The organism is Acinetobacter sp. 742879 (genome assembly GCF_000588535.1).
GTDB lineage: Bacteria > Pseudomonadota > Gammaproteobacteria > Pseudomonadales > Moraxellaceae > Acinetobacter > Acinetobacter pittii.
Genome location: NZ_JFYC01000016.1, coordinates 1 through 57,671, shown reverse-complemented (window position 1 = coordinate 57,671; position 57,671 = coordinate 1). Strand labels below are relative to the sequence as shown.

The 57,671-nt window shown below is 39.8% G+C and carries 52 protein-coding genes and 2 pseudogenes (1 of these 54 running past the window's edge); 29 read left to right on the top strand and 25 right to left on the bottom strand.

The genetic code is table 11. The features are described 5' to 3' along the window. The 6 genes from J690_RS20090 to J690_RS20065 form a co-directional block, all read left to right on the top strand. Window positions 1–514, top strand: the 3' portion of a protein-coding gene (locus J690_RS20090; RefSeq protein ID WP_032037869.1) for an aromatic/alkene monooxygenase hydroxylase subunit beta. Its footprint begins 485 nt before the window's first position; the window shows 514 of its 999 coding nt (coding positions 486–999); its start codon lies beyond the left edge, outside the window; its stop codon occupies window positions 512–514. Window positions 515–525: 11 nt separating this feature from the next. Then, window positions 526–792: an MmoB/DmpM family protein gene (locus J690_RS20085; RefSeq protein WP_031968926.1), complete on the top strand. Its 267-nt coding sequence runs from the start codon at window positions 526–528 to the stop codon at window positions 790–792. Between the two features lie 45 nt (window positions 793–837). Further along, the gene (locus J690_RS20080; protein WP_032037867.1) at window positions 838–2,364 is read left to right on the top strand and encodes an aromatic/alkene/methane monooxygenase hydroxylase/oxygenase subunit alpha; all 1,527 of its coding nucleotides are present in this window, start codon (window positions 838–840) and stop codon (window positions 2,362–2,364) included. Window positions 2,365–2,423: 59 nt separating this feature from the next. Beyond that, window positions 2,424–2,786 carry a phenol hydroxylase subunit P4 gene (locus tag J690_RS20075; protein WP_005076914.1) on the top strand — a complete coding sequence of 121 codons (363 nt, stop codon included), beginning with the start codon at window positions 2,424–2,426 and terminating at the stop codon, window positions 2,784–2,786. A gap of 14 nt (window positions 2,787–2,800) precedes the next feature. Then, entirely contained in the window at window positions 2,801–3,862 is a 1,062-nt protein-coding gene (locus J690_RS20070; RefSeq protein WP_032037864.1) for an NADH:ubiquinone reductase (Na(+)-transporting) subunit F, read from the top strand. A gap of 184 nt (window positions 3,863–4,046) precedes the next feature. Next, window positions 4,047–4,928 carry a SphA family protein gene (locus tag J690_RS20065; RefSeq protein ID WP_032037861.1) on the top strand — a complete coding sequence of 294 codons (882 nt, stop codon included), beginning with the start codon at window positions 4,047–4,049 and terminating at the stop codon, window positions 4,926–4,928. 49 nt (window positions 4,929–4,977) lie between these two features. On the opposite strand, the gene J690_RS20060 is transcribed toward J690_RS20065, so the two are convergent. Next, entirely contained in the window at window positions 4,978–5,937 is a 960-nt protein-coding gene (locus J690_RS20060; RefSeq protein ID WP_017386346.1) for a LysR family transcriptional regulator, read from the bottom strand. Between the two features lie 44 nt (window positions 5,938–5,981). After that, window positions 5,982–6,111, bottom strand: a pseudogene (locus J690_RS24075) (hypothetical protein). 106 nt (window positions 6,112–6,217) lie between these two features. On the opposite strand from J690_RS24075, the gene benA reads away from it, so the two are divergent. The 7 genes and pseudogenes from benA (at window position 6,218) to J690_RS20025 (ending at window position 14,377) form a co-directional block, all read left to right on the top strand. Continuing rightward, a complete protein-coding gene (gene benA / locus J690_RS20055; protein WP_032037857.1) occupies window positions 6,218–7,600 on the top strand; it encodes a benzoate 1,2-dioxygenase large subunit in 1,383 nt (460 codons plus the stop codon). After that, window positions 7,597–8,116 (top strand): annotated as a pseudogene (gene benB / locus J690_RS20050) (benzoate 1,2-dioxygenase small subunit). The gene benA and the pseudogene benB overlap by 4 nt, the downstream one beginning before the upstream one ends. A gap of 53 nt (window positions 8,117–8,169) precedes the next feature. Then, window positions 8,170–9,186, top strand: coding sequence for a benzoate 1,2-dioxygenase electron transfer component BenC (benC, locus tag J690_RS20045; protein WP_032037851.1), 1,017 nt, complete (start codon window positions 8,170–8,172; stop codon window positions 9,184–9,186). An 18-nt stretch (window positions 9,187–9,204) separates the two neighbouring features. Next, complete coding sequence (locus J690_RS20040) at window positions 9,205–9,990, top strand: 1,6-dihydroxycyclohexa-2,4-diene-1-carboxylate dehydrogenase (protein WP_032037849.1); 786 nt, start codon at window positions 9,205–9,207, stop codon at window positions 9,988–9,990. A gap of 57 nt (window positions 9,991–10,047) precedes the next feature. Then, window positions 10,048–11,241: a benzoate/H(+) symporter BenE gene (benE, locus tag J690_RS20035; RefSeq protein ID WP_032037846.1), complete on the top strand. Its 1,194-nt coding sequence runs from the start codon at window positions 10,048–10,050 to the stop codon at window positions 11,239–11,241. Between the two features lie 476 nt (window positions 11,242–11,717). Continuing rightward, window positions 11,718–13,076: an aromatic acid/H+ symport family MFS transporter gene (locus tag J690_RS20030; protein ID WP_032037843.1), complete on the top strand. Its 1,359-nt coding sequence runs from the start codon at window positions 11,718–11,720 to the stop codon at window positions 13,074–13,076. Between the two features lie 44 nt (window positions 13,077–13,120). Further along, window positions 13,121–14,377 (top strand): OprD family outer membrane porin, encoded by a 1,257-nt coding sequence (locus tag J690_RS20025; RefSeq protein ID WP_032037839.1) that lies wholly within the window; start codon window positions 13,121–13,123, stop codon window positions 14,375–14,377. Window positions 14,378–14,482: 105 nt separating this feature from the next. Here the strand turns inward: J690_RS20025 and J690_RS20020 are convergent, their stop codons facing one another. Both J690_RS20020 and hrpA read right to left on the bottom strand, forming a co-directional pair. Continuing rightward, entirely contained in the window at window positions 14,483–15,589 is a 1,107-nt protein-coding gene (locus J690_RS20020) for a beta-ketoacyl-ACP synthase III (RefSeq protein ID WP_005802658.1), read from the bottom strand. Between the two features lie 95 nt (window positions 15,590–15,684). Next, on the bottom strand, window positions 15,685–19,542 hold the full coding sequence (gene hrpA, locus J690_RS20015) for an ATP-dependent RNA helicase HrpA (RefSeq protein WP_032037836.1): 3,858 nt from the start codon (window positions 19,540–19,542) through the stop codon (window positions 15,685–15,687). Between the two features lie 352 nt (window positions 19,543–19,894). Here hrpA and ahpC point away from each other — a divergent pair, with 352 nt between their 5' ends. Both ahpC and J690_RS20005 read left to right on the top strand, forming a co-directional pair. Continuing rightward, entirely contained in the window at window positions 19,895–20,458 is a 564-nt protein-coding gene (gene ahpC, locus J690_RS20010) for an alkyl hydroperoxide reductase subunit C (protein ID WP_003652649.1), read from the top strand. 194 nt (window positions 20,459–20,652) lie between these two features. Beyond that, window positions 20,653–20,868 (top strand): KTSC domain-containing protein, encoded by a 216-nt coding sequence (locus tag J690_RS20005; RefSeq protein ID WP_005070287.1) that lies wholly within the window; start codon window positions 20,653–20,655, stop codon window positions 20,866–20,868. A gap of 65 nt (window positions 20,869–20,933) precedes the next feature. Here the strand turns inward: J690_RS20005 and J690_RS20000 are convergent, their stop codons facing one another. Together J690_RS20000 and J690_RS19995 are read right to left on the bottom strand one after the other, a co-directional pair. Then, window positions 20,934–21,521, bottom strand: coding sequence for an O-methyltransferase (locus J690_RS20000; RefSeq protein WP_032037833.1), 588 nt, complete (start codon window positions 21,519–21,521; stop codon window positions 20,934–20,936). 45 nt (window positions 21,522–21,566) lie between these two features. Continuing rightward, window positions 21,567–21,785 (bottom strand): DUF1653 domain-containing protein, encoded by a 219-nt coding sequence (locus J690_RS19995; protein ID WP_032037829.1) that lies wholly within the window; start codon window positions 21,783–21,785, stop codon window positions 21,567–21,569. A 257-nt stretch (window positions 21,786–22,042) separates the two neighbouring features. On the opposite strand from J690_RS19995, the gene ahpF reads away from it, so the two are divergent. Continuing rightward, on the top strand, window positions 22,043–23,608 hold the full coding sequence (gene ahpF / locus J690_RS19990; protein ID WP_032037826.1) for an alkyl hydroperoxide reductase subunit F: 1,566 nt from the start codon (window positions 22,043–22,045) through the stop codon (window positions 23,606–23,608). Window positions 23,609–23,780: 172 nt separating this feature from the next. Further along, complete coding sequence (locus tag J690_RS19985; RefSeq protein ID WP_002121546.1) at window positions 23,781–24,125, top strand: hypothetical protein; 345 nt, start codon at window positions 23,781–23,783, stop codon at window positions 24,123–24,125. Between the two features lie 60 nt (window positions 24,126–24,185). Here J690_RS19985 and J690_RS19980 read toward each other — a convergent pair whose 3' ends face one another. After that, entirely contained in the window at window positions 24,186–24,797 is a 612-nt protein-coding gene (locus tag J690_RS19980; RefSeq protein ID WP_002121577.1) for a glutathione binding-like protein, read from the bottom strand. A 207-nt stretch (window positions 24,798–25,004) separates the two neighbouring features. Then, window positions 25,005–27,443, bottom strand: coding sequence for an ExeM/NucH family extracellular endonuclease (locus tag J690_RS19975; protein ID WP_032037823.1), 2,439 nt, complete (start codon window positions 27,441–27,443; stop codon window positions 25,005–25,007). A gap of 145 nt (window positions 27,444–27,588) precedes the next feature. On the opposite strand from J690_RS19975, the gene trmB reads away from it, so the two are divergent. The 3 genes from trmB (at window position 27,589) to J690_RS19960 (ending at window position 29,771) form a co-directional block, all read left to right on the top strand. Beyond that, window positions 27,589–28,305: a tRNA (guanosine(46)-N7)-methyltransferase TrmB gene (trmB, locus tag J690_RS19970; RefSeq protein WP_032004018.1), complete on the top strand. Its 717-nt coding sequence runs from the start codon at window positions 27,589–27,591 to the stop codon at window positions 28,303–28,305. 172 nt (window positions 28,306–28,477) lie between these two features. Next, a complete protein-coding gene (locus tag J690_RS19965; protein WP_017399348.1) occupies window positions 28,478–28,852 on the top strand; it encodes a hypothetical protein in 375 nt (124 codons plus the stop codon). Window positions 28,853–29,144: 292 nt separating this feature from the next. Next, on the top strand, window positions 29,145–29,771 hold the full coding sequence (locus J690_RS19960; RefSeq protein WP_032037820.1) for a glutathione S-transferase family protein: 627 nt from the start codon (window positions 29,145–29,147) through the stop codon (window positions 29,769–29,771). A 14-nt stretch (window positions 29,772–29,785) separates the two neighbouring features. On the opposite strand, the gene J690_RS19955 is transcribed toward J690_RS19960, so the two are convergent. The 5 genes from J690_RS19955 to J690_RS19935 all read right to left on the bottom strand — a co-directional run bounded on the left by J690_RS19955 (window position 29,786) and on the right by J690_RS19935 (window position 35,033). Next, window positions 29,786–30,565: a Rossmann-like and DUF2520 domain-containing protein gene (locus J690_RS19955; RefSeq protein ID WP_032037818.1), complete on the bottom strand. Its 780-nt coding sequence runs from the start codon at window positions 30,563–30,565 to the stop codon at window positions 29,786–29,788. Window positions 30,566–30,658: 93 nt separating this feature from the next. Then, window positions 30,659–32,086, bottom strand: coding sequence for an OmpA family protein (locus tag J690_RS19950; protein ID WP_032037815.1), 1,428 nt, complete (start codon window positions 32,084–32,086; stop codon window positions 30,659–30,661). A 213-nt stretch (window positions 32,087–32,299) separates the two neighbouring features. Beyond that, entirely contained in the window at window positions 32,300–33,535 is a 1,236-nt protein-coding gene (locus J690_RS19945; RefSeq protein ID WP_032037811.1) for a dihydroorotase, read from the bottom strand. Between the two features lie 12 nt (window positions 33,536–33,547). After that, window positions 33,548–34,564: an aspartate carbamoyltransferase catalytic subunit gene (locus J690_RS19940; RefSeq protein WP_002121555.1), complete on the bottom strand. Its 1,017-nt coding sequence runs from the start codon at window positions 34,562–34,564 to the stop codon at window positions 33,548–33,550. A gap of 124 nt (window positions 34,565–34,688) precedes the next feature. Next, window positions 34,689–35,033 carry a hypothetical protein gene (locus J690_RS19935; RefSeq protein WP_016802795.1) on the bottom strand — a complete coding sequence of 115 codons (345 nt, stop codon included), beginning with the start codon at window positions 35,031–35,033 and terminating at the stop codon, window positions 34,689–34,691. Window positions 35,034–35,272: 239 nt separating this feature from the next. On the opposite strand from J690_RS19935, the gene rlmKL reads away from it, so the two are divergent. Continuing rightward, window positions 35,273–37,483: a bifunctional 23S rRNA (guanine(2069)-N(7))-methyltransferase RlmK/23S rRNA (guanine(2445)-N(2))-methyltransferase RlmL gene (rlmKL, locus tag J690_RS19930; RefSeq protein ID WP_032037808.1), complete on the top strand. Its 2,211-nt coding sequence runs from the start codon at window positions 35,273–35,275 to the stop codon at window positions 37,481–37,483. Between the two features lie 18 nt (window positions 37,484–37,501). Here the strand turns inward: rlmKL and J690_RS19925 are convergent, their stop codons facing one another. Next, window positions 37,502–37,918: a hypothetical protein gene (locus J690_RS19925; RefSeq protein WP_005070310.1), complete on the bottom strand. Its 417-nt coding sequence runs from the start codon at window positions 37,916–37,918 to the stop codon at window positions 37,502–37,504. A gap of 268 nt (window positions 37,919–38,186) precedes the next feature. Here J690_RS19925 and J690_RS19920 point away from each other — a divergent pair, with 268 nt between their 5' ends. Beyond that, window positions 38,187–38,681 carry a CinA family protein gene (locus J690_RS19920; protein ID WP_032037806.1) on the top strand — a complete coding sequence of 165 codons (495 nt, stop codon included), beginning with the start codon at window positions 38,187–38,189 and terminating at the stop codon, window positions 38,679–38,681. A 50-nt stretch (window positions 38,682–38,731) separates the two neighbouring features. On the opposite strand, the gene clpB is transcribed toward J690_RS19920, so the two are convergent. Beyond that, window positions 38,732–41,311 carry an ATP-dependent chaperone ClpB gene (gene clpB / locus J690_RS19915; protein WP_005070314.1) on the bottom strand — a complete coding sequence of 860 codons (2,580 nt, stop codon included), beginning with the start codon at window positions 41,309–41,311 and terminating at the stop codon, window positions 38,732–38,734. A 299-nt stretch (window positions 41,312–41,610) separates the two neighbouring features. Between clpB and J690_RS19910 the strand changes: the two genes are divergently transcribed. After that, complete coding sequence (locus tag J690_RS19910) at window positions 41,611–42,420, top strand: M23 family metallopeptidase (RefSeq protein WP_032037804.1); 810 nt, start codon at window positions 41,611–41,613, stop codon at window positions 42,418–42,420. Here the strand turns inward: J690_RS19910 and J690_RS19905 are convergent. The 3 genes from J690_RS19905 to J690_RS24070 form a co-directional block, all read right to left on the bottom strand. Beyond that, window positions 42,417–42,842, bottom strand: a complete 426-nt coding sequence (locus J690_RS19905; protein ID WP_017399358.1) for a GNAT family N-acetyltransferase — start codon at window positions 42,840–42,842, stop codon at window positions 42,417–42,419. The two genes, J690_RS19910 and J690_RS19905, sit on opposite strands and share 4 nt — an antisense overlap. A gap of 97 nt (window positions 42,843–42,939) precedes the next feature. Continuing rightward, complete coding sequence (locus J690_RS19900; RefSeq protein WP_002121528.1) at window positions 42,940–43,362, bottom strand: OsmC family protein; 423 nt, start codon at window positions 43,360–43,362, stop codon at window positions 42,940–42,942. Window positions 43,363–43,440: 78 nt separating this feature from the next. After that, window positions 43,441–43,560 (bottom strand): hypothetical protein, encoded by a 120-nt coding sequence (locus tag J690_RS24070; protein WP_002121587.1) that lies wholly within the window; start codon window positions 43,558–43,560, stop codon window positions 43,441–43,443. A 240-nt stretch (window positions 43,561–43,800) separates the two neighbouring features. Here J690_RS24070 and crp point away from each other — a divergent pair, with 240 nt between their 5' ends. Further along, window positions 43,801–44,508 (top strand): cAMP-activated global transcriptional regulator CRP, encoded by a 708-nt coding sequence (gene crp / locus J690_RS19895; RefSeq protein ID WP_005070320.1) that lies wholly within the window; start codon window positions 43,801–43,803, stop codon window positions 44,506–44,508. Between the two features lie 159 nt (window positions 44,509–44,667). Continuing rightward, a complete protein-coding gene (locus tag J690_RS19890) occupies window positions 44,668–45,717 on the top strand; it encodes an NADP(H)-dependent aldo-keto reductase (RefSeq protein WP_032037800.1) in 1,050 nt (349 codons plus the stop codon). Between the two features lie 54 nt (window positions 45,718–45,771). On the opposite strand, the gene J690_RS19885 is transcribed toward J690_RS19890, so the two are convergent. The 5 genes from J690_RS19885 to J690_RS19865 all read right to left on the bottom strand — a co-directional run bounded on the left by J690_RS19885 (window position 45,772) and on the right by J690_RS19865 (window position 50,986). Continuing rightward, window positions 45,772–46,551: a M48 family metallopeptidase gene (locus J690_RS19885; protein WP_002121572.1), complete on the bottom strand. Its 780-nt coding sequence runs from the start codon at window positions 46,549–46,551 to the stop codon at window positions 45,772–45,774. Window positions 46,552–46,666: 115 nt separating this feature from the next. Beyond that, window positions 46,667–46,984 (bottom strand): hypothetical protein, encoded by a 318-nt coding sequence (locus J690_RS19880; protein WP_032037797.1) that lies wholly within the window; start codon window positions 46,982–46,984, stop codon window positions 46,667–46,669. Between the two features lie 121 nt (window positions 46,985–47,105). Beyond that, entirely contained in the window at window positions 47,106–48,425 is a 1,320-nt protein-coding gene (locus tag J690_RS19875) for an adenylosuccinate synthase (protein WP_002121613.1), read from the bottom strand. A 63-nt stretch (window positions 48,426–48,488) separates the two neighbouring features. Beyond that, window positions 48,489–49,655 (bottom strand): ATP phosphoribosyltransferase regulatory subunit, encoded by a 1,167-nt coding sequence (locus J690_RS19870; RefSeq protein ID WP_014206187.1) that lies wholly within the window; start codon window positions 49,653–49,655, stop codon window positions 48,489–48,491. A gap of 311 nt (window positions 49,656–49,966) precedes the next feature. Continuing rightward, window positions 49,967–50,986, bottom strand: a complete 1,020-nt coding sequence (locus J690_RS19865) for a type I glyceraldehyde-3-phosphate dehydrogenase (protein ID WP_032037794.1) — start codon at window positions 50,984–50,986, stop codon at window positions 49,967–49,969. 269 nt (window positions 50,987–51,255) lie between these two features. On the opposite strand from J690_RS19865, the gene alaS reads away from it, so the two are divergent. From alaS to csrA, 3 genes are all read left to right on the top strand, one after another. Beyond that, on the top strand, window positions 51,256–53,892 hold the full coding sequence (gene alaS / locus J690_RS19860) for an alanine--tRNA ligase (RefSeq protein WP_032037792.1): 2,637 nt from the start codon (window positions 51,256–51,258) through the stop codon (window positions 53,890–53,892). Window positions 53,893–53,957: 65 nt separating this feature from the next. Then, entirely contained in the window at window positions 53,958–55,238 is a 1,281-nt protein-coding gene (locus tag J690_RS19855) for an aspartate kinase (RefSeq protein ID WP_002115333.1), read from the top strand. A gap of 246 nt (window positions 55,239–55,484) precedes the next feature. Further along, window positions 55,485–55,739, top strand: coding sequence for a carbon storage regulator CsrA (gene csrA / locus J690_RS19850; RefSeq protein WP_031950299.1), 255 nt, complete (start codon window positions 55,485–55,487; stop codon window positions 55,737–55,739). A 67-nt stretch (window positions 55,740–55,806) separates the two neighbouring features. Here the strand turns inward: csrA and rnhB are convergent, their stop codons facing one another. Continuing rightward, on the bottom strand, window positions 55,807–56,373 hold the full coding sequence (gene rnhB, locus J690_RS19845; RefSeq protein WP_002163155.1) for a ribonuclease HII: 567 nt from the start codon (window positions 56,371–56,373) through the stop codon (window positions 55,807–55,809). Between the two features lie 70 nt (window positions 56,374–56,443). Then, window positions 56,444–56,833, bottom strand: coding sequence for a hypothetical protein (locus J690_RS19840; protein WP_032037786.1), 390 nt, complete (start codon window positions 56,831–56,833; stop codon window positions 56,444–56,446). Window positions 56,834–57,071: 238 nt separating this feature from the next. On the opposite strand from J690_RS19840, the gene J690_RS19835 reads away from it, so the two are divergent. After that, window positions 57,072–57,629, top strand: a complete 558-nt coding sequence (locus J690_RS19835) for a cytochrome b (protein ID WP_005076999.1) — start codon at window positions 57,072–57,074, stop codon at window positions 57,627–57,629. Window positions 57,630–57,671: the final 42 nt, after the last annotated feature.

Here is a 57,671-nt window from a genome sequence, read left to right as displayed (position 1 = left end):
AATTGCGCAGTACATCTCGCGTATTGGCTTAGCTTTAGATGGCAACAGCGGCGACTCACTACAGCAGGCAAAACAGGCTTGGATGCAACATCCTGCATGGCAAGGCTTACGCCGTCTGTGTGAAGAAAGCCTCACCGAGCAAGACTACTTCAAACTTTTCTTATTACAAAATCTTGTGATTGACTGCTTTGTGACAGAGCTCGTCTATCAACAGTTTGATCAGTGGTTAGTCACTCAAAATGCTCGCGACTTAGCCATGCTGACTGAATTTATGAAAGACACTTTAGGTGATTTACGTAAGTGGTCAGATACCGTCATTAAAACTGCGGCAGCAGAATCCGATCATAACAAACAGCTATTAAATGAATGGTTCACTGAGTCTCTAGCTCAAGTGAAAGCAGCCTTTACACCTTGGGCAACAGCAGCCTTAACAGCAGAGGCAATTGATCAAGCAGAAAAAGCCGTTATTGAACGTGCAAAAAAACTCGGCCTACAACCACTTACAAATGCTTAAGGAGAAGCAACATGTCTAAAGTCTATCTCGCGTTACAAGACAACGATACTTCACGCTACATCCTCGAAGCGATTGAAGAAGATAACCCTGAAGCTTCAATTCAGTATTTCCCCGCCATGATCCGAATTGAAAGTGAAACTGATTTGGTGATTAAAGCCGAAACCGTATCTGAAAAACTTGGCCAAGATTGGGACATCCAATCATTACAACTCAACATGATTACGCTGGGCGGCAACGTCGAAGAAGATGACGATACTTTCCGCCTTCATTGGAATTAATCACAACATAGACGTTGTTTAACAAAGATTTAAGGATGATCAATCATGACAACTCAAACGAAAGAAACCAGCAAAAAATTAAATGCGAAAGATCGTTACCGTGCATTAACCCGTGATCTGGACTGGGACTTTTCCTATGCTGACCGTAAAGATGCCTTCCCTTATGAAGAGTTTGAAGGCATCAAAATTACGGACTGGTCTAAATGGGAAGATCCATTCCGTTTAACTATGGATGCTTACTGGAAATATCAGGCAGAAAAAGAGAAAAAACTTTATGCCATTTTTGATGCGTTTGCTCAAAACAACGGTCAGATGAATGTCAGTAATGAACGCTACTTAAATGCGATCAAACTCTTTTTAACGGCGGTGACTCCACTTGAATATCAAGCTTATCAAGGTTATGCCCATGTAGGCCGCCAGTTTAGTGGAATTGGAGCACGTATTGCTTCTCAGATGCAGTCGATTGATGAGCTGCGTCATGTACAGACCCAAATTCATGCCATGAGCCATTACAACAAGTTCTTTGATGGTTTTCAGGACTGGGCGCATATGCATGACCGCGTTTGGTATTTGTCTGTGCCTAAATCATTTTTTGAAGATGCCCGTTCTGCTGGCCCTTTCGAGTTTTTATTAGCGATTAGTTTTGCTTTTGAATATGTACTTACCAACTTGCTGTTTGTTCCGTTTATGTCTGGAGCAGCTTATAACGGCGATATGGCAACCGTAACCTTTGGTTTTAGTGCACAGTCAGATGAAGCGCGCCACATGACGCTTGGTCTGGAAATCGTAAAATTCTTGCTCGAACAACATGAAGACAACGTGCCGATTGTGCAGGAATGGATTGATAAATGGTTCTGGCGTGGGACGCGTTTGCTTTCAATTGTGGGCATGATGATGGATTACATGCTGCCAAACAAAGTGATGTCGTGGAAAGAAGCTTGGGAAGTTTATTTTGAACAGGCAGGCGGGGCGCTATTTAAAGATTTAAGCCGTTATGGCATCCGTATGCCGAAATATAGCGATGTCATTGTGAAAGAAAAAGAGCATGTCTCACATCAGGCATGGTGGATTTTCTATAACTTTGGTCATGCTGCCGGTTTCCATACATGGATTCCAACCGACGAAGAAATGGATTGGTTATCGGCTAAATATCCAGACACTTTCGATAAATACTACCGTCCAAAATGGGAGTTGGCTCGCCAAATGGAAGCCGAAGGTAAACGCTTCTATAGCGCAGGTTTACCACAGCTTTGTCAGGTTTGTCAGATTCCAATGACCTTTACCGAAATGGGCGATGACCCGACTCAGTTCAGTTATCGCCGTACCATTTACCAAGGCGAACGCTACCACACCTGTTCAGATGGCTGTCATGACATTTTCGAACGCGAGCCTGAGAAATATATACAAGCATGGTTACCTGTAAATCAAATTTTGCAAGGCAACTGTGGTGGCGGTGACCTCGAAACCATGCTCCGCGATTATTACCGCATGAATGTTGGTGCTGACAATCTAGATATTGAAGGTTCTCCAGACCAACAGCGCTGGAAAAAATGGAAAGGCAACGCAGCTTAAGCACAAGGAATTGTTCAGGCAGTCATCAAGCTGCCTGATAGGAAATAAGGAGATTGAACATGACTGTTCGCGCAATACACAACAACTATCAATTTGAACCGCTTGATCTACAAAAAAATTATGGCGATCAATTCTTACTTTACGTGGGTTGGGATCATCACACCCTTTTTTGCTCGGCACATGCCATGCTTGCCTCCCCTCAACAAACTTTTGGACAGTTGATTGAGCAACAAATTACAGGTGGTTTTGCCCAACATCCAGATTTTGCCAAAATTGATTGGTCAAAAGTGCAATACACCTTAGATGGTCAAACAATTAGTCCTGAAAGTACAAAAACTTTGGCAGAGCTTGGTTTTGGGCATAAGTCATTACTTCGTTTCGTTACGCCAGAGTTAAATGGCTATAACGATAGCTACGTTTAATTCGGAGGTGTGTCATGAGTTATCAAGTCACCATTGAACCGATCGGAACAACGATTGAAGTAGAAGAAGACCAAACCATTTTAGATGCCGCTTTACGTCAAGGCGTTTGGTTGCCCTTTGCCTGTGGTCATGGCACTTGCGGGACATGTAAGGTTCAAGTCACCAACGGTTTTTATGATGTCGGTGAAGCCTCGCCATTTGCGCTCATGGATATTGAACGTGATGAAAATAAGGTGCTTGCCTGCTGCTGCAAACCACAATCCGACATGGTCATTGAAGCCGATGTCGATGAAGACCCAGATTTCTTAGGTCATTTGGTTCAAGACTATCAAGCGACCGTCATTGATATAAAAGACTTGTCGCCAACCATTAAAGGAATCCGACTACAACTAGATCGCCCAATCGAGTTCCAAGCTGGCCAATATATTAATGTCCAATTTCCAAACATTGAAGGAACTCGTGCATTTTCAATTGCCAATTTGCCAAGTGAAGTCGGCATCGTTGAGCTGCATATTCGTAAAGTTGAAGGCGGTGCAGCGACGACTTATGTGCATGAACAACTTGCCAAGGGCGATCAGCTTGATATTTCAGGCCCTTATGGTCAATTTTTTGTACGCAAGTCAGATAATCAAAATGCTATTTTCATTGCAGGTGGTTCAGGTCTTTCAAGTCCACAATCGATGATTTTAGATTTACTTGAGTCTGGAGATAGTCGCACCATTTACCTCTTCCAAGGAGCACGAGACTTGGCAGAGCTATACAACCGAGATTTGTTTGAACAGCTTGTAAAAGACTATCCGAACTTCCGCTATATTCCTGCTCTCAATGCGCCAAAAGCAGAAGATCAATGGACTGGATTTACCGGATTTGTGCACGAGGCTGTTGCCGATTACTTTGAAAATCGATGTGGTGGACACAAAGCGTATTTGTGTGGTCCACCCATCATGATCGACTCGGCAATTTCAACACTCATGCAAAGTCGCTTATTCGAACGGGACATTCACACTGAACGCTTCTTAAGTGCAGCCGATGGTGCTGCTGGACAGTCACGTTCGGCCTTATTCAAACATATTTAAAGATAAACCTTTAAGCACTCCACTTTTTCAAATGAGCTTTGTATCTGTAATTTATAAAGAAAATACAAAGCTCATAGGAGTTCTGCATTCCAAATTTACAGGTTAAACAGACTCAAATTTTAAAGACCGTTAAGGAATAACGTTTTTTTAGTGACAAGCCAAACAACACAGAATAGGACATTCTATGAATAACAAAATTGCTGCAATCATATGTGGTGTAACCAGCGCCCTTTACCTTCCCTCTGCATTTGCGACAGAAAACGGCTCGGACTCTTTTGCTTTAGGTGCCGAAGGTATGATGGCGGGTGCCTTACCACCTGCTGGGGTTTATCTACTCAGTTATTATCAAAATTATCACGCATCAGAGTTTCAAAATGGTCCCGATCAGTTCCATGTTGATGTCAACGCCGTGGTTCCGCGGTTGGTCTGGATGACCGATCAAAAAATTCTGGATGGACAACTCGGGTTTTATGCAGCCCAGCCATTGGTTGATCTAAGACTCAAAGTAAATGGAATGGCTGACTCAAACCAAGGACTCGGAGACTTGATTTTGGGTGGTATGCTCGGCTGGCATCAAGGAAATCATCACTGGATTGCAGCCCTAGAAACTGTGCTCGGGACAGGAGAATACGACACTCCAAGTGCGACACATCCAGTTGAAACTAATCTCGGGAAAAACTATCACACCATTCGACCTATTCTTGCCTATAGTTATGCCAACGCAGCAGGTTTAGATCTTTCTACTAAACTGTCTTATAGCTGGAATACGCGTAACGATGCAACCGACTACCAATCTGGACAATACATTGCGGGTGACTATAGCTTGGGTTATCGCATTAACCCAAAACTCAAAGTGGCAGTTGAAGGCTATGCTTTTAAACAAACCACAGATGACAAAGTAAACGGAAGTGACATTGGGTTTAAAGGACAGGCTTTTGCAATTGGTCCAGGCATTCAATATGCTGATAAGAACTGGTCTATTGAAGCTAAATTTTTAAAAGAAACCGAAGTCGAATATCGTCCCGAAGGCCATACCAGCTGGCTAAAACTGATTTGGGCTTTCTAAAACACACCAACGCATAGCTTCAACTTTTGAGTCTATGCACTTCTCTTATTTAAAAATCGATACCGTTTGAATCATCTATCGGGTTTTGATCGAGTGTAAAGACAGTCCGTTGATAAGGTATCCCTTCTAAGTCATAAACTTGATAAATACAATCAAACAGTGACTGTAAATCTTCACTTCGATCCATTGCCCGTGCTGTAATAAAAATTGGACTGACCGCGCCATTATCTAAAATCGGAATATAGTTTAAGTGTGGAAATCGAATGGTATCGGCACTTGCTGGAATAATACAGATCCCTTCTCCCGCTGCGACCAACCCAAGAGCCAATTGAATTTCCCGTATTTCATGCATATTTTTTGGAACTAAACTATGCTCGGCAAATATATTTAAAAGCTGAGTCGAAAAATTGGGTTTCGGCGAAGTGGGATACATAAACATCTTTTCATCAATAAGATCGGCCAGATATACCCCTTCCGTACGCTGTGCAATTGGATGACTCGTATGCGCAGCAACCACCAAGCGCTCTTTACGTAGCAAAATACGTCTCACAGCAGGATCACTAATTCTTAAACGTCCAAAACCGACATCAATACGTCCTTCTTTTAATGCCTGTAGCTGTTCAGTAGTACTTAACTCCATGAGCTGAATATTCAAATGGGGTTGCTGCTGGCGAAATAAATAAATAATTCGAGGTAACAAACCATAGAGTAAAGACCCAACAAAACCAATGGTCATACTTCTTTCGATGAGACCAATACGCTTGGTCATACTTTTTATTTCTTCAGCATTCGACAAAAGTTTAACGGCGTGCTGGTAAAAGAAATGCCCTGCTTGTGTAGTTTGTAAAGGACGACTTCCACGCTCAAACAATTGAATGCCAAGCTCGCTTTCCAGATTTTGAATCTGTCTACTCAGAGGTGGTTGAGCAATAAATAGTTTTTCGGCTGCCTTTGTAAAGCTCTGTTCTTCAACAACAGCCACAAAATACCGTAAATGTCTTAGTTCCATAAGGTTTCCATACCTTTAAGATATAAAAAAATGCAAATTCAGTCTTAGACACAGTTTAACCATTCTTTTAAGGTATATACAAGCAACAAACCGATGAAGTGATGAATTGCTTTGTGAACAAGCCTTCTTGCCAATCTTCCAGTTATTCATCTTCATCAATTCACGGTTAAACACCCAGCGCACTCATGCGCTTCATTGACAATATTAGGATATCAAGACCTTTTAGATCATAGCTAAGGCCTTGGTGACTTCCACACTTTTGGAAAGTCGGAGAACGGACATGCCACGTATTCCTGTAATCAATACTAGCCATCTTGACCGTATTGATGAATTACTTGTCGATAACATCGATACAGGTGAGTTTAAACTTCATCGCTCAGTTTTTACTGACGAAGCACTTTTTGACCTCGAAATGAAATATATCTTCGAAGGCAATTGGGTTTACTTAGCGCACGAAAGCCAAATTCCAAACAATAATGACTACTACACCACTTACATTGGTCGTCAGCCAGTCATTATTGCACGTAACCGTAACGGCGAACTCAATGCCATGATCAATGCGTGTTCACACCGCGGAGCACAACTTTGCCGTTACAAACGTGGTAATAAAGCAACGTATACTTGCCCTTTCCACGGCTGGACGTTTAACAACTCAGGTAAATTGCTTAAGGTTAAAGATCCAAGTGAAGCAGGCTATTCTGACTGTTTTAACCAAGATGGCTCACACGACCTTAAAAAAGTGGCTCGTTTTGAGAGTTACAAAGGTTTCTTATTTGGTAGCTTAAATCCCGATGTTCCTTCACTTGAAGAATTCTTGGGTGAAACCACCAAAATCATCGACATGATTGTTGACCAGTCTGAACATGGTTTAGAAGTTTTACGTGGTTCATCTACCTATACCTATGAAGGCAACTGGAAACTCACCGCTGAAAATGGTGCCGATGGTTATCATGTTTCTGCTGTTCACTGGAACTATGCAGCAACAACTCAACACCGTAAAGAAACTCAAGCTGCCGATAACATTCGTGCCATGAGTGCAGGTTCTTGGGGTAAACAAGGCGGTGGCTCGTATGGCTTTGAAAATGGCCACATGTTGCTTTGGACACAATGGGCAAACCCAGAAGACCGTCCAAACTTCCCGAAAGCAGACGAATACACCGAAAAATACGGCGAAGCAATGTCGAAATGGATGATTGAGCGTTCACGTAACTTGTGTCTCTATCCAAATGTTTATTTGATGGATCAGTTCGGTTCACAAATTCGTGTACTTCGCCCACTTTCGGTTAATCGAACCGAAGTTACCATTTATTGTATCGCGCCTAAAGGCGAAGCACCTGAAGCTCGCGCACGTCGTATCCGTCAATATGAAGATTTCTTTAATGCTTCAGGTATGGCAACACCAGACGATTTAGAAGAATTCCGTGCTTGTCAGGCAGGCTACGCAGGAATTGCACTTGAATGGAATGACATGTGCCGTGGTTCAAAACATTGGATTTATGGACCAGACGATGCAGCAAATGAAATTGGTTTAAAACCCATGTTAAGTGGGATCAAAACTGAAGATGAAGGGCTTTATCTTGCCCAACATCAATATTGGTTACAAACCATGAAACACGCGATTGCATCAGAGAAAGAAATTGCTGATCAGGGAGAAACAGTATGAGTGCTCAAGACAAAGCAACTTTAGAAAATATTGCTCAGTTTCTCTATCGTGAAGCTCGCTTTTTAGATGATGAACAATGGGATGACTGGCTTGAATGCTATGCACCAGAAGCTTCTTTCTGGATGCCAGCTTGGGATGACGACGATAAATTAACTGAAGATCCACAATCTGAAATTTCACTTATTTATTATCCAGACCGTCAAGGTTTAGAAGATCGGGTGTTCCGTATCAAAACTGAACGCTCATCTGCAACCATGCCGGACACACGCACAAGCCACAATATTGCCAACGTTGAAGTGGTTGAGCGCGACGGCGACAAAGTTACTGTTCGCTTTAACTGGAATACCTTGAGTTTCCGTTACAAGACAAATTATAGCTATTTCGGTATGTCACGTTATGTGATCGATTTTTCAGGTGATCAACCAAAAATCTTGAGCAAGTATGTCGTTTTGAAAAATGACTACATCAATCAAGTGATTGATATCTACCACCTTTAAGACATACCCCCTCAGTTAAACGGACTGTTGACTGAGGGTATAAAGTTTCAAATATTTTGTAGGATACATGCCATGTCAAACCACAATGTTGCACTTCAATTTGAAGATGGTGTTACACGTTTCATTAACGTAGCTCAAGGCGAAACCCTATCTGACGCAGCCTATCGCCAAAAAATTAATATTCCTTTGGATTGCCGTGATGGAGCATGTGGAACTTGCCGCGCATTTTGCGAGTCCGGTAGTTATGACATGCCAGAAGAAACCTATATTGAAGATGCACTAACACCAGAAGAAGCTGAGCAAGGCTATATTCTTGCTTGCCAATGTCGTCCAACTTCAGATGCGGTATTCCAGATTCAAGCCTCGTCAGATGTTTGCAAAACTGCAATTCATAGCTTCCAAGGTACATTAGCCCGCGTTGAAAATTTATCAGGCTCAACCATCACATTTGATATCCAACTTGATGAAGGTCAACCAGATATTCATTTCCTTGCAGGTCAGTATGTGAATGTTGCTATTCCTGACACTGGCGAAACACGTTCATATTCATTTAGCTCAAAACCAGGTAATCGCTTAACAGGCTTTGTGGTCCGTAACGTACCGAATGGCAAAATGAGTGAATTCTTAAGTAAGAATGCCAAAGCTGGCGAAAAAATGACATTTACTGGTCCATTCGGTAGCTTCTATTTACGTAATGTAGTGCGTCCAGTGCTGATGCTCGCAGGTGGTACTGGCATTGCCCCATTTATGTCAATGCTACAAGTACTCGAAGAGAAAGGTTCAGAACAGCCTGTTCGTTTAGTCTTTGGTGTCACCAATGACTTTGATTTAGTTGCTCTAGAAAAACTCAATGAGTTACAGGCGAAATTCCCATGGTTTGAATATCGAACTGTGGTCGCAAGCCCAGAGAGCAACCATGAACGCAAAGGCTATGTGACTGGTCATATTGAAAGTGAATGGTTAAACGGTGGCGACGTCGATGTTTACCTATGTGGCCCAGTGCCAATGGTAGAGGCTGTACGTGGCTGGTTAGAAACTGAAAATATCAAACCTGCTAATTTCTTGTTTGAAAAATTCTCTGCGAATTAACAGGTGGAGAAATTATCTATGTCAAACCGTCAAAGATTTACCGATAAGGTTGTGATTGTTACGGGTAGTGCTCAAGGTATTGGTCGTGGCGTGGCACTACAAGTTGCAGCTGAAGGCGGACAAGTCGTCATGGCTGACCGCTCTGAATACGTTGAAGACGTTCTCAAAGAAATTCAGAGTACAGGAGGTGATGCTGTTACGATTAATGCTGACCTAGAAACCTATGCAGGCGCGCAAGCGGTTGTTGCAAAAGCCATTGAACATTATGGTCGGGTAGATATCCTGATTAATAACGTAGGTGGCGCGATCTGGATGAAACCTTTTGAAGAGTTTTCTGAAGAAGAGATCATTAAGGAAGTAAATCGTTCATTATTCCCAACATTATGGTGCTGCCGTGCTGTGTTACCCGCCATGATTGAGCAACAGTCGGGTGTTATTGTAAATGTATCTTCAATTGCAACCCGTGGTATTAATCGTATTCCCTACTCGGCATCTAAAGGTGGCGTAAATGCTTTAACGGCATCGCTTGCTTTTGAACATGCCAAAGACGGAATTCGAGTCAATGCTGTTGCGACGGGTGGAACCGAAGCACCGCCTCGCAAAGTACCACGCAATCCCAACCCGTTAAGTCAAAATGAAAAAGACTGGATGCAGCAAGTGGTTGATCAAACAATAGATCGAACATTTATGGGCCGTTATGGCACAATTCAAGAACAAGTCAATCCAATTTTATTTCTTGCATCAGACGAAGCATCATATATGACTGGCTCGGTTATTTCAGTCGGAGGTGGAGATCAGGGTTAACCCTGATCTTTTTGCATGATTGGGTAAATAACATGATTTGCATGGAGGCAATCACACATGGCAACCCTGTTAAAGACATTAAAAAATGACTGGTCCATATCAGCAACAGTTGCTGGCTTTCTTGCGGTTTTAATTTCTTACTCAGGCCCACTAATTATTTTTTTCCAAGCTGCTCAGCGTGCTCATGTGTCTACCGATATGATGGTGTCATGGATTTGGGGAATCTCAATTGGTGCCGCCGTTTCAGGTATTTATCTTTCAATTAAATATAAAACGCCTGTCATAACCGCATGGTCTGCACCGGGTACTGCCCTTTTAGTTACCCTATTTCCAAATGTCTCACTGAATGAAGCGGTAGCCGCCTATATTACTTCTGCCATCGTTATTTTTTTAATTGGCGTTACAGGTTACTTCGACAAGTTACTGAAGTGGATTCCCCAAGATGTCGCTGCCGGCATGATGGCGGGGATTCTTTTTCAATTTGGTATTGGCCTATTTACCGCGTCTGATAGCATGCCTTTTATTGTCTTTAGCATGCTTATTGTCTTTTTAATTGCCAAACGTTTAATGCCGCGCTACACCATGATTTGGGTGTTAGCTGCTGGAGTTTCATTAAGCCTCATTTTGGGCAAAATGAATCCGGTTGATGTGAGTTTTAGTTTAGCTATTCCGGAGTGGATTAGCCCAGAATGGACATGGAACTCAACACTGAACCTCGCTATTCCTCTTATTTTAGTCAGTCTAACCGGTCAATTTTTACCGGGTATGGCGATTATGAAACTCAGCGGTTACAACACCCCAGCCAAACCTATTATTACTGTCACCAGTATTGCTTCTTTAGCTGTTGCCTGTGTCGGCGGTATTACCATTGTGCTTGCATCAATTACCGCAGCTTTATGTATGGGCAAAGATGCACATGAACTTAAAGAAAAACGATATATCGCAGGAATCGCCAATGGGATTTTTTATATTTTAGGTGGGTTATTTGCTGGCAGTATTGTCATGCTATTTAGCTTACTTCCTAAAGAGTTGGTTGCAGCACTGGCAGGTTTAGCCTTGCTTGGAGCAATTGCGACCAATATTTCTGTTGCCATGAAAAATGATAGTCAACGTGATGCTGCTCTTATTACCTTTTTAGCGACGGCATCAGGCATGCATTTTCTTGGATTAAGCTCAGTTTTTTGGGGCATTTGTATTGGTGTAATCGCCCATTTCATTCTCACACCACGCTCAACTCCAGCTATAAATTAATTTTTATCTAAGCACCCACCACTAAAATAAAGCCTCAATCGCCAAATCAGGATGCAAATAATTTGCTAATTCTGATTTGGCGATTTTTATTGAATATAGATTAAATTTCATTTTTAAGATGAATCTCTAAAATAATTAAATAATAGACTTTAGTATTTTGTTTTTATATTTTCACTTCAATTCATAATATAAAATTAGCTATATTTTTAGCTATGATTATCATCAATAAAATCTATAAAAAAACATCTCTAAAATCCTTAAAATTCTCATAATACAATATTTAGACCTATTTTAAAGACACAACAAAGCCAACTAAAGAAATAAAAATAAATACATATTTTTCAAATAATTAAATCGATAAAATCACAATACCTTAAAGACATAAAGATATATCAATTAGGTTTTTGACTCTAACCCAATAACAAAATAGTTTATTTAAAAATAACGCGATGCTTCACAAATTGGAGGTGAAGAAAATGGATACGAGCAAGGTTAATATTAATGAGTTAATTGATAAAGCCAGTTTTACATCTTTTCATTGGAAAGTTTTAATCTGGTGCTTACTTATTATTATTTTTGATGGATATGATTTAGTTATTTATGGGGTTGCTCTTCCTCTGTTAATGCAGCAATGGTCATTAACTGCGGTAGAAGCTGGTTTACTCGCCAGTGCTGCTCTATTCGGAATGATGTTTGGTGCCATGATTTTTGGCACACTTTCAGACAAACTGGGACGTAAAAAAACCATCCTGATTTGTGTCACCTTATTTAGCGGATTTACCTTTATGGGTGCCTTTGCCAAAGGACCAACAGAGTTTGCTATTTTGCGCTTTATCGCAGGTCTTGGGATTGGTGGCGTTATGCCAAACGTCGTCGCGCTTATGACTGAATACGCACCCAAAAAAATCCGCAGTACATTAGTCGCAATCATGTTTAGTGGCTATGCTATTGGCGGCATGACATCTGCTCTACTCGGTGCATGGCTCGTGAAAGACATGGGCTGGCAAATCATGTTTTTAATTGCAGGTATTCCCCTGTTATTGCTCCCACTGATCTGGAAGTTTTTACCAGAGTCTCTCGCCTTTTTAGTGAAATCAAACCATAGCGAGCAGGCGAAAGGTATTGTTAGTAAAATTGCGCCAGAAACGCAGGTAAACGCCAATACTCAACTGGTGTTAAATGAAAGCACCACAACTGATGCCCCTGTCCGAGCACTTTTCCAACAAGGTCGTACCTTCAGCACATTTATGTTCTGGATTGCTTTCTTTATGTGCCTACTCATGGTGTATGCCTTAGGAAGCTGGTTACCTAAACTCATGCTGCAAGCGGGCTACTCATTAGGTGCAAGCATGTTATTCCTCTTTGCACTCAATATTGGCGGCATGGTGGGTGCAATTGGTGGTGGTGCTTTAGCAGATAGATTCCATTTAAAACCTGTTATTACCATTATGTTTATTGTGGGATCAGCAGCTTTAATTCTGCTTGGCATTAATAGTCCACAATTTATTTTATATAGCCTGATTGCGATTGCTGGCGCTGCCACAATTGGTTCGCAAATCTTACTCTATACTTTCGTTGCACAGTTCTATCCGACAGCACTTCGTTCAACTGGCATGGGCTGGGCATCTGGCATTGGCCGTATCGGTGCGATTATCGGACCAGTTTTAACCGGAGCCCTACTCACACTTGAGCTTCCTCACCAAATGAATTTCTTAGCGATTGCAATTCCGGGTGTGATTGCTGCACTTGCAATATTTATGGTCAATCTAAAAGCCTCTGTTGCCGCACAAACGCCATCAACTTTTAACCCTCAAAACACGATTACTCAACAGTAAACATAAATGCGCCGAGGACTGGCGCATCTTTTTGGAAATGGATTATGGAATTATTACACCGCTTTAAGCCATGTGCTTTAACTTTTGCGACCTTAGTGTTGATGTGTGGCAATTCATTTGCTGTAAATCCAAATCAGCAGCCCGAAGATGAATGGAAATTCACGCTAAAAAATGCCTATATCAACCGTAATTTTGATAATGATGCCCTCAAAGATACTGGTAGTTGGTCTCAAGCAGCATCGCTATTTTATAAATCGAAAATGCATGACACCCCACTGCAAATTGCGGACAAGCCTATTACGATTGGTGCCGATGCTTCTGTTCAATACGCTGTACGTCTAAGTTCGGACAAACACGTCGCTGATACAGTTTTGCCTTTTAATAAAGAAACACAGTCACAAGCATCTGACTTTTTAAAATACGGTGCGACCTTAAAACTGAGCTATGACAAAACTCTTTTAAGTGTCGGTGAGCTTTGGTTAGCCCTGCCTGTAACAGCTGTTGATGCGAGCCGACAATTACTTGCTTCATATTGGGGAACCAATCTTAAGTCGCAACTTTCAGATCAGCTTTATGCAGAAATTGGTCGGGTTGAAAAAGTCTCTCCACGAAATGAAGAAGACTTTAAAAAGTTTTCATTCACGGCAAATGGAATGACCAAAGAATCTGATGGCCTGAACTACATAGATCTGCGCTATCAATTTACGCCGTCTTTAAAGGGCGAATATTATTTTGGTAATTTAGAAGATCTCTACAACAAACACTATGTTGGACTTGAGCATAATTGGAAACAACCTAATTTTGCCCTGACCTCTAAGTTTAAGTACTTTAATGCAAAAGATGACGGCAACACTTTTGATATTGATGCACAAAATATTGGGGTGCTGGAGACTCTTAAAGTAAAAAACCATACCTTTGGCTTGGGATACCAGCAGATTATCGGTGAGTCGGCTTATCCATTACCAGATGGTTTCTTACCAGAGACGTATTTCATTAACTGGAACGCTACTGGTTTCTTTAAAGAAGACGAAAAGTCTTATCATGTAATGTATGGCTACGACTTTAAAGATTATGTACCGGGCTTAAACGCAATGGTGAAATATGTCTATGGCCATGATTTTAAAGCAGCCAATGGTGAGAAAAACCATGAAACCGAGTCGAATGTGATTTTAAACTACGCATTTCAGCAACCGTTCCTAAAAGGTGTTGCCCTGCAATACATTCGTATTGATTACAACGTTAAACATGGTAATGACTTTGGTGAAGATCGCCTGTTTGTAAACTACACCAAAAAGTTTTAATAACTTTTTATTCAATCTAAGCGGGCCAATTTTGGCCCGCTTTTTTATATTATTTCGCTCATAAAAAAACGCTCTTACGAGCGTTTTTTTAATTAATCTTGTAGCTTAAGCAACATGCTTTTGTACAACAATCGAACCGACTGAATAACCAGCGCCGAAAGATGAAATCACACCATACTCGCCATTATCTACTTCGTGGCCTGTACGGTGTAAAGCAATAATCACGCCTGCTGAAGAGGTATTAGCAAACTCATCTAGAATAATTGGGGCACGGCTTAGATCTGCCTCTTTCCCCGCCACATATTTCAAGATTAGTTCATTCATGTTGGCATTGGCTTGGTGTAACCAGAAACGCTTAATATCGTTTGCAGTTAACTGCATTTTTTCCAACTGCGCATTAATGATTTTTGCCACTAACGGACAAACATCTTTAAAGACTTTGCGACCATCTTGACGGAATAACTTGTCGTCAACCACTGCATCTTCGCTACGGTTTAAGAAACCGAAGTTATTGCGAATGTTGTTTGAAAATTGAGTAAATAAATGAATATCTAAAATTTCAAAACCAGTTTTAGTAGTGGTTTCTTCAATAATAGAAGCCGTTGCAACATCACCAAAAATGAAGTGACAATCACGATTACGGTAATCTAAGTGACCCGATGTAATCTCAACGTTCACCAATAAAACACGACGAGCGCCTGAACGAATTGCATCTGCCGCTTGTTTCAAACCAAAAGTGGCAGCTGAACATGCAACGTTCATGTCGTAGGCATAACCTTGAATGCCAAGTGCCGACTGAATTTCAATCGCAACTGCTGGATAAGCACGCTGCATGTTTGAACATGCCAAAATTACAACATCGATATCTTCAGCAGTTACGCCTGCATTTTCCATTGCTTGTTTCGCAGCAATCACGCCCCACTCTGCTTGAAGTGAAAGTTCATCATTTGAACGTTCAGACAAACGAGGACGTAAACGTGTTGGATCGAGAATACCCGATTTTTCAATCACGTAACGGCGTTTAATACCAGACGCTTTTTCAATAAATTCAGCACTAGAACCACGTAATTCTTCGAGTTCACCTGCTGCAATTTTCTCTGCATTCTCTTGGTTATATTGTTCCACATAAGCATTTAAACTGTCGGCCAGTTCTTCATTAGAAATGATTTCTGTTGGGTGAAATAACCCAGTACCTGTGATACGAATGCCCATGTAAAACTCCTAAAAAAATGAATAGGGTCTGTTAATCTTTCATTTATAAATTGCGTTGTAGGCTAAACAACAGCATAAACAGACCCCGATCTATCTTAACTGATTCCCAAACGATCCCATAACTTTTGCAGTCGAGTTGGCGAAATAGGCATCTTGGTTTTCATCGGTTGAGAAAATAAAGAAATGCGGAATTCTTCCAACATCAAATACAATTCTTTGATTTTTGGATCGTTTTTGAATTTAAATACCTTGTCCATCCATGGATCGACATCGTCAATTGCAGCATGATCTCGCTGTAGATTATTTGGCAATCGATCTAAACGCAATAGCAGTGCTTTTAAATAACGCGGATATTCCTGCCAAAGATCGACTGGTTGGCAGTAAACAAAATTACCAAGTGACATTAAATCTAACTGATCTTCAATATCATCAATACTGCGTCCAAATACGTTTGGATCAAGCACTAAAAGCTGACGACGGATTTGCTGCCACTGAATGTAAATATCACTTAACTGCTCAAGTGCTTGCTGACCATGGGTCAAAAATTGCTTTTTAACTTGCTCGAGCAGTTTGTTAAATTCATCTGCGTTAATTGGCAGAGTCGTAATTGCCATCTGCAAGGTTGCATAGACCAACATCTGCTCAAGCTTAGCTTTATCGCCCAAAGGTGAATAAGCCAACGCGAGCGGTTTTGAAATCTGCTTTTTCAACTGACGAACCAAATCGCCAAGTTGCATATGGACTAGACGAATAATACCTTCACGATGCTGTTTAATCGCCTCAGCCTGATCGTTAAACGTTTGAATAACAATGTCTGACTCATCTTTAGCTTCGAGGTCAGCAAAAGCCTTGGTCGGCACTAAAGCCTGATATTGCTTTACTACAACGCCCGTGACTTTATGAGAGGCCTCAAAAGTAAAGTTTTCAGGAAAGTCCTTAAACTCACCTTTTTGCTGTTTCACTGGACGATGCGTTTCTACACGACAACGTGCTTTTAACTCAGGTAAATCACGCCCTTTCGCAATCAGCTTACCTTTTTCATCAATAACCTTAATGAAAGGCACCAAATATGGATCAATACGTTCAAACGAGAAATCTTTTTCAGTAATTTGCTCACCACGCAAGGCAAAAGCTAAATAACTAAAAATATGTTCACGTAAATGTACTGCATCAACCCCTTGCATGAGCTTACGAGCTGTATCAGGAATAGGCACTACATTACGACGCTTGTCTTTAGGTAAAGCTTTGAGTAAAGCCTCAATTAAATCTTGGCGCCAACCCGGAATTCCCCATGACCAAATATTTTCATCAACTTGAGGCAATGCCTGTACAGGAATTTGAACAGTAGCACCATCTTCATCATGGCTAGGGTCAAAATGATATGTCGTTGCTAAACGTAGTTGCCCATTGTGTAGATGATCTGGGAATTGCTGCGTTGTTGGTCGGTCATTTAGCCAGAGCGCATCATCGTCAATAAATAAATAACGAGGATTATTTGCTTCTACCGTTGCACGCCAGTCTTCAAAACTACGGCGACTCGCGATTTCCTCAGGAATTTTCGACGCATAAAACTGATAAATTGTTTCTTCATCGACCACCAAATCGCGGCGACGTAATTTATCTTCAACTCGCTCTACTTCTTCAAGCTTAAGTAAGTTGTGTTTTAAAAATGGTGGAACTGTACCCAAGTTACCAGTAGTTAATGCATCGCGTAAGAAAATCTCATGAGCAGCAGGCTGATCAACTTTTTCAAAATTAATTAACCGTTTTGGCTCAATAATTAAACCAAATAAAGAAATTTGCGCATACGCATTGACGATTCCCGCTTTCTTAGACCAATGCGGCTCGAAATAGTGATATTTCAACAAGTCGCGTGCAGCAAGTAAAATCCATTCAGGATCAATTTTGGCTAAAGTACGTAAGTACACTTGAGAGGTTTCGACCATCTCAAAAGCCATCACCCAAGAGGTATTGGTTTTATGCAAAGTACTCGCAGGGAAAACTTTAGCCTTTTGCTGACGCACTGCCATAAAGGTATTACGTTCATCTGTTTTATTAGCAATAAACGATAATAAACCTGTCAGCAATGCTCGGTGCAAGTTTTCATAATTCGCAGGTTTTTCATTAAAGCTAAGTTTTAAGCCTTCGGCTAACTCAACTAATTGCTGATGTGTCTGTTTCCATTCACGTAAACGTAACCAACTTAAAAAATTCTGCTTAGCAAATTGACGTCGTTTATTTTCAGACATCCCTGCTTCACCTTTAGGATTTAAAGTATCCCAAAGTTTCAAATAAAACAGAAAATCTGAATCTGCTTCTTTAAACAAAGCATGCTTTTGGTCAGCCTGCATTTGTTTGTCTGCTGGACGCTCACGCGGGTCTTGCACTGCTAATGCACTGACAACCACTAAAATTTCTTTGAGCACACCAAAATGAGCACCACCCACGATCATACGAGCGAGTCTTGGATCAATTGGCATACGTGCCATCATTTGCCCGACTTTAGTCAGCTCATTTTTCTTCTCGTTAAGTGCGCCTAACTCAATCAGCAACTTACGGCCATCATTTACAAGGCGGAAATCTGGTGGCTCAATGAAATCGAAGTTTTCTAACTCACCTAACCCTAAACTCTGCATTTGCAAAATAACAGATGCTAAGTTGGTTCGTTTAATTTCTGGTTCGGTAAACTCAGGGCGACTTAAAAAATCTTCTTCGCTATATAAACGAATACACACACCTGGAGCAATACGACCACAACGCCCTTTACGCTGATTGGCAGCAGCTTGAGAAATTGCTTCAATTGGTAAGCGTTGTACACGTGAACGATAGTTATAACGTGATATACGAGCAAAACCGCTATCAATCACATAACGAATATTTGGAACAGTAAGAGCTGTTTCGGCTACGTTGGTCGCAATAATAATACGACGGCCTTTTCCAGCCGGACTAAAAATCTTTTGTTGTTCAGAAACAGCTAAGCGCGCATACAAAGGTAAAATTTCGGTGTGTCTTGGTCCGTACTTTTGCAAGGTTTCCTGCAATTCTCGAATTTCTTGCTCTGTGCTTGAGAAAATTAGAATATCGGCATGTTCTGGATGACCTTTTGCTTCTGCGTCAGCAAAGCATTCTTCTACAGCCTGTACAACTGCACGAGGTAAGTTTTCTTCAAAATCATCAAACTCATCATCATCACTGCCGCCAATATTCATTTCTGAAATTGGGCGATAAAGTACTTCGACAGGATAACTACGCCCTTCTACTTCAAAAATAGGTGCGTCATTAAAGTAATTACTAAAGCGATTTACATCTAAAGTTGCCGAAGTCACGATAACTTTTAGGTCTGGGCGTTTTGGCAGTAACTGCTTTAAATAACCCATAATAAAATCGATATTGAGTGAGCGTTCATGCGCTTCATCAATAATGATCGTGTCATATTTAGACAAATAACGGTCATTACCTAACTCGGCAAGCAAAATACCATCGGTCATTAACCGCACAATTGAATCTTGCGAACCTTGTTCATTAAAACGAATTTTAAAACCGATAGACTCGCCAAGCTTTTCGCCGACTTCTTCTGCAATACGTTGAGAGACACTACGCGCAGCTAAACGACGTGGCTGGGTATGACCAATCATCCCCGTTAAACCACGGCCCGCTAGCATTGCAATTTGAGGAAGCTGAGTGGTTTTACCTGAACCCGTCTCCCCTGCCACAATAATCACTTGATGCTTTTGAATCGCATCAATTAAACGGTCTGCATATTGAGAAACAGGTAAATCCTGATTCAGTTTAATTTTAGGGAGACGTTCAAATCGCTGCCTTACTTTGGCATTAGATTGTTCAAATAATTTTTCAATCTCTGCTGTATTGGCTTTTTTATCTTTACGCAAACGATTTAAACGGTAACGATCTCTTGCCATCACCCACTGATCAATATTTAAATCATTCTGCACAGACAAATTTTCCTGAAAATACAACAATCCTCTATTTTACGCTCTAATGACCATAAGGTAAAACAGTTGGTTTTTTATATATTTTTAATTTTTTAAAATTTTACCCTTGAATTTTGACTAACGAGACTTCATGTTGTTAGGCAAGTTTCTTTTACGATAACTGTCATTTGATTTACATGTTTTTGCAGTCAAATCGAATACAGTGTTTGGGGACTTAAAAATCGTAAATTTATCACTTATTCGATTTTCCGATTTTAGTCATGTAAAAATACTATTTCCCCAATAAAGAATTTTTATTTATTCTACATCTCGTAAACAAGTTTAAATATAAACCTCAATCATGGAGACAATGATGAGCTTGATTAATACTGAAGTTAAACCATTCCAAGCAACTGCTTACCACAACGGCCAATTTGTTGAAGTTAACGAAACTAACCTTAAAGGTAAATGGTCTGTTGTATTCTTCTATCCAGCTGACTTCACTTTCGTTTGTCCAACTGAACTTGGTGACTTAGCTGACAACTACGCTGAATTCCAAAAACTTGGTGTTGAAATTTATGCTGTATCTACTGATACACACTTCACTCACAAAGCTTGGCACGACACTTCTGAAGAAATCAAAAAAATCCAATATCCATTAGTTGGCGACCCAACTTGGACTCTTTCTAAAAACTTCGACGTTCTTATCGAATCTGAAGGTTTAGCTGACCGTGGTACTTTCGTTATCGATCCAGAAGGTAAAATCCAAATCGTTGAACTCAACGCTGGTGGTATCGGCCGTGACGCGTCTGAACTTCTTCGTAAAGTAAAAGCTGCTCAATACGTACACGCTCACCCAGGTGAAGTTTGCCCAGCTAAATGGAAAGAAGGCGAAGCTACTCTTGCTCCATCTATCGACCTAGTTGGTAAAATCTAATCTCTTATTAGATTTTAAAAACTCAAAGAACCATCCCTCATCGGATGGTTCTTTTGTTTTGAATAAGCACATCACATTTTCTACTGATACTTTTACAATTATGCCCTTCCCCATTACATGAAGTTTGAGTAATGTCGAATAAACAACCAATGTTTTTTGAGCTTAAGTAATATGAAATAAAAGGGGAAAAATTTATGGCGAATACTGTGGCAGTCACTTCATGGAAATACAATGCGACTTCACGTCATCTAAAAATATTTTATAGCGATGGTTCAGGCGAACTTTATCATCCTGTACCAGAATTTATTTATGACAACTTATTACGATCAACAGACAAAGCTGCTTTTGTACATAAATATTTAGAATTCGACTTACACTTTACTCGCCTATCTTTAGTGAATGCTTCATAACATAATGAAATAAGGCCTGCTTTGAACAGGCCTTTATGAATGAATAAATCAGATTTTTAAATGGCTTACCTTGCCACTACAATGCATAAACCAGCGCCTACAGGCAAAATACTGCTCATAAAATTTTCATCTTTTTTAATTAAAGCTAAGAATGAGCTGACTTCAGCCGCATGTGAAATAACATTATCAATAATGAGTACGCCACCTTTTGGCTTCATCAGCCGTTTTAAATCTGGCCAATAATTCTCATACGCAGGACGCTCAGCATCTAACAAAATAAAATCGAAAGTTTCATGAGTTTCTTTTAAATAGTCGGCTGCATCTCCAACCCAAAAATCTACCAATTCATCTAATGCCAGTTCAGTCGCATGGCGTTTAGCTTCATTACTACGATTGGCATCAATTTCAAGCGTGGTTACTTTTCCATGAGTAGCTTGAGCAGCCTCAGCAAGCCATAAAGTAGAGTAACCTGTTGAAGTCCCAATTTCTAAAATTGATTTAGCTTGCTGCATCCGAATAAATTGCGATAGTAATTTTGCAGACTCCGCCTCAATATTACGATACCGCAGCAAACGATCTGTCTGCTGTGCATCATGTCGTTTAAAGGTGTCATATAAATCGGCAACTCTTTGTAAGAAAAAAGTATTTGGCATATATTCACCCTTTAAAATCGTTATTTTATATAAAAGTCGTTTGAGTTAAGTGCTTTGAATTAACTTGAAACGCGGCACGATGCTTCCATCAGCCATTTGCACCGATTCAGTAAACATATTTAGCGGACGTACCCAAGTTGAATAGTCACCGTAAAGACACTGATAAACGACTAACTCTTCTTCAGTCTCGCTGTGTTTTGCCACAGAAAAAACTTGATAGAGATTACCTTTATAATGCTGATAAATGCCGCGTTGCAATGACATGAAAGTACCTTTTAATGTTATGACATAAAATCTTTACAGCCATATAACATATATAAATTTTTAAATACTTTCACTTTAAAACACTACAAAACATAAAAAAGAACATTTTAGAGATAAATTATTGATCTTACTTATTAATAGCCTCAATAATTCAAAAAACCGATTAAATCTATAAAAACATACTGTTTCACCTATTCTGTGTTTTCACGTACTATGCATCTATTGAAAGAATTTGGATGCATTGGAGTAAAAAACAGATGTTAGATCAAAACATTAAAACTCAATTAAAAGCTTACTTAGAACGCCTAGAAAGTCCAATCGAATTAGTTGCTGCTTTAGATGAATCAGATAAAGCTGCTCAAATTAAAGAACTGGTGAGTGAAATCGCTGAGCTTTCTGACAAGGTGAGTGCCCGTTTTGACGGTAACAATACACGTCGTCCAAGCTTTGGTGTGGCTAAAGCAGGTGAACAGCCTCGTGTGTTCTTTGCAGGTTTACCAATGGGCCATGAGTTTACGTCTTTGATCTTGGCGCTGTTACAGGTGTCTGGTTATGCACCTAAAGTGTCTGATGAAGTACTCAACCAGATTAAAGGTTTAAACCTCAAAGCAAATTTTGATGTGTTTGTATCACTCAGCTGTCATAACTGTCCGGATGTAGTACAGGCGCTTAACCTGATTGCCATTTATAACCCGAACACCACGGCAACCATGATTGACGGCTCATTCTTCCAAGATGAAGTCGAACAACGCAAAATCATGGCTGTACCGATGGTATTCCAAGACAACGAGCACATTGGTCAAGGTCGTATGACCCTTGAAGAGATTGTGGCAAAACTTGATACCAACTCGGCTGAAAAAGATGCGGCAGCACTGAATGCCAAAGATGCTTTTGATGTATTGGTGATTGGCGGTGGTCCTGCGGGTGCAACAGCAGCAATCTATGCGGCACGTAAAGGTATTAACACTGGTATCGTAGCTGAACGCTTCGGTGGTCAAGTGATGGACACCATGGACATTGAAAACTTCACTTCTGTGCAAAAGACTCAAGGTCCTAAGTTTGCTGCCGAGATGGACGCGCATGTTCGTGAATATGATGTGGATATCATGAACCTGCAACGTGTCAGCAAAATCACAGGTGCCAACCAGACTGCAAATGGTCTGGTTGAAGTTGAACTTGAAAACGGTGCAAAACTTGAATCGAAAACTGTGATCCTTTCTACAGGTGCACGTTGGAGAGAGATGAATGTACCGGGTGAGCAAGAATACCGTACCCGTGGTGTCGCGTACTGCCCACACTGTGATGGTCCATTGTTCAAAGGCAAACGTGTTGCTGTGATTGGTGGCGGTAACTCAGGTGTTGAAGCAGCAATTGACCTTGCAGGGATTGTTGAGCATGTAACTCTGGTTGAGTTCGATACCAAACTTCGTGCTGACCAAGTGTTGCAAAACAAATTGCATAGCTTGCCAAACACAACGGTGATTATGAATGCCTTAAGTACAGAAGTGTTAGGCGATGGTTCACAAGTGACTGGTCTTAAATATAAAGACCGTGCGACTGATGAAGAGCATGTGGTCGAGCTTGCAGGGATCTTTGTACAGATTGGTTTACTGCCAAACACTGACTTCTTGAAAGACAGTGAAGTTGAGTTAACCAACCGTGGCGAGATCATTGTGAATGACCGCAACGAAACCAATGTAAAAGGTGTATTTGCTGCAGGTGACTGTACGACTGTACCTTACAAGCAGATCATTATTGCTACAGGTGAAGGTGCTAAAGCATCACTCTCAGCGTTTGATTACATCATCCGTTCTGGGCGGTAAAATCGGTCAAAATCATTATTATTTATTTCAAGCCTAGCATTACAAAATGCTAGGCTTTTTTAATACTAGAGTTACAACTTTTTAACAATTTTCGATCTTTATTAATCATTTACTTTATGTTTATATTTTAGACATCCATATTTGGATGCCATGAATTAGAAGGAAAAACACAATGAATAAATTACTTGTTGCTTTAGGTCTTGCTGCGACTGTTGCCCTTGTTGGTTGTAATAAAGATAAAGCTCCAGAAACTGGTGCGACTACAGGTGAACACTTAGAAAATGCTGCTCAACAAGCAAGTGCTGATATCAAATCTGCTGGTGATAAAGCTGCTGATGATATTGCAACTGCAACTGATAATGCTGCTGAGAAGATCGATGCTGCAACCGATCACGCTGCTGATGCGACTGCTAAAGCTGCAGCTGAAACAGAAGCTACTGCACGTAAAGCGACTGCTGATACAGCTCAAGCTGTTGAAAACACCGCTGCTGAAGTGAAAAAAGACGCTCAACACTAATCGTCTTTAGTATAAAAAAGCCCCTATTGATTAGGGGCTTTTTTTGGCTCTTAAAATCTTTTATGAAATTAAGCCTTCGTCACGCATCGCAATTTGTACAGATTGACGCTCTGCAACTTTATTACGTAATGCAATAATGTGCTTATACGGTGTTAAGTCGTGCTCAATTGAGTTTGACCAATTTGTTAAAACAAATAGATAAGCATCTGCTGGACCAAAATTATCATTTACCAAATAATCGTAATCAGATTCAGACAAATAGTTATCGATATATTTTAAAAGACGGTCGATTTCTGCATAAGCTTTGGTTTTTTCATCACTTGTTAACGGTGCCCCAAAGAATACTGCATAAGCATCATGCAATTCAGAGTTCAAATAACCCAACCATTCCAATACTTTCGCACGGCCCATACCCGATGGCGGAATTAAATCCTGCTTAGGATCGTGCTGAGCAAGGAAAGGTAAAATCGCCACGTTCTCAGTTAACATTAAACCAGGGTTAATTTCTAAAGCTGGTACATATCCTTTTGGATTAATCTCGTAATAATCTGCACCTTTTTCTGTTTTATGTGTTTTTAAATTTACTCGTTCTAAGTCAAAATCAACATTAATTTCATTTAAAATAATATGTGCAGCTAAAGAACATGCGCCTGGCGAATAATATAATTTCATATCTGATCCTTGTTATCTCATATTAACGTTTTAAATTGCTTCTAGAAAACCTGCAAGGTTTGCACAATTCTTTAATTGTAAAAAAGCGTAAACTTATAAAATACTTACACCATCTAATATTCTTGAAAAATTTATTCCTTGCAAGTTGTCTTGCGTGACGATTGTTTAAAATATGATAAAACACATTTACGTCACGCAATTTTTCCATTAATTACGTTTAAAAAGCTGGCTAAGCCAATTCATTAACTCAGTTAAGAACTCAAAAATACCGTTTTTCTTATCATCATCAGGCTGGCTTGAATCTTTACCATTTAAATCCAGGTCGACAATTACAGGGTCATGATCTGAAGAACGATAAGCATCTTCACCATAGAACAATGCCTTTTGCTCATCCGTTTTATATTCTTCGTTGTAGTCTAAAACGGTTGGCTCATCTGCATTGATATGCCATGCAAAGGTTCTCACTACTTTTGGATATAGAGCGGCATCAGCAATTGCATGGTCTAAGTTACCTGCTCCACCATTTCCGTTGGCATCACTCGCAACACCAAACACATAGCTATATGCCTGAGTACCTTGTCCTACCTTAGCGTCGTTCAGCAAAACTTTGTAGTTTGCTTTTTCGAATGACAAAATAGGTTCTTCTTTTGCATAGCTGTTCATATCCCCTACAAGTAAAGCATTTTGCTTAGGGACTTGAGTTGGATTTTTCGCCAACCACTGCACAATTTGATCAACGGCTTTCACACGAGTCGGGTTCCAGCAGCCTTGACCATCTTTTTGGTCTGCATCGGTTGAGTTAGCATCAACTCCGCTACAACTTTTCGATTTCAAGTGATTTGGAATAACGGTAAAGGTTTTATTACCACGAACGGATTGGAAACTTTGCGCCAATGTTGTTCGGTTCTTGTCACCCAAATCAAGCACAACGGGTTTATTCAAAGGCTTAACACGCTTACTGTTATAAATAATAGCAACTGCAATTGCATCATCACCTAAACGGTCTAAGTTTTCAGGAACGACGTATTTCCAGTCGCTACCTAAAGCTTTGGTCAAATTGGCAATTGCACTATTAGGCCCATAACCATTGTTCGCAATTTCCATTAAACCATACACATCGGCATCAATTGCTTTGAGAGCACTCACAATTTTACGGTGCTGTTTATCAAACTCAGTTTGTGTGGTTGCACCACGCTCTGTTGGGAAACCCGTTGCACCATTGTCATAGTTCAAAACGTTAAATGAAGCTACACGAATGTGATTAGCATTTTTGGTAATGACATTTTGACGCGGGTTTGTTTGAGTAATTACTTCAGGTTGATTACGTCCAAGCACTGGTTGCACACGCCAACCATTAAAACGATATTCTAAAATCCCTTCAGCATTCTTAAGTTGATAACCCGAACGTAGCGTATTAGCAGCACTAAAATTTGACGGTAACCATGGAGTACGGTTTTGGTTGTTATAGCCGTCATCAAAAATAATTTTCGACAATAAATTTTTCTGAGCAAGAGCTTTGGCTTCTGGAGATAGTGCAGGATATAAATTAGTCGGAATATATAAACGACCTAGGCTTAGAGATAGTTCACCATAGCGGCCATAATTGTAGTTCTCGCTCACGGTTAAAGTCTGAGGTAATTTGACCAACATACCTTGATAACGCTGTGGAGAATGGGTTGAACCAACCGTTAAGCTAGCAAATGGAAGTTCAAGGCTAATTGGCTGCACCTGATTTGCCATATTGCTATTACAAGTTTGAATATCTTGTTGTAATTGATCTAATTGCAATTGGTTTTGATAAGTTGTTAAACGACCACGCAAAATAACTTCATCGCCAACTTGCCCACCTTTTACAGCACTACTATTTGGGATATAAACAAAAATAGCATTGCTAATATTTGCACGTGCTTTCGTATCTGGTGTCTGAACATAGAAGCCAGAAAAACCATTGGCATAACGATAGTCAGCAGTTATTACACCACGCACTGTATAGGTCTGGTTTTGTGCTACGGTTGATAAATCAGCAATTGGTGTATCGGAGCTTGAACAACTTATCGTTTCAACAGGAGGCTGTGTTGTTGAGGCAGATAAATTTGAAAAGTCATTTCTATTTGTCCAAGCCGACCATGAATGATCCAAATCAAATGCTGCGGTTGCATCAACACTTAAGGCTGGGTTTTCTGTTTCAATACGCTTAAAACTATTTCCCAAGCTCGGAACTGCCGTCCCCCATCCCGCTGCTGGGCGTTCACCAATACGACCAAAACGGTCTACAGGTGTGCCTTTATAGACAAGTACAACGGCATCATCACCATTAAAAGATAATGCAGCGACCTGATTTACTTTACTACCAAGTTCAGCCTGCAACTCAGAACGGCCTATCAAAAACTTCTGCTTACTGGTTAACGATCCTTGTAAACGGAAAGTCGCTGTTTTTGCTGTACCGCCATTATTAAATTGTTGAATTTCATAGTCGGCTAAATTAACTGTAGTCCCATCTGGATTATAAATTTCCAAACCTTTGCGGTTACTACTGCCGTCAACATATTGACTAAACATGAGCTGTGCTTGTGCCCAAGGACTATATGTAAAAGCACCAAGTGCCCCTAATAGCACAGAAAGTGTGCGTAATTGAAAAGTTTTCATGAGTAAATATGTTCATTTGAAATTTATATAGATTCTTAGATTAAATATTGAACATGACATCTACATGAAGAAAAACATCGAAACATTTGACTTGACCACATGAAGACTTAAAATACCGCATTTGAATTTCAATATTGCCAAGGTTATGTCGATCGATCAGTTAGAAACGCAAATTGCAGACTTAGACAATTTGCCTGAACACCGTGAAATTGTGACGTTTATGCGTCGTTCAGCACCACTTAATACATCTCAACGCACGGCATTAGAACAACATCGCGATTTAATTTTGGAATATCCTGTTGGTGACTTACGTCAGCACTTCGAACATCCAGAACGTCCTTTAACTGTTGAAATCGGTTTTGGTATGGGTCGTTCATTAGTGCTTATGGCAAAAGCAAACCCTGAACGCAACTATGTGGGTATTGAAGTTCACGTACCTGGTATTGCTCAATGCCTATATGAAGCAGGTATAGCAGAAGTTAAAAACTTACGTGTACTTGATGCAGACGCGATTCAGGTTTTACGTGAAATGCCAGACAACAGCATTAACTGCGTACAACTTTACTTCCCAGACCCTTGGCAAAAGAAACGTCATTTCAAACGTCGTTTTGTTATTCACGAGCGTATGCAATTGGTTGAACAAAAACTTGAGCTTGGTGGTACATTCCACGCAGCAACAGACTGGGAACCGTATGCTGAATGGATGCTTGATATTTTAGATAACCGTCCAGATCTTGAAAACTTGGCGGGTAAAGGCAACAGCTACCCTCGTCCAGAGTGGCGCCCAGTGACTAAGTTTGAACGCCGTGGTATTGAGTCAGGTCATAAAATTAATGACTTTATCTTTAAGAAGATTAAGTAAATAATAAAAAAGGCCTAGTTTATTACTAGGCCTTTTTTATTTTAAAACCAATCTAGTGAATAAGTAGAATTAAAAATTAACTGAGTATAAAGATTTAAATGAAAATAACTTTTGAATTATTAGTTATATAAATATAATAATAACCACCATTTTAACTAGACAGAAAATAACAATGAAGCCTTTCGCATTTCTAATTTGTGTAATTGTATCAAGTGGCTGCTTTGCCTCAACTCAAGAAGACTTTGAACTTAAATATTACAAGTTAATGGAACGATACATTCAAACACAATCGGACAGAAATCAAGTCATTTCCACAGAGGCAAAAACTGAGCAAGAAGATCTAGTTAGGTCTAATAAACTCAAAACTCTAGATTGCAAAGGATGGAAAGAAAATATTGAACTTTTTGACTTTATTTTAAGTAGATTTAAAGAATATGAATCAGCCTCAGAAGAAGTTCGAATAATGGGGTATACTAAAGAAAACCTAAGAGAAGATTCTGAATGGCTACGCGAACAATTAGACAAGCCAGAGAACAAATGTAAATAAACAAAATTCAAAGAACCGCCGAAATGAAGTGCGGTTTTTTATTACCTGCTAAAAGCGGATACAAACAACGTAACAACCGGATACTCATTTTGTTTCCAAGTACCAGCATCCCCCTCTTGAGGTATTTCCTTTATTCCCCCCTAAAATAAAAAGCTCTCATTCATTATAATTTTCTTTAAATGTCACTTTATCTATTCTCTAGACTTATTAATATTCATAAATCATGTTAAACATATAAAAATGAACGCTTCAACAACTAATTACTTAAACTCACGAGAAGTCAGAAAATACTATGTTAAAAATTTTAGGGCGTGATAACTCCATTAATGTTCGCAAAGTCTTATGGTTGTGTGAAGAACTAAATCTTGAATATGAAAGAGAAGATTGGGGACGAGGCTTTCGCTCTGCTCAATCACCTGAATATTTACAATTAAACCCAAACGGTCAAATTCCTGTTGTTTTAGATGGCGATTTAGTGCTTTGGCAATCCAACAGTATTATCCGTTATTTGGCAAATGCGTATGATAAAGAACATCAGCTTTACCCTACTCAAGCGAAAGAAAGATTCTTTGTTGATCAGTGGATTGATTGGCAAGCGATCGAGCTGAATAACAGCTGGACTTATACGATTATGTCTCTATTGAGACATTCACCAAATCATCAAGATCCAAACTTATTACAACAAGGTATTAATGACTGGAATCATCATATGCAGATTCTTGATCAACAGCTTGCAAAAACCCAAGCCTATGTTGCTGGTTCACAATTTAGCTTGGCCGATATTCCAATTGGTCTGTCTGTACAACGCTGGAAAGCAACTCCTTTTGACCATCCAACACTTAAGCATGTTGACCAATATTTTGAACGTTTAAATCAACGTGCTGGTTTCTTAAAATGGGGCAATAACGGCGAACCTTGATCTTTAAATCAGCTTTAACTCGAGTGATGGCGCTTCACGATGCCATCACTTAAAAGTTGATAGACCTGTTTTAAATCATCCCGTTCTGCTTGAGCCAATAAGTCTTGATGCATTTTCAAAATATTGTGATCACCTCGCATTGCCGGCCCAGTTTGCATTTGCTTTGGATCATTTTCAGTCGCTTTTTTTGCTGTTTCTATAATTAAAGGATAGAGCAAACTAAAGTCGACCTGCTCTTTATCTACTACCTGCTTTGCCATATCAAAACAATAGTTACTAAAATTACAGGCAAATACTGCTGCTAAATGCAAAGTTAAACGCTGTTTTGAGGTATATTGATATACCCTCTTACTTAGGCTATTTGCTAAATCTACAAGTATTGCTTGATCCGCATCTGTTATCGCTTCAACAAATAATGGTGTGGCTTGCCAATCGACGTCTCTTTCAAGACTGAAAGTTTGCAAAGGATAAAATACCCCTGCTTTTGTATGTACCTGACTGATGACTTCAATATCAGTACTACCAGAGGTATGAACCATAAGTGTTTCAGGAAACAATTCATGAATCTGTTTTACAAGCACTGCAATAGCACTATCTGAAATAGCTAAAATGATAAGATCGGCCGGTTGAAATTCTCGAAGAGACTGACATGCTTTTGCCTGAAATTGCTTTGCAAACTTTTGGGTTTTCTCAAAATCACGCGCATAGACTTGTACGATGTGATGACCTTGAGCCAACAGTACCTTTGCCAAATGAAAGGCAACTCGCCCACTCCCAACCAAACTGATTTTCATATCAATCCAACACTATTTGTTCCAACAAAAAAGCTTCTCAAAATGAGAAGCTTTTTTCAAATTAAAATATCTAATTTTTCATAAATCAGAATATTATTGAGCTACTGAAAACTCGATACGACGGTTTTTAAAACGTCCTTCTTCTGTTGTATTCTCTGCAACAGGCTGATCAGAGCCGTGACCTTGTGCAACTAATTTAGACCCGTCTACACCTTTAGATGTTAAATAGTCAACTACTGCTTGAGCACGGCGTTGTGATAAAGCTTTATTTGCTGCTGCATTACCCGTCGAGTCAGTGTGACCACCCACATTTAATTTCACACCACTGACTTTATTTAAAAGTGTTGCAGCTTGATCAAGAATAGCTTTATTGTCTGCTGGAATATCGCTTGAGCCACTCGCAAAGTTAATGATTTGCAAGTTAAGTGCTTTTACTAATGCATTTACATCGACATTATTCGGATCAATTGAGCCTAGAGCAGTTTGCGAAGCAGTTAAGCTATTGCTTACAGATTGCTCAGCTGTTTCTGGTGCAGTAGAAACAACTTCAGTGTGAGGAACAAGAGCTTTTACTTTTGCGGTTAATGCTGCTAACGCTGCTGCATCACCTGCTTTCAAAGTAATTTTGTCACCTATCCATTCTAAAGATGCATTTGGCACACCTTTTAAGGCACCAAGCACGCCAGCAAGTGCATCTTTATCTGTGAATCCAGCCGCATAAGTTTGACTAGTATCCACGTTACAATCTTGAGTTGATGAGAAAACCTGCTTAACTTGAGTTTGTAGGGTTGCTAAGAATCCTTGATCGCCAATACCTGCCTGACACTGGCTAACAGCACCTTTATCATCTGTGCTTAAAGTTAAGCTCGCAGGTGCAGCTGCGGTAGTAGCCTCAACACCACTGGCAGCCGTTGGTTCAGGTGCTGGTACAGCTTCTTTATGCTGGCAAGAACGCCATAACCAAGCAATGATAAGACCCAAAATAATTAAGGCAATAATAGGAAGGAACCCACGAGATTTGCCTGTTTTTTCACTGGCTGCAGCTAATGGTGGGGCTGCTGAAGTTGCATGTGGAACTGAAGATAAACCTGCACCAAGTCCTAAAGGAGCTAATAGACCCACTGCCCATCCCGGCAAATGCGAACGAATGGTATCTGCATGCTGGCGCAAGTAATTCACAATGCTTTGTTGATCATTTCCGGCAACGTCTGAAATTGCATTAAGGCTGGGTTTAATCGCACTGTTGAGTGTACTTTCTATTTCATTATTTGGTGCCGTACCACTTAAATGAGTCAGTACAGTATTCTTGATTTGGTCATTATGAGAAAAGAGGTCTGTTAATGAGGGAGCCAAACTGTTTTTTAATTGTCCAATAAGATCAGGTTTAGCAGCTAATAATGAAAGTAAAATTGGATAAAACTTAGATAAAGCATTCGATTTTTCGCCTAGGTATCCATCCTGATTATCTAATATTGTTGATGATACTTTTTCTTTAAGCAGTTCTATAGGGTTTATCGACATTGGTTATTCTCCCGAATTTTATACGTCGTAACCAGCAACTTTTGATTATTCAAATACTTCTCTTTGCTGATAGTTTTTTATTCTAATGTGCGCTCAATCTTTTGTTGTTTTTTAAATAATTTATATACAAATTTCCATCTAGTCTTTACAAAACAGGCAGATCTTATTGATCTACCTGTTTATATTTTAAATTTACTTTAAATAACCGTTTTATCAGTTAGCAAAAGTTTGAAGTACTTTACCGGTAAGGTTTTGACCCAGCAATGGAGTATTTTTCCCTTGTGATAAAATTGTGTCTTTGCTTACTGTCCAGTTTAATTCAGGATCTACTAATACCCATCCTGCTTCATCTTCCCAACGCGTAGTCATATTGGCAACCTGCGCAGGTACACTAGTCACTTTTTCAACCCACTCTAAAGGTTCGAATAAACCCTCATTAATGAGCTGAATGCCTAAAGATACATAAGTATCAAAAGCGGTAATGCCCGGTTGAGTTTCAGCAAATGGTGCCATTTTTGCTGAGCTGCTTAAAGGCTCATGATGCGTACAAATTGCATCAATCACGCCTTCTTTTAAACCTTGACGTAAAAGTTCTTTATCTTGCTCAGAACGCAATGGTGGACGAACATGCGCAAGTGAATTGAAACCATCAGTTAAGTGTTCAGTTAAATGCAATTGATGCATTGCTACATCGGCAGTCACAGGTAAACCTTTTGCTTTTGCTGCGCGAATTAATTCAACCGATGCACCACAAGATAACAAACCAAAGTGAGCTTTTACGCCAGTTGCTTCAATCATAAGCAGATATTTTGCAATCGCTACAGTTTCAGCAATTGCAGGAATCATCGGCAAACCTTGGCGAGAAGCAATAAAGCCTTCGTGTGCACATCCATCTTTAGCAATCTGCGGCTCTTCAGCATAAAACACGACTGTTAAACCGAGACCTGCTGCATATTCCAAGGTACGAATAACTACATCGTCATTTTCAAAAGCAGCATTTGCATTAGAAACAGCAGTACAACCCCCTTTTTTCAAGCCCGCCATGTTTGCTGGTTGCTTACCATTTAAACCTTGGGTTTGAGCACCAATGATATGCATGTGAATGCCCCCATCATGCCATGCCTTTTCAATCAAGCCATGAATGAGAGCACCGTTGTCTTGTACAATCGGCTTTGAATCAGGTGGTGTAATCACATGCAAAATACCATTGGTACGTGCTGCCTTACCTTCCGATTTCAATGTCCCATGTTGCTGTTGACCCGGTTCACGCAAACGCGCGCACAAATCAACCATGGTTGGCATTAACCATTTACCTTGGCCATCAATGGTTTGCTCAACTTGCTCAACTGGAGCAACTAACTTGCCATTTTCAATATATACAGTTTGTACGCTGTCTGTTTTTTGGATTGGGTCTAACACACGTACATTTTCAATTTTTACAATACTCATGTGATCCATTCCTTACAACGTAATCGCTTCAATTAAACCTTGCTCTTGGAGTTGGCCTTGCATCGATAACGCCAATACGGCCATACGAACTGCAATACCATTGGTTACTTGTTTCAAAATAACCGACTGATCTCCATCAGCAACACTTGAATCAATTTCTACACCACGGTTCATTGGTCCCGGATGCATCACAATGCAATCTGGTTTAGCTAAACCAAGACGTTCTTTGTTTAAACCATACATTCTGTAGAATTCAGACTGTGAAGATAACGCTGGAGAGTCAATACGTTCGTTTTGAATACGTAAGGCAATAATCACATCACAATCGGTAATACCTTCATCCATCTTGTTAAACAAACGAACGTGCTCGCCATATTCCGAAAAGCCCACTGGCAATAATGTATTCGGTGCAATCACACGAATGTCTTTACAACCTAGAGTTTGTAATGCAGCTACATCCGAACGTGCTACACGAGAGTGTTTAATGTCCCCGATAATAGCAACGCTTAAATCTTCAAATGGTTTTTTAGTTTCACGGCGAATGGTGAGCATATCAAGCATCGCTTGCGTTGGATGAGCGTGACGCCCATCCCCTGCATTAATAATCGCGACCTTTGGACATACATCTTTAGCAATGAAATGTGCAGCACCCGAAGATGAATGGCGAACAACAAAGATATCTGCTGCCATTGCTTCAAGGTTCCAGAGCGTATCGCGCAGAGTTTCACCTTTTGAAGTACTTGAACGTGCAATATCAATGTTCAGTACATTGGCAGACAAACGTTTTGCTGCTGCTTCAAAAGTAGTACGGGTACGTGTGGAGTTTTCAAAGAAGAGATTCATAACCGTCAATCCCTCTAAGAGCGGACGGTTAATTAAATTATTATTATCATCTAAAAAGCTTTGTGCGGTATCTAAAATCTTGGTGAGGTTTTCTTTTGAAAGTCCCTCAATCGTTAAAAAATGTTTTAAATTTCCGTCTTGATTGAGCTGAACCTGGCTCGGTTGATGCAACGCTGCAATATGCATAATGGATTCCTATGGGTCGAATCGCGAAAACGTGCATAGTGTAGCTGAATTCCGCTCTTTTCGCAGAAGAACTTTACAGAATAAGGCCCTAAATTGACCAGAAAATTTAGAACCTTATGGGCAATTACCTTAATGCACCAATGTAATGGTGCGGAACTTGTGCCCGATAAATATCCTCAGCGGTAATTTCCGACTCTTCATCGACTTTAACAACAGCAATTTTTTCTTTTTGAGAAAGCTCAGGTATTGTCTCAACCAACGATTTCAATCGCTCAACACATCGTTTTAATTCGTCATCCTCTGTTTCTAGTGCAAGCGCAATGACATATTTTGCATAATCTTTATTTTGGACAACGTACATTGCATCTATTACCCGCCCCGTCACCCTACGCATGCGTACATATATTTGTGTCGCTACTGAGAAAGCATCCGCATTAGCAATAAAACCATTCCCCATCATGTCTTTCATTTATAATTACCCCATCAATTTAAAATAATAAAATGGTTAAAAACTGGCTATGTTTGTTAATTAAATAACCATTGATAGGATTGGGTTAGCAAAATACATACCATTTTAATTGTTTTAATCTTTAAAAATCAGTTTATTGGTTGGATTATGATAGGTTGCAATAATTTAAAAACCTTTACACATCAAAATAAGTTAAACTTTGCATCGTTAATATTTATATGTTTTGGTCAATCGAGTTTATGAATACCTCTTTACGTTTAAACCACTATTGGATTACTTGTGCTGATGGTTTAGAAGCCCTCTTACAAGAAGAAATAGAACAGCTTGGCACCAAAGTGACAGAACGTAAAGCAGGACGTTTAATCATTGAAGGAACGCTTGAACATGCTTACCGCATCTGTATGTGGTCGCGTCTTGCTTCTCGTGTTTTACTTCCGATTCATACTTATGAACTTGAACATACACACGATGCACGTGATGTAGCAGAAGAGCTTTATGAAGGTGCGATTAGTTTTGACTGGTCACTTATTTTTGCACCACAAAGTACCTTCGCTATTCGCTTACATGCAGAACGTGAAATTAAGGTTAACACTCAATTTGCAACGCTTAGAGCAAAAGATGGTGTTGTAGATTCCTTTATGGAAGCTGTAGGTCGTCGTCCGAGCATTGATACTAAACAACCAGAAATTACGTTATATGTTTTAGCAGGTAAAACTGAGCATACATATTGCCTAGATTTATCAGGTGATTCATTACATAAACGTGGTTACCGTCGTTATATGACGGATGCGCCAATTAAAGAAAACCTTGCTGCGGCAATCTTACAAAAAGCTCAGCTTCAACAGCGCAACCCAGAGATTGTGCTCGACCCGATGTGTGGTTCAGGTACATTTATTATTGAAGCATTAATGATTTTAACTGACCGTGCACCAGGCCTTGTTCGCCGTTTTGGTTTTAATGGTTGGCATGGTCATGACCGTGAACTTTGGCTTTCACTTAAAGCTGAAGCAGCAGAACGTCACGAAAAGGCGCTTGAATTACCTTTACCTAAATTTTATGCCTACGATGCAGACTGGGAAGCGGTAAAAGCAACCCGTGAAAATATTATTGCGGCTGGCTTTGAAAAAGTATTAGGTCAAATTCAGATTGAAGAACGTACTTTAGCGGACTGGCCTGATTTTTCAGCTGAAGGCAAAACTGCATTTATTGTGACTAACCCTCCATATGGTGAACGTTTAGGTGATAAAGCATCTAACCGCTCTCTTTACTTAGGTTTATCTGCACTTCTACAAAAACATTTCCCGAATCAATATGCAGCAATTATTGCAGCGCAAATTAAACAAGCCGATGTTTTAGCGTTTGAAGCGCCTGAAACCTTACGTTTAATGAATGGTAAGTTACCGATTTACATTCGCTTTGGTTCAATTAAGCCTGAAAAAGTAACTCAGCCATTCTTAGCAACTTGGCAAGCTCAACCTATTGAAATGGAAGAAGCTCAAGATTTTGCTAACCGTTTACAAAAAAATATGACTGCCTTGAAAAAATGGGCAACGAAAGAAAATGTTTATTGCTTACGTTTGTATGATGCAGACTTACCTGACTTTAATGTCGCTGTAGATTTATATGGCGATCGCTTACATGTGCAGGAATATGCACCACCAAAAACAATCGATCCTGAAAAAGCAAAAAAACGTTTTAATTTAGCACTCGCTGCAATTCGTGCTGTTACTGGTTTAAACCGCGATGCCATCTTTATTAAGACACGTGCGCGCCAAACAGGTACAAATCAATATACGAAACAAAGCACAGCCTCAAAACGTTTTATCGTTCAGGAAGGTAAAGCTAAAATTTTAGTTAACCTGACAGATTACCTAGATACAGGTTTATTCCTTGACCACCGTCAAATGCGTTTACGTATCGCACAAGAAGCTCGTGGTAAGCACTTCTTGAATTTATATAGTTATACTTCTACAGCAAGCTTACATGCTGCTTTAGGCGGTGCTGCAAGTACGACAAGTGTAGACTTATCTAATACTTACTTAAGCTGGTCAAAAGAAAACTTCGTTTTAAATGGCCTGACTGTAGATCACGCAGATGAACAGCACATGTTCTTTGCGAGTGACTGTTTTGAGTGGTTAAAAGAAGGTCACGAACAATATGACCTTATTTTTATCGATCCACCGACATTCTCAAACTCTAAAAAGTTCTATGGTACTTTCGACGTCCAACGTGACCATGTTTCACTGATTAAACGTGCAATGAACCGTTTAAACAGTGAAGGAACGCTTTATTTCTCAAACAACTATCGTGGTTTTGAGATGGACGAAGAGATCGAAGCTATTTTTCAGGTTGAAGAAATCACTTCTGAAACTATTGGCCCTGATTTTAAACGTAATCAAAAAATCCACCGTGCATGGAAAATCCAGCATCCTGGTCTAGATCAATATTAATAAGATTAGAGGTTATTATTACTTCACGGTAATAATAACCTCACCATGAACATTTTTTGATTCAAAATCATATTTGGTAAATCGGTCTGCTCTTTCGGGTAATGCCATCATTTCCAGTTTCTTCTTTTCTTTACTATCGATAACATGGTTTTGTTTTTGTTCTTGATAAGGTGAAAGTACACTTGTTCTAAGTGCATCCCATCGAACTTGTTGTAAATAATTATCCCCTAACACCTGACGTGCTTGTTGTTGTTCTATCATTGGTTTCTTAGCATCGTCTTGAGCTTTCGCAATAATCACAGGTAAAGCTGCATTTACTGCCCCTGTCTGCGTTGCTAAGGCCCCTTCACTTAGAGGCTGGGCAGCCCATACGTTAATTGGTATCAGTATAATACAACCTAAAATACACAGCGCAGGTCCTTGTTTATTGTTCATTGCATTTATCCTAAATTGTTATTGTTCGTTATATCGAACAAAATTAACAATTTTTTAAACATGTCGCAATGTTATAAATAGACTTCCCGACAATTAACATTGATCATTTTAAAACCTGAACTATTACACAAGCATTTAGTGAATATTCAAGTTGTTTTATAGATTTTTATCTCAGACTTGTACGACACTGCTAAATCACTTACTGTAATTTTATAATTTATCTGTAAATTGATTTTATTTATAAATAAACACCATTCGAGGTGAAATAATGCTTCAGCAGTGCTGCCAACTATTAGAAGATCGCCAGCTCAAAATTGCTTTTATTGAGAGTGCGAGTTCGGGTTATTTAACAAGTCAGTTTTCTATTCACAAAAATAGTGGTGCAGATATTTTACTAGGTGGCTTAGTTAGCTACGACCCAAGCATTAAAATTAGTATTTTAAATATCGATCCAAAGTTAATAGAGACTTACACAGCAGAGTCACCGCAAGTCACAGAGGAAATGTGTAGGCTGGGTCAAAGCTTATTTCAACAAGCTGATATTATTGTCAGTTGTACTGGGCTATTAAAATCTGGCGGAAGTGAAACCCCAGAAAAACCTGTGGGCACCTTTTTTATTTGCATTTCTTACCAACAGCATATTTATCATTATCGTTATTTTTTATCTGGTCACTCAGAACAAAAGTTAAAGACATTAATTCAGAAAGTTTCAGATGCCATAATTGCTTTACTCACATCAACCATAAAAACTGATTCAACATAAAAAAAGAGAATATGTTTCCATATTCTCTTTTCGGTTTTAGCAGAAAAAGCTTAGCTGAGTTTCATTTTATCGAAGACTAAATGCCCATTTTCGCCTTTAACTAGAATAGTATCACCTGCGACAAAATCACCCGACAAGATTTTTTGTGCTAATGTGTTTTCAATCTGTTGTTGAATCGCACGTTTTAATGGACGCGCGCCATAGACAGGATCGAAACCAGCATCAATCAATAAATCAAAAGCGGTATCATCTACAGTTAGACTCATGTCACGATCAACAAGACGCGAACGTAATCGATCCAACTGAATATCGGCAATACCACGAATTTGTGCTTTTTTGAGTGAATGGAAAATCACAAGCTCATCAATCCGGTTAATAAATTCCGGACGGAAATGCTGACTTACCGCATTCATTACAATGGTACGCACTTCATCGTCTGTTGCACCCTCACCTAGCTCACGTACATCTTGTGAACCTAAGTTCGAAGTCATCACAATTACCGTATTTTTAAAGTCTACTACTCGACCTTGTGAATCGGTTAAGCGGCCATCGTCCAATACTTGGAGCAAGATATTGAATACATCTGGATGTGCTTTTTCAACCTCATCAAACAACACCACGCTATATGGCTTACGGCGAACAGCTTCAGTTAAAACACCACCTTCTTCATAACCGACATATCCTGGAGGCGCACCAACTAAACGGCTAACAGAGTGTTTTTCCATGAATTCACTCATGTCGATACGAATCATCGCATCATCACTGTCAAACAAGAAGTTAGCTAAAGCTTTAGTCAACTCTGTTTTACCAACACCTGTTGGACCCAAGAACAAGAATGATCCACTAGGACGATTCGGGTCAGACAAACCGGCACGTGAACGGCGAACAGCATTCGATACCGCAACAACTGCTTCATCTTGCCCAACTACGCGGTCATGCAAAAACTCCTCCATATTAAGAAGTTTTTCACGTTCGCCTTGCATCATTTTAGCAACCGGAATACCTGTTGCAGCACTAACAACTTCAGCAATTTCATTTTCAGTTACTTTAGTACGAATGAGTTTTGGCTCTTCGTTCTCCTCTGCAACTTCATCTTGCTCCAGTTGTTTTTGCAACTCTGGAATTACACCATACTGTAAACGTGCTGCCTCAGCCAAATCACCTTCACGCTGAGCTTTCTCAAAAGCAATACGCGCTTTATCAAGTTCCACCTGAGCCTGTTTAGTACCTTCTACCAAAGTTTTTTCAGACTTCCAGATTTCTTCAAGATCGTTGTATTCTTTCTCGACTTCAGCAATCTGTTTTTCAAGATGAGTGACTTCTGCTTTACTGCCGACATCTTCATCTTTTTTCACTGCTTCCAATTGCATTTTCAATTGGATTAAACGGCGATCTAGCTTATCAAGTGCTTCAGGTTTAGAGTCAATCTCCATTTTAATACGAGAAGCTGCCTCATCAATCAAATCAATTGCCTTGTCTGGTAATTGACGATCAGTGATGTAACGATGAGACATTTTCGCCGCAGCAATAATCGCAGAGTCTAAAATTTGCACACCATGGTGAGTGGCATATTTTTCTTTGAGTCCACGTAAAATTGCAATCGTATCTTCAACACTTGGCTCATCAACTAGCACTTTTTGGAAACGACGCTCTAAAGCTGCATCTTTTTCAATATATTGACGATATTCATCTAAGGTCGTCGCACCCACACAGCGCAATTCACCACGAGCCAACGCAGGTTTTAACATATTACCTGCATCCATCGCGCCATCACCTTTACCTGCACCTACGAGTGTATGTAACTCATCAATAAACAGGATGATTTCGCCTTCGTGTTTTGCCAAGTCTTTTAAAACAGCTTTTAAACGTTCTTCAAACTCACCACGATATTTAGCCCCAGCCAGTAATGAACCTAAGTCGAGGGATAAAACACGTTTATTTTTTAATCCCTCTGGCACTTCACCATTCACAATACGCTGTGCCAAACCTTCAACAATAGCGGTTTTACCTACACCCGGCTCACCAATAAGAACAGGGTTGTTTTTGGTACGACGCGATAAAACCTGAATTGTACGGCGAATTTCATCGTCACGCCCAATGACAGGATCAAGTTTTCCAGATAAAGCACGCTCTGTTAAATCAATCGTATATTTATTAAGTGAGTCACGTTGGTCTTCGTGATTATTACTCATGACTTTGTCATTACCTCGAATATGTTCAATTACTTTGCGTAAGCTGTCGGGAGTTACACCTACCGCACTTAAAATATTTTTAGTTTCGCCTGTCTCTGCCAAACCTAATAAAACCCAGTCAGTTGATAAAAATTCATCACCTGCCTTTTGCGCATATCTGTCTGCCAAATTAAGCGCTTTAACGGCTTCTGGGTTTAAGTTAACATCACCCGTTGGGTTGGCAATTGTCGGCGCATCTTTTATAGCCTGTTCAAGTTTTTGTTTAAGTTCAGGTAACCGTGCACCTGCTTGTTGCAACAAACTAATATTTGATGGCTCTTCTAACAAGGTAGACAAAATATGAATACCTGCGATCGCGGTATGGTCTTTACCCATCGCTAAAGATTGAGCATCTGAGAGGGCTTGCTGCAAGCGGTTTGTAAATTTCTCAAAACGCATTCTTGTTATTCCTCACAACAAATTTGTACTTGTCTAATAGATGGGAACACTTCTTCGAATTTCAAATAAATTTTTATATATTTTTCATAATGTTATAAAAATAACAGTGAGTAAAACTCCATTATAATATGGGATTGTTTTGTATATATTTCAAGTACAGTTCAGCTACATTTTATTAAAATGCTTGAATATTTAGATTCATGCTTATTCTTACTACTCTTTTCACAAAGTCTTCATTGAGAATTTAGTGATTAAGCTTTAGTTTATCTTGCTAGTTTCCTACTCGTTTTGAAATGAAAATGCACTTTAAACACATTATATTAACAACAACTTGTCTTTTTACTTCGGCACTAGCAATCGCTCAGCTCCCACAAGACTCTAGACGACCTGGTGGAATTGCAGTTGTTCCTCTAACTACTGATATTACTCAGGTCACTTTTCAACAAAAGCCTGTTTTAATTAGCCAAGAAGGTCAGCAGCGTTATGCCGTGCTTGGCATTCCATTATCTACTCCAATCGGCAGTATTCAACTCGACACAAATAAAGCCCCGATTCAAATAGAAGTTAAGTCTTATCCTTACGCAGAACAACGGATTAAAGTCACGAACCAAGATTATGTGAACCCTAATCAAAGTCAATTAGACCGCTACGCTCAAGAAGCAAAAGAACAAAATGATGTGTATACCTCATTTACACAGAGCTCATGGCAAACCCTACCCACATTTATACGCCCGACTTCAGGGAAATTTAGCAACTCTTTTGGAAGAAAACGCTTCTTTAACGGCGAGGAACGCGCGCCTCACTCAGGTCTAGATATTCCTGCGCCAGTAGGACAAAAAGTTGTTGCTCCCGCAGATGGTGTGGTTATCCAAACTGGATCTTATTTTTTTAATGGACAAACCGTGTTGATTGATCATGGCCAAGGCTTAGTCAGCATGTTCTGCCATTTAAGCGCAATTAAAGTAGAGAAAGGCCAACATATCCGCCAAGGAGAAACACTAGGTTTAGTAGGCAAAACAGGACGCGTGACAGGCCCTCATCTGCATTGGGGCATGAGCCTTAATAATGCTCGGGTAGATCCTCAGCTTTTTCTAAATACAGCTCGTTAATTTAAAGCTTTACGAAAATACTTTGGCGCTTCGACATAGCCTTCTCTTAGGTAAAATCGATGTGCCAAAGGTCTTTGCATTCCTGAATGCAGTTCCATTCGATCACACCCTCGGCGTCTGGCTTGTTGCTCAGCCTCCTTTACGAGTAAATGCCCTACACCTTTGCTACGCATATTCTCATCAACACACAGATAGCATATTTTGGCAAAGTCACCTTGTAAGGCAATTTGCGGAATAAAGTAGAGAGATAAAAAACCATAAATTTTACCCCTCTCTTCAGCAATCAAAATTTGTGAATTAGAGTCATTATGGAGTATCTCAAATTTTTCTTGAATAAGAGCAAGAGGCTGTGGGTATCCCATCTGTTTAAGTAGATCACATATGGCTTGAGTATCTTCTGATTTAGCAGAACGAATATTCACCTTTCTTCTCTCTATTATTTTTTAGTTATTTTTGACAATAAAAAAAGCCAACTCTCATGTCAGCTTTTTTTTTAATTTCTAGCTATCAAAAAATGCCTTATTCCGCTTCAATAATTTCGAAGTCATGTGTAATTTCTACACCACCATCGGAAAGCATTTTACTCGCTGAACAATATTTCTCGGCAGACAATTCAACTGCTTTTGCAACCTGCTTTTCTTTCACAGCTTTACCAGTTACCACAAAATGTAAGTGGATTTTAGTAAACACAGCCGGAATTGCGTCAGCGCGCTCAGCTTTTAAATTACATACAACATTCGTCACATCTTGGCGAGATTTCTTTAAAATAGTCACAATATCAAACGAAGCACACCCACCAAGTCCCATTAATATTAGTTCCATAGGACGTGGACCACGGTTTTCACCACCATACTCAGGTGAGCCGTCCATGATGACACTATGCCCACTATCCGATTTCGCTTCAAAAGCAACATTCTCTAGCCAATGTACACTTGTTTGCATTGCAACTACCCAAAAAAAATTATAAATTTAAGCAGGGTCTGTTGACATTTCATCTATGGATTGCGTTATAGCTAAAAATTAATCCAAATAAGACGCAAAACCCAGACAATGGCAATCCTTTGTCCAGTTTTGTAATAAAGTTTGTGAAATTTCAGCCATAATCTGAGTTGCAATTAAAGCAGCGCAGGCATAGCGCAAGACCAAGTTATTTTGTACGTTCCATTGTTAAGATCTATTTATTTAGAATGGCTAAATTTCATAGTTCTTATTTGGTACGTCTAAAAGAATTGTCTTATGTTGCAACCATCTGTGAAATGTCAACAGGCCCTTGTTTTGTACACTAACATAAAATGAGTTGATAAGGAATTTCATCTCTTCTGTGTAATAGCTCATCTCGAGCTTGTGTGAATTGTTTACCCTATTCGGAACATATTAAGCATGACTTCAAATTTTTCACAACTCAGCACAGATGCTTTATCTCCGGGGCAACTACCTGAATCCGTTAAAGCATTGTTAAAACGTGCTCACATCAACAGATATCCAAAACGAACCACAATTGTTGATGCCGGAACAGAGTCAAAATCTTTATATTTAATTTTAAAAGGCTCAGTTTCAATTATTTTGCGTGAAGATGATGAACGTGAAATTGTTGTTGCGTATTTAAATCCGGGCGATTTCTTTGGGGAAATGGGGCTTTTCGAACCGAACCCTCAACGTACAGCCGAAGTTCGAACTCGTGATGTCTGTGAAATTGCAGAGATCTCTTATGACAACTTCCACGAACTTAGCAAACAATACCCAGACTTAAGCTATGCTGTTTTTGCACAATTAGTTCGCCGTCTAAAAAATACGACCCGTAAAATGACAGATCTTGCGTTCATTGATGTGTCTGGTCGTATTGCACGTTGCTTAATCGATCTATCTTCTCAACCAGAAGCAATGATTTTGCCGAATGGTCGTCAAATTCGTATTACTCGTCAAGAAATTGGCCGTATTGTTGGATGTTCGCGTGAGATGGTTGGCCGTGTACTCAAAACCTTAGAAGATCAAGGTATGATCCAAACTGATGGTAAAGCCATTCTTATTTTTGATGCATCATTAGAAGAAAACACTGTTTCTGATGATGACTACGATGATGAAGAATAATATTCATTAAATTTTTAATAAAAAGCAAACTTCGGTTTGCTTTTTTCATATGCAACAATGAGTTAATACACAAAACTTACAAACTATTCTAATTTTATGATTTAAGTTGAATACATATTCTCCGTTAGGCTAACTCAAAATTTCCAAGGATTCCGCTGTATGCAATTTAACCCACTTAGTCGCACAGGCCTTAAACTTCCAGAAATTTGTTTAGGCACCATGACATTTGGTGAGCAAAACTCCCAACAAGAAGCTTTTGAACAACTCAATTACGCCTTGGCCAATGGTTTATATTTTTGGGATACGGCAGAGATGTATTCTGTTCCACCAAAACCTGAAACTTATGGCGCAACTGAAACAATTATTGGCAATTGGTTTGCCCAAAATGGACAACGTGACAAAGTCTTTCTCGCATCTAAAATTGCAGGTCCTGGCTTTGGAGGAACACACATCCGAGAAGGCAATACACGCTTTAACAGTGATCATATTGCCAAAGCTCTAGATGGATCACTTAAACGCCTCCAAACGGACTATATCGACCTTTATCAACTGCATTGGCCTGAACGTCATACTAACTTTTTTGGTACGCTCGCTTATGGCAATCAGCAAGCTGAAAATGATTACGGCACAACACCTCTAGAAGAAACATTACTCGCCCTACAAGAAGAGATTAATCGCGGACGCATTCGCTATATTGGTTTATCAAATGAAACCCCGTGGGGCACCATGAAATTTTTACATTTAGCCGAAAAGCTAGGTGTCAGTAAATTTGTAAGTGTTCAAAACCCTTATAGTCTTCTTAACCGTACTTATGAAATAGGTATGTCAGAGATTGCTAAATATGAGGATGTCGGCTTGCTCGCCTACTCTCCTCTGGCTTTTGGTTACCTAACTGGCAAGTTTAGAAATGGTGCACGTCCCGCTAATGCTCGTGTGACACTATTCCCTCGCTTTAGCCGCTACAGTAACCCTCAAAGTGAGTGGGCAACTGAACAATATGCACAGCTAGCAGAAAAGCATGGACTAAGCTTAACTCAGATGGCCTTAGCTTTTATTAAACAACAGTTCTTTGTGACCAGCACAATTATTGGTGCCACTAATTTAGATCAACTCAAAGAAAATATTCAGGCATTTGAGATTGAATTACCAAGTGAAGTTCTAAAAGGTATTGAGGCCATCCATACTCAACAGCCCAACCCTGCTCCTTAAATAAAAAACGGATGCTTAAGCATCCGTTTTCTTTATCTATATAAAATTTACATCTTATTTACGGCTATTATAAACTGCCATTGCCGCAGGTAAGTTTTTACGCATATCACCAATACGTTGTGAGTTAGATGGGTGAGTAGACAAGAAGGATGAACCACCGCCACCTTCAAGCTTATTCATTTTTTCCCAAAGCGTAATCGCTGCATTTGGATTATAGCCTGCACGCGCCATCAACATTAAACCACCTTGGTCAGCACGACTTTCCAAGCTACGAGAATATGGTAAGCCCACACCCACTTGTGTACCTAACTGAGCAGCAGCAGTACCGAGTTGGCCTACATTATTACCCGCATAGCTTAAACCGATACCTAGAGCTAAATCAGTTAAAGCTTGTGCACCGATTTTACTTTTTGCATGCTCTTCTAAAGCATGTGTCATTTCATGTCCCATAACAGCTGCAATTTCAGCATCTGTCAGGTTCAATTTATTCACAATACCTGTATAGAACACTACCTTGCCACCAGGTGCAACGTAAGCATTAATCGTATCTGATTTCAACACCGCTAACTGCCAGCTAAATGGTTGACCAGTCTGGTTCATCTGGTTGGCATATGGTTTTAAACGGTTGAATACAGCATTAATACGGTTATATGTACTAGAGCTTGTATCGAGAGCACCCTTACCACGTGCTTCCTGCACCATCTTATTAAAACCTTGAGCAGATTGAGCATTTAAGGTTGCAGTATCTGCCCCAGCCATGTCTGCTACTGTTGCACAGCCAGAAATGGTCATCACACTTGCAGCACACAAGCTTAAAAAGAGTTTTTTATTCATAACACGGATCACCTAAATCGATAAAAAGCTGTTTATTCTTTTGCACTTATTATAAGAAATACCACTCATGCTTTGAATGTCTCATTTCTTCATGATCATAGTATTTATGTAACGATCAAGTAGATAAAGTCATCAAATAAATCCAGAAAATTAAACAGATTACATTTAAACCCAGATAAACATGACTTAAGGTTTTAACTTTCTCTTCAAGATTAGGACTTTCCCTTTTCCAGAGTAAATAACTATTTTGTATGAGTACTACAGGAATTAACACGCATGCGAATAGAACTGACAAGCTCATAAAAGCGGTCATAAAGAAATCTTCATGATATTCCTGTCCATAAATAACCAACATCGCCATTGTGGGTGAACCACCAATAGCAAATAAAAAAGAATAAAAAATTGTTTTTGAAATAGTTGGTTGCAGCTTCATCCTGAGCCCATCCTTCCTTATCTATATATAACGTTTTAATCTGAATCTAATAAAACGAAAACTGCACTTTAGTCGGGTATAAAAAAGCCCCCTTTCAGGAGGCCTTTTTAATCTTTGCTAATTAAGCAGAGAATGGATGACGTAAAACAATTGTTTCTGCACGATCTGGACCAGTTGAAACGATATCAATCGGACATTCGATTAATTGTTCAATACGCTTAACATAAGCCAAAGCATTTGCTGGTAATTGATCGATACTCGTTAAACCAACAGTCGACTCGCTCCAACCAGGCATAGTTTCATAGATTGGCTTCAAGCATTCAAAAGAAACTGCATCTGAAGAACCTACACAACCTGAATCTGTATTTTCATAACCTACACAGATTTTTACTTCTTCCAAACCATCTAAAACGTCAAGTTTAGTTAAGCAAATACCTGAAAGTGAGTTTACATCTACAGAACGGCGAAGAATTTCAGCATCAAACCAACCACAACGACGTTGACGGCCAGTAGAAGCACCAAATTCATGACCAACTGTACCTAGATGTTTACCAATTGGGTCACCAGAATCAGCAGCTGCATCGTAAACTAATTCAGTTGGGAATGGACCAGCACCTACACGTGTTGTATAAGCTTTAGTAATACCTAATACATAATCAAGATGTAAAGGTCCCATACCTGAACCAGAGCTTACGCCACCAGCAGTTGTATTTGAACTTGTAACATACGGATAAGTACCGTGGTCGATGTCTAGAAGTGAGCCTTGAGCTCCTTCAAACATTACAGCCTTACCTTCTTTGCGATAGTCATGCAACACTTTAGTTACATCAATCACTAATGGAGCAAGCACTTCACGCCATTGGTTGCAAAGAGCCAATACATCTTCAAATTTAACAGCTTCTACACCGTAGAACTGAGTTAATTGGAAGTTATGTAACTCAAGCATTTCTTGAAGTTTTTCTTCTAATGCTGCACCACCACGAACAAGGTCAGCAACACGCACTGCACGGCGAGCTACTTTATCTTCGTATGCAGGACCAATACCACGACCTGTAGTACCGATTTTAGCATTACCACGTTTCTTCTCACGTGCCTGATCAAGTGCAATGTGGTTAGGCAAAATGAGTGGACAGTTTGGAGAAATACGTAGACGTTCTTTAACAGGAACACCTTCTGCTTCCAAAATTCCCATTTCTTCAATTAACGCGGCTGGTGAAAGTACTACACCATTACCAATTAAGCACAATACGTTTTCACGTAAAATGCCTGATGGAATGAGGTGCAATACAGTCTTTTTACCACCTACGACAAGAGTATGACCTGCGTTATGTCCGCCTTGATAACGTACTACCGCAGCCGCCTGATCTGTGAGCAGGTCGACGATTTTACCTTTACCTTCGTCGCCCCATTGGGTACCAAGTACCACAACATTTTTGCCCATAATAGCCTCATTACATCATGCTGTTAAAATTGGAAACCACCAGTAAAAATTTACCGTTGGCGATTAAATCTTTTCAATATTCCATTGTCCATTTTGCGACACAAGTTGATGGGTCGCATATGGAATAGAACTTAAATCATCATTACCTAACAATTGAACTACACGTAAACCTTGAGCACGTGCATTCGAAATTGCTGAGAGTAAATCCTGTTCTGAGCCTTTTGGAGCAACAACAGTTTCGATTTCGGCGAACTGATTTGCACCTAAGGCATATAAATCACAACTAAAGCCAGTAGCAGGACGTGCGCGGCCAAAGTGCTCACCAATACCATCATAACGACCACCCTGTGCTAAAGGCGCAGCACGATTCGGTGCATAGACCGCATACATTAAGCCAGTGTGATAGTGATAACTACGTAGCTCTACAACATCAATACCGATATTGAGATTTGGCCAACGGCCTTTAATTTGCGCAAGTGTCGTTTTAAGTGCATCTAATGCTGATTTAAACTCAGCATCTTGTAAGATGTTTGCACTTAAATTCGCCTGCAATGCTTCTAGATCACTAGAATAGCGGCCAAGTGCATAGAAATCAGAACCCATATTGAGGTTTTGAGTAAATTCAGCTAACTCTGGTAACGCTTTTCTTTGATAAAGATCTGAAAGCTCATGCTCTTCATTTTTTGACAGTCCAGCACATTTTACTAAACTGCGGAACAACCCTACATGACCCAAATCTAAATGCGCGCCTTGTAAAGTATAGATGTTCTCGATCAACCCCAGCATAACATCGACCATTTCGACATCAGCTTCGATACTGTCATGCCCGTATAACTCTGCACCTAATTGTAGAGGTGCACGTGTGGCATTGAAATTTTGTGGTTTAGTATGTAATACAGTCCCTGAATAACAGTAACGTGCAACGCCTTCAACTGGTCTTACATGTGCATCGATACGTGCAACTTGCGGCGTCATATCAGCACGAACACCGAGTAAACGGCCTGAGAGCTGATCAATGACCTTAAAAGTTACTAAATCTAAGTCTTGATTTGATTCTGATAATGAAGACAACGATTCGATGTATTCGATAAATGGTGTATATACCAATTGATAACCTCGTACCGCGAGGAAATCTAAAGCTTCACGGCGAAGTTTTTCAATGACTTGCGCCTGTTCCGGCAATACATCTGCTACCCCGTCAGGCAGCAACCATGTCTCTGAAATGGTCATATTTCAAGCCTAAAATCTGATCAACGTGGAACGACCCCACATAAAAAAATCGGGAACACACCCGATTTCTCTTAGTGTAGCATGATACTTTGTGCCATGCACCTGACAATTTGCATAAATCTTTCTTAATAAACTCTAAAGTCAAAAAGAAGATTTCATGAATTAATAATAATATTCAATACCTTATTCTCATTCACTCATATCATAGACAAAAGTTCTTCGACCAAAGAATGGGCCAATATCTGAGCTATCTCCTTGTTGCCAGTTAACCAGATTTAATCTTTGAATAGCTTTCTTAAGGTATTTTAAATTTAGAAAGAATTACACAGATCCAATAAACGATTTGCATAGCCCCATTCATTATCGTACCAAGCGAATACTTTAGCTTGATGCCCTACAACCATAGTTTGAGTTAAATCAACAATGAGTGAATAAGGTGAATGATTGAAATCACTCGAAACTAATGGCTCATCTGTTACCGCCATAATTTCTGCATAGTCTGTTTGAGATGCTTTAATTAGTATTTCATTAATGTGATGCACAGTAATTGGAGATTGCGCGATAAAAGTTAAGTCAATTGCCGCCACATTAATAGTTGGTACACGAATTGAATAACCATCAATACGGTCTTCCATTTTAGGCATAACACGCTTTAATGCGCCGAGTGCACTAGATGTGGTCGGGATAATATTTTGCCCTGAAGCTCTAGCACGACGTAAATCACGATGTGCGTGGTCAAGAACAGATTGATCTGCTGTCACTGCATGAATTTCTGTCATAAGCGCAGTTTCAATACCGAAAGCATCATCAATGATTTTGACTAATGGAACTAAAGCCTGCGTAGTACATGAAACGCTTGATATGATCTGATCAGTCACTTTGACTTCATTATGGTTCACACCATAAACAATGGCTGCGTCAACATGATCAAAAGGTGCCGCCCCAATAATGACCCGCTTCGCCCCTGCTTGTAGATGACGTGTCGCATCCGCATGAGAACGGAACAGTCCTGTACACTCAAGTACCACATCAATATCTAAACTAGACCATGGTAAAAGTTCAGGTTGTTTCTGCTTTAAAACCTCAACTTTTAGCGTTCGTTGATTTGACTGAATATTCAAAAAAACTTTTTCATTTTCAATGAATATATCTACATTTCCATTGAAGCGGCCGTGCGTAGAATCATATTTAAATAAATGCACTAATGTCTGGACATCTGCTATATCGTTAATCGCCACGATTTCAAAATGAAATTGTTTTGGGCTTTCGAACCAGGCGCGTAAAACATTACGTCCAATCCGACCAAACCCATTAATGGCGATACGTTGCATGACCTATCCTTATCAACAAAACTACAAACTAAAGAAGGCATATAGTAAAGCACGTCAAGGCCAATTGAATATAGATTTTTAGCCAAATCACAGTTTTGTAAGATATTCCTTTTAAAATCGTTGGTTCGGTGGGGTTTTTCCGCTACAATTTAGCGTTTTTAAAAAATAAGCCCCGTATCACATGCAAGGTTTGGCATAAAACAAACAGGCATTGATACATTTAGCCAAATTCGAAAATATGGAGTGACTTGGTTGTGAGTACTCGTTTAATGACATCTGCTGAAATTCGTGAAGCATTTTTGCGCTACTTTGAAACGCAAGGGCATACACGTGTCGCGTCGAGTTCTCTTGTTCCTGCCAACGACCCAACTTTATTATTTACAAATGCTGGGATGAACCAGTTTAAAGACTGCTTTTTAGGTCTTGAGAAACGTGACTATGTGCGTGCAACTACATCTCAAAAATGTGTACGCGCTGGCGGTAAACACAATGACTTAGACAACGTTGGCTACACTGCACGTCACCATACATTCTTTGAAATGTTAGGTAATTTCTCATTCGGTGATTATTTCAAACGTGATGCGCTTAAATTCGCATGGGAATTTTTAACCAGCGAACAATGGCTTGCTTTACCAAAAGATAAACTTTATGCCACGGTTTACCACACCGATGACGAAGCTTACGACATCTGGAACAAAGAAATCGGTTTAGCGCCAGAACGTATTATCCGTATTGGTGATAATAAGGGCGAAAAATACGCATCTGATAACTTCTGGGCAATGGGTGATACTGGTCCATGTGGTCCATGTTCTGAAATTTTCTTTGACCACGGTGATCACATTTGGGGTGGCTTACCTGGTTCTCCTGAAGAAGATGGCGACCGTTTCATTGAAATCTGGAACAACGTTTTCATGCAGTTTAACCGTACTGCTGATGGCGTGCTTCACCCTCTTCCTGCTCCGTCTGTTGATACAGGTATGGGCTTAGAGCGTATCTCTGCTGTATTGCAACATGTTAATTCAAACTATGATATTGACCTGTTCCAACACTTATTAAAAGCTGCTGCCAACATTATCGGTATTGAAGACCAAGGTCAGCCTTCTTTACGTGTTGTTGCAGACCATGCGCGTTCATGCTGTTTCCTCATTGCTGATGGTGTAAACCCAAGTAATGAAGGTCGTGGTTATGTACTTCGCCGTATTATCCGTCGCGCTGTGCGTCACGGTAATAAACTTGGTGCAACTGGTACGTTCTTCTACAAAATGTTGCAACCTTTAATTGAAGTTATGGGTGATGCATATCCAGAGCTTGCAGCTCGTAAAGATGTGATTGAAGCAACTTTAATTCGTGAAGAAGAACAGTTTGCAAAAACACTTGAGCAAGGCTTGAAACTACTCGAAGGTGAGCTTGCTCAATTAAAAGATAAGACAATTCCTGGTGCGACTGTATTTAAACTTTACGACACTTACGGCTTCCCGACAGACTTAACTGCTGATATTGCACGTGAACGTGACTTTATTATTGATGAAGCTGGTTTTGAAGTAGAAATGGCAGCACAGCGTCAACGTGCTCGTGATGCTGGTAAGTTTGCAGTTGATTACAACAATATTGTAAAAGTTGATGGCGAAACTCAGTTTGATGGTTACATCAACACCACTGGTCAAGGTCAAATTGTAGCGATCTATAAAGATGGCGTACAAGTTGATGAAGTTTCTGAAGGTGATGAAGCGCTTATCGTTTTAAACCAAACTCCTTTCTATGCTGAAAGTGGTGGTCAGATTGGCGACACTGGTATCTTCAAAAATGAAACTGGTATTTTTGAAGTTCAAGATACTAAAAAGTCAGGTGGTGCCTTTGTTCATCAAGGTATTGTGACCGTTGGTAGTCTTAAAGCCGATCAAAATGTTGAAGCGATTGTTAAAGCAGACATTCGTGAAGCAACTGCACGTAACCACTCTGCAACTCACCTATTACATGCTGCCCTTCGTCAAATCTTAGGTTCACATGTACAACAAAAAGGTTCTCTAGTTGCAAGCGATATCTTACGTTTCGACTTTGCTAATGACCAACCTGTAACTTTTGAACAGTTACAACAAGTTGAACGTTTAGTGAATGCAGAAATTATTGCAAACAGTGCTGTAACAACCGAACTTCTTGATATCGAAGCTGCAAAAGCTAAAGGTGCCATGATGTTGTTCGGTGAAAAATATGGTGATGAAGTACGTGTACTTTCTATGGGTTCAATTATTGATGAGAAAAACTTCTCAATTGAACTTTGTGGTGGTATCCACGTTAAACGTACAGGTGATATTGGTTTATTCAAAATCACTTCTGAAGGTGGTGTAGCTGCTGGTGTACGTCGTATTGAAGCTGTTACAGGTACTAAAGCGCTAGATGTAGTACAAAAAACTGATGCTGATATCCAGCACATTAATGGCTTATTAAAAGCACAGAAAGACCAAACTGTTGAGCGTGTACAAGCCAATGTTGAATTGGTTTCTGCATTACAAAAGCAGATTGAACAGCTCAATCAGAAATTGGCAAACTTCCAAGCGTCAGAATTGATTGATCAGGTACAAACCATTGCTGGTCGTCAAACGCTTATTACCACTGTTCAAGGTGTAGATGCAAAATCACTTCGCAACTTACACGACAGTGTTAAATCGAAATTAGAGAATGCAGTTATTGTGTTAGCTGGTGTAGAGGGTGACAAAGTCAGCTTACTTGCTTCAGTTGCATCACAATACACTGCAACTCTAAAAGCAGGTGACATCATCAAACATCTAGCAACCGAGTTAGGTGGTAAAGGTGGTGGTAAACCTGACTTAGCACAAGGTGGCGCGCCACTTAACGAGAAGTTTGGACAAGTTATCGCAGCATTGCCTGCATGGCTTGAACAAAAATAAGACTTCACTTTTTGTGTAACTGACCCTGAAAAGCCTCTCAGGGTCATGGCTTATATGGAACAACTATGGCATTAATCGTTCAAAAATATGGCGGTACTTCTATGGGTACCCCCGAGCGCATTTTAAATGTTGCTCGTCGTGTGAAGCGTTGGCATGATCACGGTCACAAGGTTGTTGTGGTCGTATCTGCAATGAGTGGTGAAACAAACCGCTTACTTGCTCTCGCTAAAGCCATTACCGAAACACCTGACCCACGTGAGTTAGACCAAATGGTTTCAACCGGTGAACAGGTGACGATTTCCATGTTAGCTATGGCACTTAATTCGATTGGTGTGGAAGCTAAATCCTATACCGGACGTCAAGTCGGTATTAAAACTGACAGTGCATTTACCAAGGCGCGTATCGAGTCTATTGATACAGATGTCATGACCAATGACCTAGATGCAGGCCGTGTTATTGTGGTTGCTGGTTTCCAAGGCTTTGATGCTAATGGAAATACCACAACACTAGGTCGAGGTGGTTCAGATACTTCTGGTGTTGCTCTTGCTGCTGCTTTAAAAGCTGACGAATGCCAGATTTACACTGATGTAGATGGTGTTTACACCACTGACCCTCGCGTTGCTCCTAAAGCCAAAAAAATCGACCGTATTTCTTTTGAAGAAATGCTAGAAATGGCATCATTAGGTTCTAAAGTTTTACAAATTCGCTCAGTAGAGTTTGCCGGGAAATATCAAGTTCCTTTACGTGTATTATCAAGCTTTGATAATGACGACGACGGCGTTTTTGACGACGAATTTAAAGAAAATGTTGGTACACTCATTACTACTGAGGCAGAAGATACTATGGAACAGCCAATTATTGCAGGTATTGCTTTTAACCGTGACGAAGCAAAATTAACGATTTTAGGTGTACCTGATGAACCAGGCATTGCTTCTAAAATCTTATCACCAGTAAGTGATGCCAATATCGAAGTCGATATGATAGTGCAAAATGTTGAAGAAGATGGCACTACAGATTTCACTTTCACAGTAAACCGTGTTGATTTAGCGAAAGCTGAAAAAATCTTAAACGAAACTGCTAAAAATATTGGCGCACGTGAAGTTTCAACACGTGATGACATCGTTAAAGTGTCTATCGTTGGTGTTGGTATGCGTTCACACGCAGGTGTAGCGAGCAAAATGTTCACTGCCCTTGCTGATGAAGGTATCAACATTCTTATGATTTCAACTTCTGAAATTAAAGTTTCTGTGATTATCGACGAGAAATATCTTGAACTTGCTGTTCGCTGCTTACATACCGCTTTTGGTTTAGATCGTGAACATGGTGAAAGCAGCGCCCGCGCTTAATTTTACCAACCGGTCAAGAATTCATTAAAAAATGTTTACTTGTCCGACAATAATCAAAGAAAACACAGAGCCGCTATAGTTTTTTTTATAGCGGCTCTGTTATATTAAACGGAAAGTTTTTTGGCAGAGATTATCAAAATATGACTTTGTTCTCATATTTCTGTTAGAATCTGACTGAAAACTGAGGTTGAGCTTTTTATTTGGGTACCAATATTGCAGTTTTAAGCGTTTAGCAAGGAGATAAACATGCTGATTCTGCCCCGCCGTGTCGGGGAAACATTAATGATTGGGGATCAAGTCAGTGTTACTGTGCTTGGCGTCAAAGGAAACCAGGTTCGTATTGGTGTGAATGCACCAAAAGAGGTTTCTGTTCATCGCGAAGAAATTTATCAACGTATTCAACATGAACGTGCAATGCATGAACACCTTCAACATCTTGATCAAGATTATCAAGTTTCTTATGAAGATGATAATTATGCACAGAAAAACTTCAATCGTTAGTATGAAGTTGTTCTCTCCCTAATTAAAGCGACTTTATAGTCGCTTTAAATTTTTTAAGTGGTTGTATTTATAGACCTAAAGCACGTTTAACAGGTGCGTAACTACGACGATGCTGATCAATCACGCCATGCACAGCAATCGCTTCAAAATGCGCTTTGGTTGGATATCCTTTATGTTTGGCAAAACCAAATAACGGATATTGCTGATCTAATTCTGCCATTTGTCGATCACGCGTGACTTTTGCCAAGATACTTGCTGCACTAATTTCAGCATGGCTTGCATCTCCACCAACAATGGCTTCACAAGGAATAATAATTCCTTTCGGAATTTGATTACCATCGACAATCACTTTTTGAGGTTGAGTTTTCAAGCCATCAACAGCGCGCTGCATAGCCAAAAAAGTCGCCTGTAAAATATTTAGTTCATCAATTTCAGCATGAGTTGCTTCAGCAATTGACCAAGCTAAGGCTTTTTCTTGTATTTCAATAAACAACTTTTCACGTTTCTTTTCAGTTAATTTTTTAGAATCATTCAATCCTAAAATTGGATTATTCGGATCTAAAATAACGGCCGCTGCCACAACCGAACCTACTAAAGGCCCCCGTCCCGCTTCATCTACACCAGCAATAAACATCGACTCACTACCTTTAAACAAAAGAGGCTGATCAATAGTAATCAGCCTTCTTTAACACATAATTTATTAATTACTTTTGTAAAGCTTCTGCCACACAAGCATTTACAGTTTTAGAAACCACTTGGTTTACGATTGTAGCACGTGTATTTACATCAAGTGCAGCTGCAGCTAATTCTACTGCTGTCACACTGTTTGGAGCCTTTTCGCTCACACAACCACAAACATTGGTTTGGATGCCATCACGTTGCTCAGCAGTCATATATTTTGTTGCTGTTTTCCAAGCTGCAACATTATTAATCTCTGTAATACATTTCTCATTTACAGCAACCTTTAACGCAGCAACTCCCAATTGTTGAGTTGTGGTTTGTGCAGAAGCAGCACCTGTACCAGTGCCTGTAGTTGTTGCACATGCTGTTAAAGCTAAAACAACTGGTGCTAGAGCGAGCATCAATTTTTTCATCATTTTTTCCTTTGATTGAACGTTGGCAGCGCGTATTGTGCCTAAACTCAACTTTAGAAGAAACAAATAATTTGATGCATTTATGCAAACTATTTTGCCGAGCGAAATTCAGCCCATCAAAAGCTTTTTTGGGGTAAAACGTTCTGTTTTTAGCACGCTCTGTCACATTTAAAACATTTCTCAAAATCTGTGCTTTCCCCTAAAATCACAAATCAAAACGACAAAAAAAGGGTCTTTTATGCCTGCTGCTTCCTCTCAGTATTACACCCGTACCGCACAAATTCTGCATTGGGTGATGGCAATTATTTTCATCGTCGCATGGGTTATTGGCTTTTATAGTGGAAATTTTTTAAGCTATGACGTTGATGGCAGCTTTAAAGGTGATGTGATTACGTTGCACAAGAATATTGCAACCACCATTATCTTTTTAGTCATTATCCGGATTTTATGGCGCTATACACATCCAGCTCCCAAACTACCTGACACCATGTCACCGATGATGAAAACTCTGGCACACGTGGGTCATCTATTCCTTTATGTAATTTTAGTGGCTTTACCTGTCACTGGTTGCTTGTTTAGTTGGAGTGCTGGTCACCCTGCCCCTGTTTTATATTTATTTGAAATTCCGCGTTTAGTGCAAGATAACCCAGAGCTTTTAGCTGTTGTTAAACCATTACATATTTATATTTCTTGGTTTGCCGGTTTTCTCATTGTTGGGCATGTACTTGCAGCTTTGAAACATCACTTTATTGATAAAGACAATATTTTAAATAGTATGACCAAACAGCCTAAATAAACCTGATGTATAAAAAAACCGCCTATCACAGGCGGTTTTTTT

Excerpts from the sequence above, each read along its gene's own strand:
- J690_RS20085 (WP_031968926.1), top strand. The coding sequence starts at position 526 with ATGTCTAAAGTCTATCTCGCGTTACAAGACAACGATACTTCACGCTAC.
- J690_RS20080 (WP_032037867.1), top strand. The coding sequence starts at position 838 with ATGACAACTCAAACGAAAGAAACCAGCAAAAAATTAAATGCGAAAGAT.
- J690_RS20075 (WP_005076914.1), top strand. The coding sequence starts at position 2,424 with ATGACTGTTCGCGCAATACACAACAACTATCAATTTGAACCGCTTGAT.
- J690_RS20070 (WP_032037864.1), top strand. The coding sequence starts at position 2,801 with ATGAGTTATCAAGTCACCATTGAACCGATCGGAACAACGATTGAAGTA.
- J690_RS20065 (WP_032037861.1), top strand. The coding sequence starts at position 4,047 with ATGAATAACAAAATTGCTGCAATCATATGTGGTGTAACCAGCGCCCTT.
- J690_RS20060 (WP_017386346.1), bottom strand. The coding sequence starts at position 5,937 with ATGGAACTAAGACATTTACGGTATTTTGTGGCTGTTGTTGAAGAACAG.
- benA (WP_032037857.1), top strand. The coding sequence starts at position 6,218 with ATGCCACGTATTCCTGTAATCAATACTAGCCATCTTGACCGTATTGAT.
- benC (WP_032037851.1), top strand. The coding sequence starts at position 8,170 with ATGTCAAACCACAATGTTGCACTTCAATTTGAAGATGGTGTTACACGT.
- J690_RS20040 (WP_032037849.1), top strand. The coding sequence starts at position 9,205 with ATGTCAAACCGTCAAAGATTTACCGATAAGGTTGTGATTGTTACGGGT.
- benE (WP_032037846.1), top strand. The coding sequence starts at position 10,048 with ATGGCAACCCTGTTAAAGACATTAAAAAATGACTGGTCCATATCAGCA.
- J690_RS20030 (WP_032037843.1), top strand. The coding sequence starts at position 11,718 with ATGGATACGAGCAAGGTTAATATTAATGAGTTAATTGATAAAGCCAGT.
- J690_RS20025 (WP_032037839.1), top strand. The coding sequence starts at position 13,121 with ATGGAATTATTACACCGCTTTAAGCCATGTGCTTTAACTTTTGCGACC.
- J690_RS20020 (WP_005802658.1), bottom strand. The coding sequence starts at position 15,589 with ATGGGCATTCGTATCACAGGTACTGGGTTATTTCACCCAACAGAAATC.
- ahpC (WP_003652649.1), top strand. The coding sequence starts at position 19,895 with ATGAGCTTGATTAATACTGAAGTTAAACCATTCCAAGCAACTGCTTAC.
- J690_RS20005 (WP_005070287.1), top strand. The coding sequence starts at position 20,653 with ATGGCGAATACTGTGGCAGTCACTTCATGGAAATACAATGCGACTTCA.
- J690_RS20000 (WP_032037833.1), bottom strand. The coding sequence starts at position 21,521 with ATGCCAAATACTTTTTTCTTACAAAGAGTTGCCGATTTATATGACACC.
- J690_RS19995 (WP_032037829.1), bottom strand. The coding sequence starts at position 21,785 with ATGTCATTGCAACGCGGCATTTATCAGCATTATAAAGGTAATCTCTAT.
- ahpF (WP_032037826.1), top strand. The coding sequence starts at position 22,043 with ATGTTAGATCAAAACATTAAAACTCAATTAAAAGCTTACTTAGAACGC.
- J690_RS19985 (WP_002121546.1), top strand. The coding sequence starts at position 23,781 with ATGAATAAATTACTTGTTGCTTTAGGTCTTGCTGCGACTGTTGCCCTT.
- J690_RS19980 (WP_002121577.1), bottom strand. The coding sequence starts at position 24,797 with ATGAAATTATATTATTCGCCAGGCGCATGTTCTTTAGCTGCACATATT.
- J690_RS19975 (WP_032037823.1), bottom strand. The coding sequence starts at position 27,443 with ATGAAAACTTTTCAATTACGCACACTTTCTGTGCTATTAGGGGCACTT.
- trmB (WP_032004018.1), top strand. The coding sequence starts at position 27,589 with ATGTCGATCGATCAGTTAGAAACGCAAATTGCAGACTTAGACAATTTG.
- J690_RS19965 (WP_017399348.1), top strand. The coding sequence starts at position 28,478 with ATGAAGCCTTTCGCATTTCTAATTTGTGTAATTGTATCAAGTGGCTGC.
- J690_RS19960 (WP_032037820.1), top strand. The coding sequence starts at position 29,145 with ATGTTAAAAATTTTAGGGCGTGATAACTCCATTAATGTTCGCAAAGTC.
- J690_RS19955 (WP_032037818.1), bottom strand. The coding sequence starts at position 30,565 with ATGAAAATCAGTTTGGTTGGGAGTGGGCGAGTTGCCTTTCATTTGGCA.
- J690_RS19950 (WP_032037815.1), bottom strand. The coding sequence starts at position 32,086 with ATGTCGATAAACCCTATAGAACTGCTTAAAGAAAAAGTATCATCAACA.
- J690_RS19945 (WP_032037811.1), bottom strand. The coding sequence starts at position 33,535 with ATGAGTATTGTAAAAATTGAAAATGTACGTGTGTTAGACCCAATCCAA.
- J690_RS19940 (WP_002121555.1), bottom strand. The coding sequence starts at position 34,564 with ATGCATATTGCAGCGTTGCATCAACCGAGCCAGGTTCAGCTCAATCAA.
- J690_RS19935 (WP_016802795.1), bottom strand. The coding sequence starts at position 35,033 with ATGAAAGACATGATGGGGAATGGTTTTATTGCTAATGCGGATGCTTTC.
- rlmKL (WP_032037808.1), top strand. The coding sequence starts at position 35,273 with ATGAATACCTCTTTACGTTTAAACCACTATTGGATTACTTGTGCTGAT.
- J690_RS19925 (WP_005070310.1), bottom strand. The coding sequence starts at position 37,918 with ATGAACAATAAACAAGGACCTGCGCTGTGTATTTTAGGTTGTATTATA.
- J690_RS19920 (WP_032037806.1), top strand. The coding sequence starts at position 38,187 with ATGCTTCAGCAGTGCTGCCAACTATTAGAAGATCGCCAGCTCAAAATT.
- clpB (WP_005070314.1), bottom strand. The coding sequence starts at position 41,311 with ATGCGTTTTGAGAAATTTACAAACCGCTTGCAGCAAGCCCTCTCAGAT.
- J690_RS19910 (WP_032037804.1), top strand. The coding sequence starts at position 41,611 with ATGCACTTTAAACACATTATATTAACAACAACTTGTCTTTTTACTTCG.
- J690_RS19900 (WP_002121528.1), bottom strand. The coding sequence starts at position 43,362 with ATGCAAACAAGTGTACATTGGCTAGAGAATGTTGCTTTTGAAGCGAAA.
- crp (WP_005070320.1), top strand. The coding sequence starts at position 43,801 with ATGACTTCAAATTTTTCACAACTCAGCACAGATGCTTTATCTCCGGGG.
- J690_RS19890 (WP_032037800.1), top strand. The coding sequence starts at position 44,668 with ATGCAATTTAACCCACTTAGTCGCACAGGCCTTAAACTTCCAGAAATT.
- J690_RS19885 (WP_002121572.1), bottom strand. The coding sequence starts at position 46,551 with ATGAATAAAAAACTCTTTTTAAGCTTGTGTGCTGCAAGTGTGATGACC.
- J690_RS19880 (WP_032037797.1), bottom strand. The coding sequence starts at position 46,984 with ATGAAGCTGCAACCAACTATTTCAAAAACAATTTTTTATTCTTTTTTA.
- J690_RS19875 (WP_002121613.1), bottom strand. The coding sequence starts at position 48,425 with ATGGGCAAAAATGTTGTGGTACTTGGTACCCAATGGGGCGACGAAGGT.
- J690_RS19870 (WP_014206187.1), bottom strand. The coding sequence starts at position 49,655 with ATGACCATTTCAGAGACATGGTTGCTGCCTGACGGGGTAGCAGATGTA.
- J690_RS19865 (WP_032037794.1), bottom strand. The coding sequence starts at position 50,986 with ATGCAACGTATCGCCATTAATGGGTTTGGTCGGATTGGACGTAATGTT.
- alaS (WP_032037792.1), top strand. The coding sequence starts at position 51,256 with ATGACATCTGCTGAAATTCGTGAAGCATTTTTGCGCTACTTTGAAACG.
- J690_RS19855 (WP_002115333.1), top strand. The coding sequence starts at position 53,958 with ATGGCATTAATCGTTCAAAAATATGGCGGTACTTCTATGGGTACCCCC.
- csrA (WP_031950299.1), top strand. The coding sequence starts at position 55,485 with ATGCTGATTCTGCCCCGCCGTGTCGGGGAAACATTAATGATTGGGGAT.
- rnhB (WP_002163155.1), bottom strand. The coding sequence starts at position 56,373 with ATGTTTATTGCTGGTGTAGATGAAGCGGGACGGGGGCCTTTAGTAGGT.
- J690_RS19840 (WP_032037786.1), bottom strand. The coding sequence starts at position 56,833 with ATGAAAAAATTGATGCTCGCTCTAGCACCAGTTGTTTTAGCTTTAACA.
- J690_RS19835 (WP_005076999.1), top strand. The coding sequence starts at position 57,072 with ATGCCTGCTGCTTCCTCTCAGTATTACACCCGTACCGCACAAATTCTG.